Below are 55,601 nucleotides of genomic sequence, written 5' to 3'. Positions count from 1 at the left end.
TTCTTCTGGCAGGCCCTGCGCCATGGCCCGGCGATGCAGGAGGAGATCGCGCATCGCCGCGTCGTCGAGGACATCATCGACTTCCTGCAGATCGAGCACATCCGCAAATTGCCGGTCGGCAAATTGCCCTATGGCCTGCAGAAGCGCGTCGAGCTCGGCCGCGCCCTCGCCATGGAGCCGGAGCTCCTGCTGCTCGACGAGCCGATGGCCGGCATGAATCTCGAGGAGAAGGAGGACATGTGCCGCTTCATCCTCGACGTGAACAACCAGTTCGGCACGACGATCGCCCTGATCGAGCACGACATGGGGGTCGTGATGGACCTGTCCGACCGCGTCGTCGTGCTCGAATACGGCCGCAAGATCGCCGACGGCACGCCTGACGAGGTCAAGGCAAACCAGAAGGTCATCGACGCCTATCTCGGCGTGGCGCATTGAGGAGCGTGGAGACATGAGCGACATCGCCACCCGCCCCACCCCGAACCTCCTCGCCAATCCACTGATCAAGGCCGGCTTGATCGTCGCCGCCGTCATCGCCGCGCTCGCGATCGGCGTCCGGCTCGACCCCACCAACACGCTCTACGCGATCTTCGTCGACCCGTTCCAGCAGATGGTCCAGGCGCCGGACCTGCTGGTGCAGACCGTCTGGGAGGGGCTCGTCTCCGGCGTGCTCTATGCGCTGATCGCGCTCGGCTTCGTGCTGATCTTCAAGGCTTCCGGCGTCTTCAACTTCGCCCAGGGCATCATGGTGGTGTTCGCCGGTTTGACGCTGGTCGGGCTCCATGAACTGGGGGTGCCGGCCTTCCTCGCCGTCATCCTGACGCTCGGCGTGATGTTCGCGCTCGCCGTCACGATCGAGCGGGTGGTGCTGCGGCCGTTGGTCAACCAGCCCGACATCATCCTGTTCATGGCGACCTTCGGCATCACCTATTTCCTGATCGGCTTCGGTGAATCGCTCTTCGGCGGCAATCCCAAGCAGATGATCACCGACGAGCTCTACCTGCCGCGTGGCTCGGTCGACCTGAAGATCCTCGGCGGCTTCGTCTCCCTTCAGAAAATCGACATCGCGGCGGCCGTTATCGCCTCGCTGATGATCGCCGCGCTCGCCGTCTTCTTCCAGTACACCCGCATCGGCCGCGCGCTGCGCGCCGTCGCCGACAGCCACAAGGCGGCGCTCTCGGTCGGCATCTCGCTGAACCAGATCTGGGTCATCGTCTGGTTCACCGCCGGCATCGTCGCGCTGATCACCGGCATCATGTGGGGCGCCCGCTCGGACGTCTCCTTCGCGCTGGAGATCGTCGCGCTCAAGGCCCTGCCGGTGCTGATCCTCGGCGGCTTCACCTCGATCCCCGGCGCGATCGTCGGCGGCCTGATCATCGGCATCGGCGAGAAGCTCGGCGAGTTCTACTGGGGCCCGCTGATCGGCGGCGGCATCGAGAGCTGGCTCGCCTATTTCATCGCCCTGGGCTTCCTGCTGTTCCGGCCGCAGGGCCTGTTCGGCGACAAGATCATCGAGAGGATCTGATGCTTTCGCGGACGAACCTCTCCGTCATTCCGGGGCAGGCCGCAGGCCTGGGCCCGGAACCCAGAACCGCAGGTGGTGCCGGCAAGGGCGCGGCCTCCTCGCAACCGACAATGTTCATGGATTCCAGGCTCGACGCTTCGCGTCGCCCCGGAATGACGGTGTAACCATGCTCTACCGCGAGGCCGGCCAATACAAATCCAGCTATGCCAGCGACATGGCGGTCTTCCCCCTCAAGGAGGACCGGATCGGCATCGCCGTCATCCTAGGCGTCGCCCTTGTCGCGATCCCCTTCCTGGGCAGCGACTTCTTCATCGCCTCGGTGATGATCCCGTTCCTGATCTTCTCGCTGGCGGCGATCGGGCTCAACATCCTCACCGGCTATACCGGGCTGATCTCGCTCGGCACCGCCGCCTTCATGGGCGTCGGCGCCTATAGCTGCTACAAGCTCACCACCCTTTTCCCGGACGTGAACATCATCGTCCTGATCCTGGTCTCGGGCCTGTTCTCGGCAGGGGTCGGCGTGCTCTTCGGCCTGCCCTCGCTGCGCATCAAGGGCTTCTACCTCGCCGTCGCGACGCTCGCCGCGCAGTTCTTCCTGCAATGGGCCTTCGTGCGCGTGCCCTGGCTGTTCAACTACAACGCCTCGGGCGCGATCGAGGTGCCGCAGCGGACGCTTTTCGACATCCCGCTGACGGGTGCGGCGGCGACGCCGGAGACGCGCTATTTCGTCTGCCTGGGCCTCGTCGTCGTGCTGACCTGGTTCGCCTCCAACATCGTCCACGGCAAGCTCGGCCGCTCCTGGATGGCGGTGCGCGACATGGACATCGCCGCCGAGCTGATGGGCATCAAGCTGCTCAACGCCAAGCTCGCCGCCTTCGCCGTCTCCTCCTATTTCTGCGGCGTCGCCGGCGCGATGATGATCTTCCTCTGGTATGGCGGCGGCGAGGCGGCGGACGTGTTCTCGATCCGCCTCTCCTTCAACATCCTGTTCATGGTCATCATCGGCGGCCTCGGCTCGCTCATCGGCTCCTTCTTCGGCGCGGCCTTCCTCTCGATCTTGCCGACCGCGCTGAAATTCGGCCTGCCGGCGCTGGGCATCCCCATCCAGGGCGCCGCCGCGGAGCACGTCACCTTCATGCTGGTCGGCGGGCTGATCATCACCTTCCTGATCGTCGAGCCGCATGGGCTCGCCAGGCTCTGGCAGATCGGGAAGCAGAAATTGCGGACGTGGCCCTTCCCTTACTGAGGCTGGGGGACGGACCCAAGAAACGACCGGCGACAATGAAGCGCCGGCGCAGAAAGACCGATCCGACACAAGTCTGGTCGGGAGGAAACGAACGGAGGAAGTCCATGAAGACCAGCAATCTGTTGAAGGGTGCAGCACTCGGAGCCCTGTTCACCGCCGGCGCGCTCGGCTCGGCCATGGCGCAGGACAGCATCTATTTCGCCAACAACGCCTATCGCACCGGCCCGTTTTCGGGCTCGGGCATCCCGATCGGCGACGGCATGCGCGACTATATCGCGATGATCAACGAGCGCGACGGCGGCGTGAACGGCGTCAAGATCGTCTACGAGGAATGCGAGACCGGCTACGACACCAAGAAGTCGATCGAGTGCTACGAGCAGGCCAAGTCGAAGAACACCATCGTCTACTCGCCATGGTCGACCGGCGCTACGCTCGCCGCGATCCCGCGCGCCCATGTCGACAAGATCCCGATCCTGTCGATGGCCTACGGCCTGTCCTCCTCGGCCGACGGCACGAACTTCCCCTGGGTATTCATCCCGCCGCTGACCTATTGGGACGGCGCCTCGCTGATGGTGAAGCACATGGCGGCCGAGCTCGGCGGCCTGGACAAGCTCAAGGGCAAGAAGCTCGGCCTGATCCATCTCGACGCGCCCTTCGGCAAGGAGCCGATCCCGGTTCTCGAAAGCCTCGCCAAGAAATACGGCTTCGAGCTGAAGCTCTATCCGGTGGCCGCGGCCGACATGCAGAACCAGGGCTCGCTCTGGCTTTCGATCCGGCGCGACCGGCCCGATTTCCTCTACAACCAGGGCTGGGGCGCGATGAACCCGACCGCGGTCAAGGAGGCGATCAAGAACAACTTCCCGATCGGCAAGCTGGTCGGCGTCTGGTGGGCCGGCGGCGACGACGATGCCCGCGCCGGCGGCGCCGAAGCCAAGGGCTACCGCTCGCTCAACTTCAATGCCGCGGGCCAGAACTTCCCGGTGATCCAGGACATCATCAAGCATGTCGTGGACAAGGGTAAGAGCACGACGCCGAAGGAAAAGGTCGGCGAGAACCTCTACAACCGCGGCGTCTACAACTCGATGCTCGTCGTCGAGGCCATCCGCAATGCCCAGAAGCTGACCGGCAAGAAGGTCGTCACCTCCGAGGACATGCGCCGCGGCCTCGAAAGCCTCAATATCGACGAGGCCCGGCTGAAGGAGATCGGCATGGCGGGCTTCGCCTCGCCGGTGAAGATCAGCTGCACCGACCACTCCGGGCACCACAAGGCCTATGTCGCCGAATGGGACGGGACCAAGTGGACGCAGAAGGGCGACTGGATCGAGCCGATGAAGGACGAAGTCCGGCCGCTGATCGAGGCCAACGCCAAGGACTATGTCGAGAAGGCCGGCAACTGGCCGAAGCGCACCGAAGCCTGCGAGAAGTCGTCCTGATCTGACGAGGCGCCGCGGCTCCCTTCTCCCCCTGCGGGAGAAGGTGGCTCGGCGAAGCCGAGACGGATGAGGGGTCGCGTCGCCGTTGGCGTTTGCGGCTCTCCCGAAAATCCTGACGCGCAGCGCGACCCCTCATCCGGCGCTGCGCGCCACCTTCTTCCGCAGGGGGAGAAGGAGAGGAGCCGCGATGTCGACCGCCACCCTCGAAAAACAGGCCGCCGCGACGGCGAGCGACACCATCCTGTCGCTCAACAATATCGAGGTCATCTACGACCATGTCGTGCTGGTGCTGAAGGGCGTCTCGCTCACCGTGCCGCGCCAGGGCATCGTCGCGATCCTCGGCGCCAACGGCGCCGGCAAGACCACGACGCTGAAGGCGATCTCCAACCTGCTCAAGGCCGAGCGCGGCGAGGTCACCAAGGGCTCGATCGTCTTCGACGGCGAGCGCGTGGACAAGATGTCCCCGAACGAGCTGGTCCGGCGCGGCTGCATCCAGGTCATGGAAGGCCGGCACTGCTTCGGTCATCTTTCGATCGAAGAGAACCTGCTGACCGGTGCCTTCACCCGCCGCGACGGCAATGCCGCGATCAAGCGCGACCTCGAGAAGATCTACACCCTGTTCCCACGCCTGAAGCAGCGGCGCACATCGCAGGCCGGCTACACCTCCGGCGGCGAGCAGCAGATGTGCGCCATCGGCCGGGCGATGATGTCGAACCCCAAGATGATCCTTCTGGACGAGCCGTCGATGGGCCTCGCCCCGCAGATCGTCGAGGAGATCTTCGAGATCGTCCGCCAGCTCAATGCCGACGAGGGCGTCTCCTTCCTCGTCGCCGAGCAGAACACCAACATGGCGCTGCGCTACGCCACCTACGGCTACATCATGGAGACCGGCCGCGTCGTCATGGACGGCGAAGCGAAGATGCTGCGCGAGAACGAGGACGTGAAGGAATTCTACCTGGGCGTCGCCGAGGGCAACAAGAAGTCCTTCCGCGAGGTGAAGAGCTACAAGCGCCGCAAGCGCTGGCTGTCGTAGCAGGAGGCGTTTCCCTTGGCCGTGCCATCCCGGACGAGCGGCGAAGCCGTGCCGGTCCGGGATCCATGCCGGAGCATGGCCGATAAGAGTTCAGGCATGGATCCCGGTTCTGCGCTCCGCTTCGTCCGGGATGACCACGCCGGTTTCCAGGTGACCTGAGGACTTCTTTGATGACAGAGCACCATGACGCGCTCGAAACCCGCTCGCCTGCCGCGCGCGAGGCCGATCTCTTCGCCCGCCTGCCGGCGGTTCTGGCCGCCGCCCTGAAGGCCCCGGCCTATGCCGAGCGGCTCGCCGGCATCGACGCCGCCAAAATCGCCGATCGCAAGGCGCTGGCAACCTTGCCGATCCTGCGCAAGGCGGAGCTTCCCGCCCTCCAGAAGGCGGCCCTGCCCTTCGGCGGCTTCGTCCCGGAAGCGCCCGGCTCCTTCGGCCGGCTCTTCACCTCGCCCGGCCCGATCTTCGAGCCCGAGGGCACCGCGACCGATGCCTGGGGCGCGGCGCGCGGCCTCTACGCCGCCGGCTTCCGCCCGGGCGACATCGTCCTGAATACGCTGAGCTATCACCTGACGCCGGGCGGCTTCATCATGGACTCGGCTGCCCGCGCGCTGAACTGCGCCGTGATCCCGGCCGGCCCGGGCAATACCGAGCAGCAATTGGAGGTGATTTCGGCCTATCGCCCCAATGCCTACGCCGGCACCCCCGATTTCCTGAAGATCCTGATCGAGGCGGCCGAGACGCGCGGCGTCGACATCTCTTCGATCAGGCGCGCGGTCGTCTCCGGCGCCGCCTTTCCGCCCTCGCTCCAGGCCTGGGTCCGTGAGCGCGGAATCGATGCCTACCAGCTCTATGCCACCGCCGATGTCGGCGTCATCGCCTATGAGACTTCGGCCCGGGAAGGCATGGTGCTGAATGAGAACCTGATCGTCGAGATCGTCCGGCCTGGCACCGGCGACCCCGTCCCCGAAGGCGAGGTCGGCGAGGTCGTGATCACTAATCTCGACCCGCATCACCCTCAAATTCGGCTTGCGGTCGGCGACCTCACTGCCGTGCTCCCGGGCGCGAGCGCCTGCGGGCGCAGCAACACCCGGATCAGGGGCTGGATGGGCCGCGCCGACCAGACCGCCAAGATCAAGGGCATGTTCGTGCGGCCCGAACAGGTTGCCGAGATCGCCAGGCGCCATGTCGAGATCGCGAAACTGCGCCTCGTCGTCGGCCGCGCCAACGAGGCCGACACGATGACCCTGAAGGCGGAGATCTATGCCGAACCGGCCGGCCTCGTCGACGCGGTCTCCTCCACCCTGCAGCAGGTGACGAAGCTCAAGGGCATAGTGGAAATCCTCCCGCTCGGTGCGCTGCCGAACGATGGAAAGGTCATTGCCGATGAGCGCCCGGTGGGGTGAGATCCCGTCCCATGGGGACAGAGCCGTCATGCTCGCCCTTGTGGCGAGCATCCACGTCTTGAACACAACCCTGCGTCGGTGAAGACCTGGATGGTCGGGACAAGTCCGACCATGATGGCAGTATCCTTCACCAAACGATCGGCTTCTCGCCCTGCGCCTCCAGCCAGGCATTCGCCCGGCTGAACGGCTTCGAGCCGAAGAAGCCGCGCCGCGCCGACAGGGGGGAAGGATGCGCGCTGGCGATCACCAGATGCCGGCTCTCGTCGATCAGAGGCCGCTTCGTCTGCGCGGGAGCGCCCCAGAGCAGGAAGACGACATGCGGACGCTCCCGCGAGACCGCCGCGATCACCGCGTCGGTCACCGCACCCCAACCGAGCGAGAGATGCGAGCCGGCCTTGCTCGCCCCCTCCCGCACCGTCAGCGCGGTGTTGAGCAGCAGCACGCCCTGCTTCGCCCAGCGGGTCAGGTCGCCGTCCGCGGGCGCAGGCTCTCCCAGATCGGCGGCAAGCTCCTTGTGGATATTGACGAGCGAGCGTGGCAGCGGCGGCGGACCGACATGGGAGAAGGCGAGCCCGTTGGCATGGCCCGGCGTCGGATAAGGGTCCTGGCCCAGGATGACGGCGCGGACCGCATCGAGCGGCGTCAGTGCGAGTGCGGCGAAGACCCGTTCCGGGGCCGGCGCCACGACCTGTCCGGCAGCCCGTTCGGCATCGACGGCGGCGCAGGCGCGCGCGGCGCCCCCACCCGCGGCGAAGGCCGGCAAGCCCCGCCAGCCTCTGGAGTTCCCGCTCGCCAGGAAGGCTGCGAGCGCCTCGCTGCAATTCACTTCAGGACCGCCCGGCCTTCGACCCTGGCATCGACCATGCCAAGCCTGCGGACATAGACCATCACCTCGTTGGCCATCAGCTTGCCGTCGGTCAGGCCGATCAGCGTCCGGCCACGTCCGAGCGCCGTATAGCCGTCGCCGCCCTGCAGCATGAAGTTGTTGGAGGCTACGGTATATTTGGCGGCAGTATCGATCGGCTTGCCGTCGACCGTGACCGACGTCACGCGCGAGCCCTGCGGCTGCTTGAGATCGGCCTCGAATGTAAGGCCGGAGACGACCGGGAAACGACCGGCACCCTGCGGTGCATCGCGCAACCCGTTCTCGATCGCATCCTTCACGTCCTTGCCGGTGATCTCGACCATCACCGTCGCATTGCCGAAAGGCAGTTCACTCAGGATGTCGCGGCGGGTCAGCTTCTGCCCGGCGGCATATTGCTTGTTGGCGCGAATGCCGCCGGCATTGGTGATGGCGAGCTGTGCACCGGTCGCGGAGCGGATCGCATCGGCGATCAGGTTGCCGATCGCGGTTTCCTGCGTGCGGATGACGCCGGTGCGGGAATCGAGCGGTGCGGCCAGCGTCGCGATATCGACATCGAGTTCCTTCGACAGCTCGCTCTCGTAGCCCTTCACGATGGCGGCAACATCCGGATCCGGCGTGGCCGAGCGGGAATCGTTGACGCGGAAGGTCGGCGTCCACGAGACCTGCCGCGCCGCGCCCTCGCCCCGGACGCTGACGGCGATGTCGATCGCGGTGACGTAATTGCCCTCCTCATTCGACTCGACCATCACCACCTTGCCGTCATAGGCAATGGCGAGGTCGTGGTCGTGACCGGTGAGCACGATATCGACCACGCGCGAGCGGACGATCTCGTAATCCATCGCCCGGTCGGCATGGACGACCGCGACGAGGATGTCGGCGCCCTGCCCCTTCAAAACCTTGGCCTCGCGGCGCAGCGCCTCCATGGTCGAGGAGAATTTCAGGTCTCCGGGAAAGGAGACCTGAGGGGTCGGATCGAAGGCCGTGCCGATCACGCCGACCTTGATCCCGCCGAACTCGAAGATCTGCGAATCCTTGTGATGCGGCAGGATGTTGCCGGCGGCATCGCGCAGGTTTGCGGCGAAGGTCGGGTAGGTCTGCGCCGCCGTCAGCTTGAGATAGTTCTCCTTGCCGAAATCGAACTCGTGATTGCCGGGCACGAAGACGTCGAGGCCCATCTTGTTCTGCATGGCGACGACATGCGCGCCCTGGTCGAAGCCCGACATCAGCGAAGGCGAGTAGCAGTCGCCGGCATGGCAGAACAGCACCGGCACGCCTTTGGCCCGCTCGGCCTTGGCGATGCCGGCGGCGCGCGCGAAGCCGCCGCGGCCCTTGTCGTCGCTCATCTTGTAGATGTCGTTGACGAGCAGCAGCGTGAAGCTCGGCGCCGGCTGCTGGGCCATCGCCACGGGCGCGGTTGCGGCCAGCGTCGCCGGGGCTGCCAGGACGCCGAGAGCCTTGCGGCGGGTGAGCTTCGTCATGCGGGCGCCCTTACGTCCTGAGAACCGCTCCAGACTAGCAAGAGTGCCGCCAGGCTGACCAGAGGCGGGCACGGCGGGGAAGCCGATGGCGGCAGTGTCGCACCTCGCCTTTCGGAGGTTTCGAGGCTGGACGAAAGCGCGAACTCGTCTAAATCACGAAGCAGAGCATCGGACCGAAAAGTGGATTGCACTTTCCGGAGAAATCCGATGCTCACGAAAGAGATAGATCGCCACCTCGCCCCCACCAGGGTGCGCGGCGATCTAGGGAGAGCTTGTGCTCATGACTGCTGACATCGCTGCGGCACCAAGCCGCGAAGCCGCTTCCCTGCCGCCGGATCACCCCAGGGTGCGCTACGGGCGCATCGGCGTGCTGCTGATGAATCTCGGCACGCCCGAGGGCACGGGCTACTGGCCGATGCGGGCCTATCTCAAGGAGTTCCTGTCGGACCGCCGCGTCATCGAGGAGCCCCGCTGGAAATGGTGGCCGATCCTCAACCTGATCATCCTGTCGTCCCGGCCCGGCCGGAAGGGCAAGGACTACGCCTCGATCTGGAACAACGAGCGCGATGAAGGCCCGCTCAAGACGATCACCCGCTCGCAGACCGAGCAATTGGCCGAGCGCCTGCAGCCGCTTGCCGGCGAGCGCGTCATCTTCGACTGGGCGATGCGCTACGGCTTTCCCGACGTGCAGAGCCGGCTGAAGGCCCTGCTCGACCAGGGCTGCGAGCGCATCCTGCTGGTGCCGCTCTATCCGCAATATGCCGCGCCGACCTCGGCCACCGCCTGCGATCAGGCCTTTCGCGCGCTGATGCAGATGCGCTGGCAGCCTTCGATCCGCGTCGCCCCGCCCTATCACGACGACCCCGTCTATATCGGCGCGCTCGCCCGCTCGATGCGCGCCTCGCTGGCGAAGCTCGATTTTACGCCCGAGGTCATCCTCTGCTCCTTCCACGGCATGCCCAAGGAATACCTGCTGAAGGGCGACCCCTATTACTGCCAGTGCGTCAAGACCTGGCGCCTGCTGCGCGCTGAGCTCGGTCTCACCGAGGAGCAGTTCCCGCTGACCTTCCAGTCGCGCTTCGGCCCGGACGAATGGCTCCAGCCCTATACCGACGAGACGGTGAAAGCGCTGGCCCAGGCCGGCAAGAAGTCGATGGCGATCGTCGCACCGGGTTTCTCGGCCGACTGCCTGGAGACGCTGGAAGAGCTCGACGGCGAGAACCGCGAGATATTCCTGCATAATGGCGGCGAAAAATTCGCCTACCTGCCCTGCCTGAATGATTCCCGCGAGGGCATCGACGTCATCGCCGAGGTCGTCCAGCGCGAATTGATGGGCTGGCTCTGAGCTAGAGCACTTTCGAGCGAAATGGACACCGGTTCGCGTGAAGAAAATGCGCTAAAGCAAAGACCTAGAGCAGTTCCGCAATTCGGAGAATTGTGGAACTGCTCTAACCCTCGCCAACCACGAAGCGGGCCACGCTCTCGGCAACCGGGCGCGCCTTCAGGATGCGGCGATGGCCGAGGCCGTCCGTCGCTTCCAGCCGGACGAATGGGCCGGCCTCGGCGAGCGCCTGCGCATGCTGAAAGCCGAGTTCTCGATCCTGCCGGTCATGGATCACGAGCGTCGGCAATCCGATCGACTCAAGCTGAAGCGGCCCTTCGAAAGCCTCGACCGGATTGCCGGCGACGACATGGATGCGCCGCTCCAGCGCCGCCTGCCCGCGCCGGCCGAGGCCGAGTGCGTTGCCGAACTGCCGGGTGATCCGGGTGATCGAGGACGGTGCCGAGATCAGCACGAGCCTGTCGGCGCTGACTACCGGTTGCCCCCGGACCGAACCCGCCAGCGCGGCGAGCATGATCGCGCCACCGAAGGAATGGGTGACGATCGCGTGGAACGGCCCGAACACGCGCGACACCGCTGCGAGGCTTGCGACACCCAGCGGGATATTGAGCTCGCGCCCGGTCGAGGCGCCGTGGCCGGGCAGGTCGAAGGCAACGACCCGGAAATCCTCCGCCAGCAGCGGCTCGACGAAACCCGACATCGAGGCCGCATCCCCGGTCCAGCCATGGACCAGCAGGACCGTCCGGGTCGGCGCCCGTCCCTCGGGCTCGAAGACATAGGCCTGCACACTCCCGCAGGGAAAGGGAATCGCGCGCGGGCTCGCCTGCCGCAGCTTTGCCGGCAGCGCCTGCTCGCCCGTGCCGCCGTTTCCGTTTCGCTTTGCCGGGCGCGGCGGGGTACAGAAGAGGCGGAAGGCCAGCCGGCCGGCCGTGCGCGGAGCGATGAAGCTCGCGGCCCGGACCAGCGGGCGCATGTAACGGAGGGCGGAAGCGCTCATGGCGAAGACCCGATTTTGTTCAACGCTGAACCATTATGTTCAGCCATGAACAAAAAGCAAGAGCCTTCCGAGACGCAAGTCCTGCCCTGGGACCTGCCGCGCTTCCGCAACTGGGTCTCCATCGCCCGCGCCCACAACATGTGGGAGAAGGTGCTCACCGAATCGCTGGCGCCGCTCGGCATCCAGCTCGCGCATTACGATGTGCTCGCCAACATCTTCCACGTCCCCGGCCTGTCACAGCAGGCCCTGGCCGAGAAGCTTCTGGTCGGGCGCAGCGCCATGAGCATGCTGCTGCCGGTGCTGGAGAAGCGCGGCCTGATCGAGCGGCGCAACGACGCGGCCGACCGGCGCTTGCGCCGCCTCTGGCTGACCCCCGCCGGCGAGGCGGTCACCCGCAAGGCGATGGCGATCCATGTCGCCGAGATCGAGGCGATGATGCAGGTCCTCAGCGACGAGGAATGCAATGCCGCGGGCGAAGCGATGCGACGCGTCGGCAAGGCGCTGGAGGCACGCAGCAGCGCAGCGAAGGGCACTATTTGAAGGGCGCTACTTGAAAGGGCGTCATCCGGTGCGCGCTGCGGCACGCGAGAAGACGCCCAGGCGCCAAGCCATGCCTCAGGCCGGCTTCTTCTCCTCGCCGAAGGCGGAGATACCGCCATGCTTGGACGACCAGCTCGCCGGATCGTTGAGGAAGCTCTCGACCTCGGCCAGGATCTTCGCATCGAAATGGCCGCTCTCCTTGGCCACGGCCAGCACGTCCCACCACGTCGTGAGATAATGCAGGTTGATACCGATCTCGGCCATCAGCTCGCGGCTGTTCGGGAAGATGTCGTAGTAGAACAGCACGAAGCAGTGCTGCACATCGGCACCGGCCGTGCGCAGCGCCTCGGCGAAATTCACCTTGCTGCGCCCGTCCGTGGCAAGGTCCTCGACCAGGAGCGTGCGCGCGCCCTCGACGACCGAGCCCTCGATCTGGGCATTGCGGCCGAAGCCCTTCGGCTTCTTGCGGACATACTGCATCGGCAGCGAGAGGCGGTCCGAGATCCAGGCCGCGAAGGGAATGCCCGCCGTCTCGCCGCCGGCGATGGTGTCGAGCGACTCGTAGCCGATATCGCGCACGATCGTCGTCGCCGCGAAATCGATCAGCGTCGAGCGCAGGCGCGGATAGGAGATGATCTTGCGGCAGTCGATATAGACCGGGCTCGCCCAGCCCGAGGTGAAAAAGAAGGGCTTGTCGCTGTAGAAATGCACCGCCTTGATCTCGAGCAGCATCTTGGCCGCTTCGCGCGCGATCACGGCCCTGTCGGTGGGGGTGAACAGGTTGGACATGGCGGTGTCTCCGGGCTGAGCGACGCCGCTCGCCGGAAACGGCAAGGGCGCAGGGACTGGTCGAATTGGCAAACGGCCCCTTCTGATCGCGCTTTCCCGGCAGGTCAATCCCTTCGCCCGGCGATTTTCACATCATGAAGGCCAGAGGGCAGCATGGCCCGCGCTGCCGAAAAACGACCGTTGCGGCGACGCCCGGCATCGAACGCGGAGGTCTCGCGAGAACGGGGCGATACCCGCTCGCGAAATTCCCGATCGCTCGGCGCCGATGCCTCGCTGTTACGGGACGTAACGCCGCGACAATTCTGCCCGATCGTCATAGCTCGCCTCGAAGATCGGGGCGGCCAGCGTGGCTCTTACCTTGAGGATTCCAGTGCCGATATTCTTGAAACCGTGCTTGGCGCCGGCCGGTATCAGCACCGAGACATTCGACTGCACGATTCGGGTCTGGCCGCTCAGATGGATTTCGGCCGTACCCTCCATCACCTCCAGCACCTCTTCCACCGCATGGATATGCAGGGGCGCCCCGAGGCCGGGGTCGCAGAACTGCTCGAAGATACAAAGCTGGTGCGCCTTCACCAGTGCTGACACCCGCATCAGCGTCATCACGCCGTCCCGCCATTTTTCCAGCGGCTGGGTCTCGTGTTCCAAGAGATTCATCGCCTACCCCCGATCATTCGCCATCAGCCGCATATCGTAGCCGAACCGAGATGCCGGTTCGCCCGGCCGCCGGCGGTTCGTTCGCTGCGTATCGTCAGCCAGCCCGTTGACAGCCATCACATCCTATTCATACTTACCTACATGTCAGTAACTCGATCGACAGCTTCTGTCGACATCATTGTCATCGGGGGTGGCGGCTCGGGCCTGATGGCAGCCTTGACCGCCGCGGGCGCCGGTCGCTCTGTGATGGTGGTCGAAAAATGCCCGCGGCTCGGTGGCACGACCGCACTTTCGGTCGGTACGATCTGCGCAGCCGCGACGCGTTTGCAGGCTGTTCGCGGAATCCAGGACGATCCCGATTCCCACTTCGCCGATATGGAGAAATTCATCGGCCCGCTTCTCGACCGCGATAACCCGGCGCTGCGCCGCATCCTCGTCGACGAAGCACCGGAAACGATCCGCCAGCTCGAAGCGCTCGGCGTGACCTTCATGGGTCCGTTGCCGGAGCCGCCGCACAGCCGGCCGAGGCTGCATGCGATCCTGCCCCACTCTCGCGGCTATGTCAGCCATCTCGCCGGAGCCTGCCGTGAAAAGGGGGTCGTCCTGCGCGCCAACGCCCGCGCCACGGCGCTCCTGACCGAGGCGGGCCGCGTCACCGGCGTGGAGATCGCGCCGCAAGCTGGCGCGCCTGAGCGCATCGACGCTCGCCTTGGCGTGATCCTTGCCTCGGGAGACTTCAGTTCGGCGGACAAGAACTACAAGCGGAGATTCATGAGCGGCCCGCTGCTCGACATCGATGGGATCAACCCGGCGAGCACGGGCGACGGCCAGCGGATGGCCGAGGCCGTCGGCGCCGAGATCGTGAACGGGGATCTCGCCTGGGGACCCGAGATCCGCTTTCTCGCCCCGCCGCACCCGAGCATCATCTCGCGCATGCCGACGCACCGCATCGTCGCCCGCGCCCTGCTCACGGCCATGCAATGGCTTCCGGCGCGGCTGCTGCGGCCGATATTGCTGCGTTTCGTCACGACCTATCTGGCGCCCTCGCTGCGGCTGTTCGAGGCCGGCGCCATCCTCGTCAACCAGGCCGGCGAGCGCTTCTGCGACGAACGCAACAGACCTCAGGACGCGATCGGGGGCCAGCCCGGACAGAAGGCCTGGATCGTCATGGACGATGCGCTGGCCCGTCGCTTCTCCGCCTGGCCGAACTTCATCTCGACCGCGCCCGGCGTCGGATACGCCTATCTGCCGGACTACGCCCGCTCGCGGCCGGACATCTACGCCCGCGCAGCGACGCTGGACGGACTGGCGACCAAGCTGGGGCTCCCGTCCGAAACGTTGGTCACCAGCGTGAAGAGGCACAATGCCGGTCTGACCGGCGCCGATCCGCGCCTGCCGATGACGCAGGGCCCGTTCCATGCTCTCGGACCGGCGAAATCCTGGATCGTCTTCAGCGAAGGCGGCCTGCGCATCGATACGGATTTCCGTGTTCTTCACCGCTCGGGACAACCGATCCCCGGCCTCTTCGCCGCCGGCTCCGCCGGGCAGGGCGGCGTCCTTCTCGAAGGTCACGGCCATCATCTCGCCTGGGCCTTCACATCCGGCCGGCTTGCCGGCCTCCAAGCCTCGGATTTGGCGCGGGCAGCCTGACTATCGCCTCGTGTCACATCGAGATCGCCAGCCAGTCAAACACAGAGGGGAAAGACAAATGGCATTCAGGACATTCGCCGCCGTGGCGACGATCGCGGGCATGACGCTCGCGGCCGGGGCCGCGCTCGCCCAGAACAAGATGGAACTCAACATGGCGACGCCTTGGGCGGGCGGCCACTGGCTCGAGATCGGCGCCAAGCGCTATGCGGATCTCGTCGGCCAGATGACCGATGGCCGCATCAAGATCAACGTCTTCCCCGCCGGCGCGCTCGGCCCGGCGCTGAAGGTGACCGAGACCGTCCAGAAAGGCGTCGCGGACATGGGCCATGCCTGGCCCGGCTATGACTGGGCGGTGGACCGCACCGGAGCGATCTTCTCGGGCTGGCCCGGCGGGCCGAACCCGGAAGAGATGATGATGTGGCTCTATAACGGCAACGGCACCAAGCTCTGGAAGGAATGGCGCAAGGAGAAGTTCGATGTCGTCGCGATTCCCTGCGGCGTGCTCGAAACCGAGATCTTCATGCATTCCCACAAGCCCGTGCGCACGCCGGAGGACATGAAGGGCCTCAAGCTGCGCACGTCTTCCTCCTGGGCGGAGATCGCGCCGATGCTCGGCGCCTCCACGGTCGTGCTGCCGGGTTCCGAGGTGTTCTCGGCCCTGGAGCGCAAGGTGGTCGACGCGATCGAGTGGGGCGGCCCCGGCGGCAACCTGCAGGAAGGCTTCAACAAGGTCGCGAAATACGTCGTCATGCCGGGGCTGCACTCGCCCAGCGCGGCGCATGACTGCATCGTCAACAAGAATGTCTGGGCCAAGATCGGCGACAAGGACAAGGCGCTGATGGAGACCGCCGCCAAGGCGACCATGCTCGAGACCTATCTCGGCTACGCCAAGCTCGACATCGATGCCTACAAGAAGATGAAGGAGAACCCGAACAACGAGTTCGTCACCGTCGACAAGAGCCTCGTCGATGCGGTCGGAAAGGTCTCGACCGAATGGGCGCAGAAGCAGTCGAGCTCGAACGAGTGGTTCAAGAAGGTCTACGAGGATCAGGCCGCGTTCCTGAAGTCCGTCAAACCTCTGGGTGAATTCCGCTTCGCCATCGGCTCGCGCTGATGCTCAGGGAGCGGCGCCCCCGGGGCGCCGCTCCCCTACGGTTCGAAAGGAGCTCGCAGCGCATGGTACTCGTCACATGGATCGGCCGGCTTTCGCTCTGGTCCGGCAGAGCGGCCGCCTTGCTCGTGCTGCCGCTCGTCCTGGCCATGGTCTACGAGGTCGTGAGCCGCTACTTCTTCGACGCCCCCACACAATGGGCGTTCGAGCTCAGCTACATGATGATGGGTACGATCTTCCTGCTCGGCCTGTCCTACGCCTTGCTGATCGACCAGCATGTGAATGTCGATTTCATCCACCAGAAGCTGCCGAAGCGGGCCATCGCGCTGATCGACATGACGGGCTACGCCATTCTGTCGGCGATGCTGGTCTGGCTGACCTGCGCGCTGGTCGACAACGTCTTCTCCGTCTACCGGACCGGCGAGGGCTCCGGACTTTCGGCATGGAACCCCAAGATCTGGCCCTATCGGGCGATCTACGCCGTGGGCTTCGGTCTTTTTGCGCTGCAGAGCGCGGCTCGCGCCATTGAGAACCTTCTCGCTGCCCTCGGCCGGCCCGGCATGGAGCAAACGCCATGACCTCGCAGCTCGTGCTGTGGATGTTCCCGGCGCTGATGATCCTGATCTTCCTGGGATTCCCGGTCGCCTTCTCGATGATGCTGACCGCGCTCGGCTTCGGTCTCATGCGCTTCGGCGGCACGCTCGTTCACCAGCTCGCCCAGCGCGTCGACGATGTCGCGACCAACTATGTGCTCGGCGCCATCCCGCTCTTCATCTTCATGGGTTCCATCCTGGAGCGTGCCGGGATCGCCGAGCGGCTCTTCGACGCGCTCTACATGTGGACGCGGCGCCTGCCGGGCGGCCTGGCCATCGCGGCGCTGCTGATGTGCACGATCTTCGCCGCAGCGAGCGGGGTCGTCGGCGCGACGGAGACCCTCGTCGGCATGCTCGCGATACCGGCGATGATGAAGCGTCGCTACGACGCCCGGCTGATCTCCGGCACCATCTGCGGCGGCGGCTCGCTGGGCACGATCATCCCGCCCTCCATCCCGGTGGTGGTCCTGGCGCCGATCGCGGCGCTTCCGGTCGGCGACCTCCTGGCGGGAATCCTGCTGCCCGGCCTGCTGATGTCGAGCCTGTTCATCCTCTACATCGTCGTCGTCTGCGCCTGGAAACCCGAGCTGGCACCGCCGGAGGACGAGCCCGACCCGCGCAGCCTGGGCGAGAAGCTCAAGTTCACCGCGACGGCGCTGGTGCCGCCCGGCTTCCTGATCTTCACGGTGCTGGGCACGCTGTTCATGGGGCTCGCGACGCCTACGGAAGCGGCCGCCTGCGGCTCGTTCGGCGTGCTGCTGCTGGCTCTGATCTACCGGCGGATGTCGTGGAAGGTGCTGTTCCAGGCCTCGCTCCAGACCGTGTCGCTGACTGCCATGATCCTCGCCATCGTGCTCGCGGGCTCGATGTTCTCGGGCGTCTTCTTCGCCTCCGGCGGCATGCAGGCGACGCAGGGCATCCTGCGCGAGTTCGGGTTGTCGTCCTGGTCCGTCATCGCGATCATCCTGCTGATCGCCTTCCTGCTCGGCTTCATCGTCGACCTGATCTCGATCGTTCTGATCCTCGTGCCGATCTCGATGCCGCTGGTGAAGCAGTTCGGCATCGACCCGATCTGGTTCTCGGTCGTCTTCCTGGTGATGTTGCAGACGAGCTACCTGACGCCGCCCATGTCGCCTTCGATCTTCTATCTGAAGGCGATCGCGCCTCCGCAGATCAGGCTCAAGGACATGTACTGGGGCGTCATTCCCTTCATCGTCTGCCAGATCCTGGTGCTGATCCTGTTGCTGACCTTTCCGGGGCTGGCGACCTGGATGCCCAAGATCATGTACGGCAACTGAGCGTCAGCGCTCGATGTGGAGACCATCATGACGCAGACGCAGAGCGTGGGCCGGGCGGTTGTACTCGGCCCAGGGGATGGCGAGAGCTACTGGCAGCCGGTGCCGGCCAACGGCTATGTGCGCAACCTGCTGAACACCGCGAAGACCGGGGGGACCAGCCGCTTCTCGATGGGAACGCAGACGGTGGCGCCGCAATGTTCCATCCGGGAGCATGTCCACGACGCCCACGAGGAGGTGATCTTCGTCTTCGAGGGGCGCGGCATCGCGCGCATCGATGGTGTCGATCACCCCATCGAGAAGGGCTCCTGCGCCTATATCGGGCAGGGCCTCAAGCACCACTTCCTCAACCCCAGCGACGAGCCGCTGAGCTTCACCTTCCTGCTCATGCCTGGTGGGCTGGACGAGTTCTTCGCGCGGATCGGGCGGCCGAAACGGCCCGGAGAGCCGGCGCCGGCGCCGTTCCCCCGGCCGGAGAACATTGCCGAGATCGAGCGCGAAACCGTCTTCGGATGGGTCGATTCCAGTTTCGACGCGAAAAAGTGAGCGGATGATGATCTACGAAGAGCGCGACTATCGCATCAAGGCCGGCAAACTCGCCGAATTCGTGAAGCTCTACGGAGAGTTCGGGCTGCCCCTTCAGAAGGAGCATCTTGGCACCTTCCACGCCTATTTCACCACCGAGATCGGCGAGCTCAATCACGTTGTCGCGCTGTGGAGCTATGACAGCCTGGACGATCGTGCCGCCCGCCGCGGCCGTATGCTCGCCGATCCGCGCTGGCAGGACTATCTGCGCCGGGTCGATGGGCTGATCGATATCCAGAACAGCCGGATCCTCAACCCCGTTTCCTACTCGCCGTTGCAATGAGCGCGCTCCCGGTGAATGAGGACGGCAGCTTCGAGGTCGCGCTGCCGGATGGCGCCCGGCTCAGATTCTGGTCCGAAGGCTCGGGGCCACCACTCCTGCTGGTCAGCGGGCTGGGTGGGACCGGCGGTTTCTGGAAAGGGACCTCCGCGACGCTCAGCCGGCAGTTCCGCGTGCTGCGCTTCGATCAGCGCGGCATCGGCGCGAGCAGCCGGGGCAGTGCCCCCTGCACGATCGCTCAACTCGCCGCCGATTGCCTCGCCGTGCTCGATGCCGCCGGCATCGAAACCTGCGTGATGCTCGGCCATTCCACCGGCGGCTGCATCGGCCAGGCGCTCGGCAAGATCGCACCCGATCGTCTCCGTGGCCTCATCCTGAGCGCAGCATGGCTCAAGCCCGGCCGCTATATGACCTCGCTCTTCAGCGCCCGTCGCGCGATCCTGGACCCGCTGCCGGATGCCTATGCCTCGAGCTCGGCCCTGATGGCCTACCCGCCCGCCTGGCTCGAAGCGAACTGGCATGTCTTCGAGGCGGCGGTCGCCGGGGCTCCACGGACCGCGGAAGCGCGCCAGGTCGTGCGCGAGCGCATCGACGCCCTCCTGGCCTTCGACGGCAGCGCCGATGCCGCGGCGCTCGCCATGCCGCTGCTCGTGCTCGGTGCGCGCGACGACCTGATCGTCCCGGCCTTCCTTCAGGAGGAGCTCGCGGCGGCCCTGCTCGCCCCGACGCTGATCCTGCTCGACAGCGGCGGCCATTTCTTTCCGAACTCCCGCCCCGACGCCTTCACGGCGAAGGTCGCCGAGTGGATCGGAACACTGTGAGCGCCCGGCGCATCCTTCTCATCGGCTATGGCGCGATCGCCGCCGAGCTTGCGGATGCCTTGCGTCAGCGCGGCCATACGGTCGCAACGCTGTTGCGCGCGGATTCGCGCTCCCGCGATCGTGTTCCCGACGATGTCGCGATCGTGACCTCGGTTCAGGAGGCCGCGGCTTTCGCGCCCGAGCTGGTCGTCGAGGCGGCGGGGCACGCGGCGGTCCGTGAGGTCGTTCCGGACTGCCTGTCACGAGGCTTTCCCGTCCTGATCTCGTCGATCGGAGCGTTGCATGACAAGCTGCTCTTCGAGCAGCTCGCCGATATCGCCGGCAGCCATGGCGGCCGCCTGCTGCTCGCCTCCGGCGCTCTGGGCGCCCTCGATTACATTCGCGCGGTGAGCGCGGCCGACCGGCTCTGCGTCGCGTACGAGTCGCGCAAGCCTCCCGCCGCCTGGGCCGCGGAGCTGCGGGCGCTCGGGCACGATCCGGACGCGCTCGCATCCGAGGTCGTCCTGTTCGAGGGAACGGCCCGCGAAGCCGCGGCGGCCTATCCGCAGAATCTCAATGTCGCAGCGGCGCTCGCCCTCGCGGGACCCGGCTTCGACCAGACAAGAGTCGCCGTCATCTGCGATCCGGCAGCCCGGGGGAACACGCACGCCGTCAAGGCCGAGAGCGAGTACGGCACCATGGCGATCACGATCGCCAACCGGCCCTCGCCTGCCAATCCGAAATCATCCTGGATCGTTTCACGCTCTCTGCTGGCGGCGATCGAACAGCATTTTTCTCCGGTCGCGATGCTTTAGCCCTTTGATTTTGCATCGGCTTTTCCCGAAAGCCGGGTTCCACTTTTCGGGCCGATGCTCTAGGCGCAGAGCTGCATGTCGCGAGCGGCTTGCAAGCGGGCGTGGATAGAGTTGATACTTACCGACATGTAAGTCAGTCTGACTTGAGGAAGGGAGGAGGTCCTATGAAACTCGACGGGCGTATCGCGATCATTACCGGCGGCGGCTCGGGGATCGGCCATGAGGCCTGCAAGCTCTTCGCGGCCGAAGGAGCGACGGTCATCGTCGCCGATCGTAACGCGGAAGCGGCGAAAGCCGTCGCCGACGAGATCACGGCGGGCGGCGGCAAGGCCTTTCCCCATGCCGTCGACGTCGCGAACGAGGCGCAGATCGAGGCGATGGTCGCAGCGGTCGTCGCCGGGCACGGCCGCATCGATATCCTCGTCAACAATGCCGGCTACGGCATCGCGGGAACCGTGGTCTCGACCTCCGAGGCCGACTGGGATGCCCTGATGGCGGTCAACGTCAAGGGCGTCTATCTCGGCTGCAAGCATGTCATCCCGGTGATGGAACGCAATGGCGGCGGCGCCATCGTCTCCACCGCCTCGGCCGCCGCCAATATCGGCATTCACGACCGCGCCGCCTATGTGGCCTCGAAAGGCGCCGTCGCCGCACTGACGCGGGCCATGGCGATCGACCATGTCGATGCCGGCATCCGGATCAACGCCGTCGCGCCCGGCACGATCGAATCGCCCTACTTCACCCGGATCCTCAGCGGCCCGGACGGCGCCGAGCTGCGCCGCGGCCTGGAGGAGCGCCAGGCGATGGAGCGCCTCGGCAAGCCGGTCGAGATCGCCCAGGCGATGCTCTGGCTCGCCAGCGACGACGCGTCCTTCTGCACCGGCACCGTCATGGTGGTCGATGGCGGCTGGACGGCCCGCGGCGACCGCAAACTCAAGAAGAAGGCTTGATGCGATGTACGGCTTGAACGGGAAGAAGGCGATCGTCACCGGTGGTGCTCACGGCATCGGCAAGAGCATCGCCGCCCGCCTTCTCGCCGAGGGCTGCGACGTCGGTATATTCGATCTCGACCATGCGGCGGCCGGCGCGACGGCGCGGGAACTCGGGACCCGCGGCAAGATCGTCTGCGCCAGCGGCGACGTCTCGGACAAGGCGGCGGTGGAAAGCGGCATCGGCGCCCTGATGGCCGCGCTTGGGCCTATCGACATTCTCGTCAACAACGCGGGCATCTGCCGCGTCGGCAAGCTGCTGGAGATGAGCGATGCCGACTGGACGGCGACCTTCGGCATCAATGTGGACGGATTGTTCCACGTGACGCGCAAGGTCGCGCCGCAGATGGTCGCGCGCCGCAGCGGGGCCATCGTCAATATCGCGTCCTGGATGGGGAAATCGGCCTCCGCGGCCTTCGGAGCCTACTGCGCCTCGAAATTCGCGGTCGTCGCGATGACACAGTCGCTGGCCTGCGAGATCGGCGAGTTCGGCGTGCGGGTCAACGCGGTGGGGCCGGGCCTGATCGTCGACACGAAGATGCGCGACGAATCGGAGGCCCAGCGCAAGGCCGAGGGACTGCCGGGCGCCCATGACCGGGCGCGGAGCATTCCGCTGCGCCGGCCGGGCTATCCCGACGACATCGCCCGCGCCGTCCTGTTCCTGGCCTCCGACGAGGCGGCCTACATCACCGGCGAAACGATCAGCGTAACGGGCGGTCTCTGGAACGACTGACGGTTCCAGGGCCGGCCGATCGGAACAACCAGCAAACGGAGATCGATGATGCGACGCTTCAAGGACTTCCGCCCGGCCGGTGTCATCCCGGCGACGCTTCTGGCGCTCGACCACGACATGGGCATCGATGAGCGCCAGACGCGCCGACACCTGCGCGACTGCGCGCTGGTCGATGGAGTCGCGGCCGTCACCGTCAACGGCCATGCCTCCGAGGTCCATGCCTGCAGCTTCGAGGAGCAGCAGCAGATCCTGGCCGCTTCGCTGGCGGAAGTCGGCGACGAGGTTCCCCTGATCAACGGCGTCTATGCCGACGGATCGATCGAGGCGGCGCGCATCGCCGCGATGGCGGACCGGGAAGGTGCCTCGGCGCTGCTGGTCTTCCCGCCCAACAGCATGGCGATGGGCGGGCAATTGCGGCCCGAGATGGCGATCGCGCATTACCGGCGTATCGCCGATGCCACCGATCTGCCCATCATCGCCTTCCAGTATCCGATGGCCGGCGGGCTCGGCTTCGCCTTCGACACGCTGCTCGCCCTGTTCGAGGACGTCCCGACCATCGCCGCGATCAAGGACTGGTCGAACGACGCCATGCTGCACGAGAAGCACATTCGCACCTTCCAGAATCTGCCCCGCCCGGTGAATGTCCTCACCACCCATTCGTCCTGGCTCATGGCTTCGTTGACGCTGGGCTGCAACGGGCTGCTCTCGGGCTCCGGCTCCGTGATCGCGGACCTGCAGGTTGCCCTGTTCCGCGCGGTCCAGGCCGGCGATCTCAAGGCGGCGCAGGCCATCAACGATCGCATCGTTCCCTTGTCGCAGGCGTTCTACGCGCCGCCCTTCCTCGACATGCACAACCGGATGAAGGAGGCCCTGGTCCTGCTCGGGCGTCTCGACAAAGCGGTGGTGCGCCCGCCTCTGGTCAAGATCACGGAGGCCGAGATTGCCCGTATCGGACAGGCGCTCGAACAGGCCGGGATCGGACGCGAAGGCGCCTTGCCGATGGCCGCCTGACGCCGACGAGGCAAGCGACCATGGCGCGCGACGGGACGAACCTTCTCTTCACGCCCGGCCGCATCGGCCCGCTTCATCTCGGGAATCGCGTGATCATGGCACCCATGACCACGCGCCACGCCGATGCCGAAGGCTTCGTGACCGAGGAGGGGCTCGCCTACTACGCAGCGCGTGCGGCAGGCGGCGTCGGGCTCGTCACGGTCGAGATGGCGGCGCCGGAGCCGGCGGGCAAGCATCGCCGCTTCGAGCTCGGAATCGGCGACGACCGTTTCCTGCCGGGCCTCGAGCGGCTTGTCCGGATCATCCATGAGCAGGGAGCGAAGGCCTCGATCCAGCTCGGCCATGGCGGAGGGCACACGCGTCGCGACATCTGCGGCGAGGAGCCTGTGGCGCCCTCCGCGATCGCGCACAGCGTTCAGGAAGGCCATACCGAGATCATCGTCCCGCAGGCGATGAGCGAGGCGCGCATCGCGGCCTGTGTCGAGGCCTTCGCGCAGGCGGCGGAGCGCGCGGGGAAGGCCGGCTTCGACGCGGTCGAGATCCACGCCGCACACGGCTATCTGATCTCGCAATTCCTCAACCCGCTGGAGAACCGCCGGGAGGACCGCTATGGCGGCCCGCTTGAGAACCGCGCCCGCTTCGGCCTCGATATCCTGCGTGCCGTGAAGGCTGCCGTGCCGGGCCTTGCCGTGATCTTCCGGATGAATGGCGACGACTTTTTCCAGCACGGCATGACGGCTCCGGAGGCCGTGGAGATTGCCCGCTGGGCTGCGCAGGCCGGCGCGGATGCGATCCATGTCACCGCAGGCCATTATCGTTCGCAACCCTCCGCCGCCATCATGATCCCGCCGATGGCGACACCGCCGACCCCGTTCCTCGACTTCGCGCGCGCCATCAAGGCGGTCGTTCCGGTCCCTGTCATCGGTGTGGGACGCCTTGGCGATCCCGCACGGGCGGCGGCGGCGATTGCAGCCGGCGCAATCGACTTTGTCGCCCTCGGCCGCCCGCTGCTGGCCGATCCCGACTGGGTCGCCCATGCGAGCGCAGGCGATGAGGTGCGTCGCTGTCTCGCCTGCAATTCCTGCGTCGACGGCATGCGGACCGGCAGCAAGCTGCATTGCATCGTCAATCCCACGACCGGCCGGGAGCGTGCCTTCGCGGACGCGCGGAGCCTGCTGAACGGCAAGCGGATCGCCGTGATCGGCGCCGGTCCCGCCGGCCTGACCTATGCAGGGCTGGCGGCACTGCAGAACCGGGTCACGTTGTTCGAGCGCAAGACCAGGCCCGGCGGCGCGCTGAGGCTCGCCGGGCTTGCGCCGCTCTATCAGGGCGTGGCGGCGGATCGGCAAAGCCTGATCGAGCATGTCGATGCCGCGTTGCTTCTCTGCCGGCAGCGTGGCGTTCGGATCGAAATGGGACTCGATCCGATCATGAACCCGGAGCGACTCGTCGGTTTCGATCACATCGTCGTTGCGACCGGAGCGGATTATCGCGGCGGGCTCGGCCCGGCAGTGCGCGCCATGCTCTCGACGGGCCTCGTCCGACACTGGCCTTTGAAGGCCGCTGCCTCGCATGACGGGTTGCGCGACTGGTTCTACCACCGGGCGCGCGAGCCCGGCGGCCCGAAGGCCGCGGCGCGGATCGCAAGCCTTGGCATTCCCGTCGAAATCATCGGCGATGCGCTCGCGCCCGGCAAGACGCGGGCAGCAATCGCCAGCGCCTATGCCGCCGTCTATGGTCGCGTGGATGCCGACACGACCGCGTGATAGACGGCTCGCACGCTGCGGGGCAGGCAGGAGAAGTCAGGATAGCCAGGGATGAAGGACGAGATCAAACACGTGACGGTCGCGCTGTTGCTGCGGCATGGCTATCAGGGTCTGCGCTTTCGCGACATCGCCGAGCAATTGGGCGTGACGCGCGCCAATATCCATCATCACTACGGCAACAAGCTCAACCTCTGCGAAGAAGTCATCGTCGAGTACGTCGACCGCACGCTCGAGGCCTGGACGCTGAACTGGACCTGCGACAAGACGCTGTTCGAGAAGGTCGAGGGCATGATGGAATCGAACCGCAAGCGCTATCTGCAGTTCAACCCGACCGGCAAGACGGCCCATCCCTGGTCCCTGATCGGCCGGATGCGCCTCGAAAGCAACGTTATCGGCCCGCGAGCGAGGGAGGCCTTGGCCAATTTCGCGGCCCAGCTCAACCGGCTGGTCATCGCCGGTGTCGAGCAGGCGGTCGCCAGGGGCGAGCTTTCGCCCGACGCACCGCGCGCCGACATCGCGCTCCAGCTCGTCGCCATCGCCGACAGTGCGGGCTGGATCACGCAGGACGGCGGCGATTTCAGCCGCCTCGAGCAGCTTTACCGGTCGGTCATACGCATCGTCGACAATGCTTACGGCAGGCGCAAGGCAGACGCGATCTGAGCGCTCCGGCCCCTTTGAGGCGCTCTGCCGACCTATTCGCTCAAGCCCGCGTCCGCACCGCCGCCAACACCCGGAGCGGGAGCGAGCCGACCACGCCGGGTGGCGGGATCGATCCCCTCTGCATCGCATTCGCGGGTGAGGAGCCCGAAATCTTGCTCCGGGGAGTGAGAATGCGGCCATCGTAGCCGCCACCGTCAAACGCGGAAAGGCCTGGTTGCGCCGCATGAAGCCACGATCGATCCGCAGACCCCGGCGCAGGCTCTAGATGACGCCCTCTATGAGCCCCAGATTCCTGGCCTCATCGGCTTCGACATACCAGTTCTCCGGCGCCAGCCTGAGCACCTGCTCCATCGTCACCGACGAGCCGGCGATCAGATTCTGGAAGCCCTCGTTCTGGATCTGGATCGAATGTTCGATCTCGTTCAGCTTCGCCTTGAGATTGGCGATGCACATCGTCAAAGGACCGTCCAGAATGACGTTCGCCTGGATTTTCCGCTCATGGATCATCAGGCGGGTGCCGCGCGTGAGATAGCGGTTCGGGCGGGCGAAGAAGCTCATGAAGGTCGCGCCGGCAGAGTAGATCGCGGCCTTGCCCAGAAAGACGAAGCGCCGGCCAGGCTCCTGCTCGCTGTGGAAGCGGATATCCTCCCCCATCATGCGCGCGACTTCGGGGTCGCCCCCAAGCGTGCTCAGTTCGATGACGACGATGCCCTCCAGCGGAGCGCTCATCAGGCGATCCCTGAAGAAGGCGTACATCATGTGATCGACGATCCCGGCCAGCAGGATCGGAGGATTCAGGAAATCCCGGGCCTGAAGGGGGCGGAGGAGGTCGTTCGCAGCGTCGTCGGCCACGGTTGAATGCGCGTTCATGCTCGATCCGGAGACAATGGAAATTCTCGCGGCTGAACGCCGGCTGGACGACGAGGTTCCCTCGCGGCCGGCTTATTGCTGCGTCCGATAATGTCGCAGCGCTCGTTCGACCAGGTCATCCTCATCGAGTGCCAGCATGACCAAAGACGCCACGATGTAGGATAATCGTGTCCGCTCGCGATCCCGATCTGCTTCATCGATCAGCGGCTTGATCCGGTTCCATGCCTCGTCCAGGGCCGCCCGGGCACGTGCAAGCTCGACCGGATTATGAAGCGATGAGAATGGCATGGTGTGGAGCCTAGCGCGGTTGCGCCAGGCACGCGCCGTCATATGACGGTCGTCTGTTCGCTGCCGCCACGATCAGCGAGAGCGTCAGCCCTTCCGCGCGGCACCTGCCAATTGCGAAAGCACGGACGGAAGGTGGCTGAATGTCAGCCGGTGCCGGGGTCGATGTCGCGAACCGGCCTGGACGGCGGGAGCGCGCCGGCCCCCGGCGTCGCCTCCTTGTTCGTCTGCGACTCGTTCGCATGCGGACCGGCGGGCGGAACGTCCCTGCCTCTCGCACGTTGCTTCCGATTACCCTCGGAGATGACCTTGGGACCCTTCATCGCGTCACCGGCCGCGTCCTCGCGCTTTTCGGGCGGACGCTGGTTGGGTTCGGTCGGGCCGTTGGTGCTGCCATTTCGCTCGTCGTGACGACTGATCATCGCGTACCCTTTCTGAAATGCTGCAGAAGCAACGCCGCAGCGATCCGATCGTTGCGATGAATGCGAAGAATGCCCGGCCCCATCCGGAGCCGGGCTTGCTCCGCACGAGTGATCAGAGTCCCGGATCGACGCGCAGGTTCTCGTCGCGATGCTCGCCCCCGAGCGTCGCGGCCCAGGATGCGGCGGCCGCTCCGACCAGCAATGCGGCAGCGGTGAGGAACGCCGTCAGGACGGCAATCTTGCGCGCGCGCTCGGCTGCCTGTTTGGCGGTTTCCTTGGCCTGCGACAGGCGGGCATAGGCGTCGTCGATACGCTTCTGCGCGTCCTGCTCGCTGATGCCGGAGCGCGCGGCGAGACGCGAAGCCAGATAATCCCGGTCGCCCTGCTCGATCTTGCCGTCCTTCAACGCGTTGACGAAGATCCGGGAAGCCTCGTCACGCTCCTGGGCAGTCGGCGGCTGCTGACCGTTGGCACGCATGACGTTGTCCAGCGCCATCGCGAGCGGATCGACATTCTGCGAGACCAGCGAGGCCACGCCGGAACTCGCGCTGGCGACACTGCTGGCCGCGGTCTTTGCCGCGCCGAACAGCGACGATGTCGCTACGAAGGTGATGAGCAAGGCGCCGGTCGCCCAGACCAGGAGGCCATGGGTCCCATCGCGCAGCTTGCGCTCGTCGCGGTTGGCGTCGAAGCTCGGCTGGCGCATCCGGCCAGCGAGATAACCGCCGGCCATCGTCGCGGAAACCATGACCCAGAGCGCCCAGAGCGCGCCTGCGATCGCCAGCGCCGTGGCGCTGGAACTCTTCTCGAAATCGGCGGAGACCATCGACAGCCCGATCGCCGACCCGAAAACCGTCATGATGGTCGAGATGGCCGTCGCGATGACGGCACCCCCGAGGATCGGCCCCCATTGTACATAGGATCGGTTTTCCCTGTTGACGGTCACGGGAGCGACGACGACGTCCGTTCCAGACATGGACATGGCGAATTCCTATCGAAGACCGAGGAACGACAGGATGGCCATGACGACCACCACGAGACCGACGAGATAAATGATGCTGTCCATGAGCCCCACCTGCTGACGAGCGAAAGTGAGGGCGAAACGGCTGGCGTCGGGGAAAGGTTCCTGGAGCGCGAGGGTGATAACCGCGGAAGCGATCGAAGCCGGGACCGCGAGCGCCAATTCGATATGCGTCAAACGATAAGCCGACTAACCGATCGCATTGCGCTTCACCGCTTCTCGACATCCAGAAACCCGGCGGTCTTGAAAAACGCGCCGGCGGCGCGCAGCCTGAGACCGAAAGGCGTTTGCCGACCGATCCAGCGGCTCGATGAGCAAATGATGTTGTCTCCCGAAGCAAAAGCACGTTGCTGTCGGCCTGGACATTTGAAACGGCAGGGAGCGAATGGACAAGCAGCTCTATCTGGAACGTCTCGTTCTCAAGCTCGAAACCCATGTTCCCCTCCCCGCGACCGAGCGGGACAAGCTTCTCGATCTGCCGCTCACCCTGAAGCGTTTCGAAGCCGGCCAGGACATCGTCCGGGAGGGCGAGATCACCAAGCAGTGCTGCCTGGTCGCCGAAGGTCTGGTCTGTCGCTACAAGATCGTCGGCGACGGAGCCCGGCAGATCCTGTCGCTCCACCTTCCCGGCGACATTCCGGATATCCATTCGCTGCTCATCGAGCGCATGGATCATTGTTTGGGGGCGCTGACCCCCGCGGTCGTCGGCCTGATCCCGCACGATGCCGTCCGAGCGCTCACGCGAGCGTCCTATCGCATCTCCGAGGCGTTCTGGCGCGAAACGCTGATCGAAGCCTCGATCTATCGCGAGTGGATGGTGGGGATCGGACGCCGGTCTGCACCAAGCCGCATCGCCCATCTGTTCTGCGAGTTCATCACCAAGATGACGGCCATCGGCCTGTCGGACGGGGTGACCTGCAACCTGCCTTTGACGCAGCCGGAGATCGCCGATGCGCTCGGCCTTTCCACCGTCCACATGAACAAGAAGCTCAGGGAGATCCGGGAGGCCAAGCTCATTCGGCTCCGTGCCAATCGCCTGACGGTCCTGGACTGGAAAGGGCTTTGCAAACTGGCGGATTTCGATCCGGACTATCTGCATCTCCAGCCCGGCGCCGTCAAAATCGCGAGCGCCTGAGGAACAGCTTGGCGCCGGCTGCATTAGGCAGACATGCCCAGCTACTTCTTTCATACGCGCGACGGAGAGAAGCTCGAAATCGACGAGGAAGGCACGGACCTGCCCGATGACCAAAGCGCGCGCAACGCGGCCAAGGAACTGCTCGCCGCACTGAACCGCGAAAAGCTGCCCAATGGCGACCACATGTCACTTTCGGTCACCGTGCAGAATGCCGAAGGGACGGATATCTACGTAGCCAGCCTGCGCCTCGACGGCCTTCCGTCCTCACATCCCGACAAGCGCTGAAAGGGACGCCCCGCGCTCGGCCCGCGCCGCTTCCTGGCAGGCGGGCGCGTCGGTTTCGGTGCGCGGGCGCGATGCACAGCGACACGCTCGTCGCAATGTCATTTGATGTTGCTTTGGAAGCCTGGATCGGCGCAAAGAAAATCTCCTCTCCGGCTGGTTCCCCGCATGCCTATCTCTCAGGCGTTCTTCCAACGCTCGAACGCCCTGCTTCTCGCCGTCGGCATTGCGGTGCTCGTCGTCATCGTCGCGACCTCCCTCTGGCTGACGGCGGCGAGCGAGCGCTATTTCGGAGAGGTGACCGCAGCCCGCGCCGTGCGAAGCGCAACCGCCGATCTCCTGTCGCTGGTCCAGGATGCGGAGACAGGCCAGCGCGGCTATCTGCTGACGCGTGACGAAAGCTATCTGGCTCCCTACAGCGCGACCGTCTCGCGGCTCCCCGAACAGCGCGCCCTGCTCGAACGCGCCGTCGCGAGGCTGCCCGAGATCACCCCGATCCTGCAAAGGGTCGGCAACGAACTCGACGGGAAAATGGCGGAGCTCGCGGCCACTGTCGAGGCGACGCGCAAAGGCGACGTCGAGACCGCGCTGGAACTTGTCCGCAGCGGCGCCGGCAAACGCCTGATGGACGAATTGCGGGCCGATCTCAACGCGATCCTGGCGATCTCGGAAAGGGAATTGCGGGAAGCGATCGACGACCAGGTCACGGCCTCGACGCGGCTGCGCTGGACCACGATCATCGGCGCGATCCTGATCCTCGCTATGGCCGGCGCGGCAAGCTGGACGATCATCAGCTATACCCGCGAACTCGTCGCGGCCCGGCGCGAGGTCGAAACGCTCAATGTCGGGCTCGAAGAGCGTGTACGCCAGCGCACGGACGCGCTCGTCAAGGCGAACGAAGAGGTGCAGCGCTTCGCCTATATCGTAACGCACGACCTGCGCGCGCCGCTGGTGAACATCATGGGCTTCACCAGCGAGCTGGAGGCGATGTTCGAGCCGATCGATGCTTATGTCGGGGCCGGAGCCACAGCAACGCCGGAACAGAAGGCGGCGGCCGAAGAGGCGCTGCGGGTCGACGTTGCCGAGGCGATCGGCTTCATCCGCTCGTCCACGCGCAAGATGGATGGGCTCATCAACGCGATCCTCAAGATCTCCCGCGAGGGCAGGCGCGAATTGCGGGCCGAAAGCGTCGATCTCACCGGGCTCATCGAGACGGCGGCAGGAGCGGTCCACCACCAGGCCAGCGCGGAGGAAGGTGGCGGAATCGAGATCGACCCGCAGGTGCCCCGCGTCATGAGCGACCGCCTGTCGCTCGACCAGATCATGGGCAACCTCCTCGACAACGCCATCAAGTACCGGGCGCCGGACCGCCCGATCCGGATCGCGGTGCGCACGCGCCGGGAACGCCGCGGCTGGGTGAAGATCGAGATCGAGGACAATGGCCGCGGCATCGCGGCGGCGGATCACGAGCGCATCTTCGAGCTGTTCCGCCGCTCGGGCACGCAGAACACGGCGGGCGAAGGCATCGGCCTCGCCCATGTCCGCACGATGGTGCGCAATCTCGGCGGCGACATCGCCGTGCGCTCAGAACTCGGAAAAGGCACGACCTTTACCGTGACCCTGCCCCCCGACCTCGCGGCTTACAGACGGAGTGCCGAAGCGTGACCAATGGAAAGCCCGTCTCGATCATCATGATCGAGGACGATGAAGGCCATGCCCGCCTCATCGAGAAGAACATCCGCCGTGCCGGGGTCAGCAACGAGATCATCCCCTTCGCCAACGGCACGGATGCGCTGGACTACCTGTTCGGTTCCGACGGCTCCGGCGCCGTCAGCGCCGGGCGGCAGCTCCTCATCCTGCTCGACCTCAACCTGCCCGACATGGGCGGTGTCGACATCCTCGAGAAGGTCAAGGCGAACGCGCATACCAGGCGTTCGCCGGTGGTCGTGCTGACCACCACCGATGACAGCCGCGAGATCCAGCGCTGCTACGATCTCGGCGCCAATGTCTACATCACCAAGCCCGTGGACTATGACGGCTTCGCCCATGCAATCCGGCAGCTCGGGCTATTCTTCTCCGTCATCCAGGTTCCGGAAACGCCATGACCGGCTTGCGCGACCGCCGCTAATGCCGAACCGGCCCATCAACGTTCTCTATATCGACGACGACGCCACGCTCGGGCGCCTCGTGCAGCGCATGCTCGCGCGCCACAACTATGTCGTGGAGCATGTCGAGACCGCTGATGCCGGGCTCTCGCGCGCGGCGGCCGGCGGTATCGACGTCATCATCCTCGACCACGATCTCGGAACGGCCTCGGGGCTCGACGTCCTTGCAGCGTTGTCCGCGGATGCGGCTTCTCCCGCCGTCATCTACGTGACCGCCTCGTCGGAGCTGTCGATCGCCGTGACGGCGCTGAAGGCGGGCGCGATGGACTATGTTGTCAAGACGGTCGGCGAGGATTTCGAGGTGCTGCTGCGGGCGGCGCTGGAACACGCGGTCGTCAAGACGCGCCTGACCCGCGCCCGCGAGCAGGCCGAGCAGGAAGTGCGGGCGGCGCGCGACCGGGCCGTGACGCTGCTGGCCGAGGTCAATCACCGCGTCGCCAACAGCCTGTCGCTGGTCGGCTCGCTCGTCCGGATGCAGGCCAACTCGGTCGAGGATCCCGGCGCCAAGGCGGCGCTGGCCGAGACGCAGGCGCGTATTACCGCCATCGGCAACCTGCATCGCAGCCTCTACACCTCCGACGATGTCCGTACCGTCGATCTCGCCGGCTATCTGCGCTCGCTGCTTGATGAGTTCTCCCAGTCACTGGCCGGATCCGGTCAGATGCCGACGATCCGCTTCGAATCCCCGCCGGTGCCGGTATCGGCGAAAACCGACAAGGCGATCTCGATCGGGCTGATCGCGACCGAACTCGTCACCAACGCGCTGAAATACGCCTATCCGGACGGTCAGGGCGAAGTGCGGATCAGCCTCTCCCGCCAGGACGACGTCGTCACGCTCGAGGTCGTCGACGACGGGGTCGGCTGGACCGGAACCGGCACGATCCGGGGCACCGGCCTCGGCAGCAAGATCGTGCGCGCAATGGCGAAGAGCCTCGCCACCGAGTTGCGCTATCGGGAGACGGGCGGACGCGGCACGCACGCCGTCATGCAGCTATCCGCCGCCGGCCTGGCACCTCCGGCGTCCGAGGCAGCCTGAACCGCGACGGACGCTCATGGGCTACGCGATACCCGGAAGCCTGCGCAGCGCAGCCTCCAGCGAAGCGAGATTGTAGGGCTTGCGAAGCGTCGCAGCCTCGGCGACGCCGAGGATCGCGAGGTCGTCATAACCGGTCGCGAAAAGGAAGGGCACGCCGAGCTCGCGCAGGCGGTTGCCGATCGGCTCGGATGTCTCGGGGCCGAGATTGACGTCGAGGATCGCGAGATCCGGCGCCGTCCGGCCCAGGAACGACAGGGCCTCGGAGACATTCGCGCAGAGTTCGACCTGGCTCGCACCCAAGCTCGCCAGCATGTCCTCGCAATCCATCGCGATGATGAACTGGTCCTCGACAAGCAGCACGCGCCTGCCTTCCAGTGGCCGGCCGGGCTTGCCCTTGATCGGCACGGACGCCTCTTCGGGAGAGGCCGCATGCTCGGTCCAGCGGACGAACTTGGCGGGGATGCAGAGCGTGGCCGTGATGCCCTCGGGCTCGAAAGCCAGATCGCTTCGCCCACCGAGATCGAAGGGGATGCTGCGATCGATCAGGATGCTGCCGAAGCCCTGACGGGATGGCGGCCTGACTGGCGGGCCGCCGCGCTCCCGCCAGACGATCTCGCAATCGCCCCCGGCATTGGCCGACCATTCGACCGAGAGTTCCCCGGTCTTGACGGAGAGCGCGCCGTACTTGGCGGCATTGGTGATCAGCTCGTGGATCACCAGAGCGACCACCGAGAAGGCGCGCGCATCGAGCGAGACGGACGTCCCCCGAACCGCGATCGTGCCGCCACTCGTCCGATAGGGCGAGGCTTCCGCGTTGACGAGGTCCAGCAGCGATCCGCCGCCGCTCGCCCGCATCGCCTGGTCGTGAGCGATGGCGAGCGCCTCGATCCGCCCCTTGAGCGACGTGACATAGGCTTCGATCGTTGCACCTTCCGCAAGCGGGTGGGCGACGATCGACTTGATCAGGGCAAGGATGTTCTTGACCCGGTGATTGAGCTCCTGATTGAGCATCTTCTGGCGGATTTCGGCCTTGTTCCGTTCGTCGGCCAGGAGTTCGCTCTGACGCAGCACGACCTCGATCAGGGTCCGGCGCGCCGATTCCGCCAGTTCGCGCTCGACCGGGGTCCAGGTCTTGGAGTGGCCGGCAACGGTCTCCTTCCACACCGCAAAGCTCTGTCGCGGCGTGAGGCGGTCGCCGTGAGGGCCGGTCGTGTAGGTCTTGTTGGGGTCACCGCCCCATTCGATCGTGTGGACCAGCTCCTTGCGGAAGAAGAACAGGTAGTCGCGTGGAATCTGGGAAAGCGGAATAGCGAGCATGCCCGCGAACTGATCGGCATGGGCGCGTGCTTCCGGCAGGGCTTCGCCCAAGGCCGTCGTCGCCCAGATCCGCCCTTCGCAGACCGACGCCGCGAAAGCCGCCAGTTCCTCCGCGAACGCGGCCGGCGGCGCGCTGCCCTCGGCACGCCATTCGCCATTCACCCAGACGCCGACGCCGTCGCTTTCGACGAGATTGCGGAATTCGGCGAGATGCTGGCCGAGAAAGCTCGAGGCATCGGTGACATGTGCGGCGGACGACAGCAGATCGTTGAGGAAATCCCGGGCCTTCTCGGCGGCGAGCAGCATCTGCTTCTGCGTCAGAGCGCCAAGCTGGAGCGCGAAGAACTCGCCGAAGATTTCCGCCGCAATCCGGCGGTTCATGGACAGCGAGCGCGGGCTGTAGTGGTGGCAGGCGATCAGGCCCCAGAGCGCGCCGTCGACGATGATGGACACCGACATCGAGGCTGATACGCCCATGTTGCGCAGGTATTCGCAATGGATCGGCGAGACGCTGCGCAGATGGGCATAGGACAGGTCGAGCGGCTCGCCCGCTGCATCGAGCACCGGGGTGATCGGAAAGCGCTCGCCGCTCGAATCCGAAACCACGCGGATCGGATTAAGGAGATAGAGCTGCCGCGCCTGCTGTGGGATGTCGCTCGCCGGGAAATGCTGCCCCATGAAGCTTTCGAGGTCGGGGCGCTTGGCCTCGCTCATGACCTTGCCCGAGCCATCGGGCGCGAACTGATAGATCATCACCCGGTCGTATTGCAGAACCGCGCGGAGCAGGCGTGCCGCGTTCTTGATCAGCTGGCCCGGAGTCGTCACGTCCGAGAGCCGGCCGACCAGCGTCCGGGCGAATTCGAGCGGCGAACTTGGTCCGGCCGGGCCGCTCTCCTCGAACTCGATGATGGCGTTGCCCTTGAAGGCATGAATCGAGATGTCGAACGCGCGATCCAGCGCGGGAAGGCGATAGCGGGGCATCAGGCCAGCCCGGGAGGGCACGCCGGACCGCGCCAGCGCATTGCGCATCTCGTGCACGACCGGCCCCCCGAGGACGTCCTCGAGCCGGCGACCGACCAGCTCGAACTCCCCGAGCCCGAGGAAGGAGCTAACATTCGACGAATGGCGCCTGATCGTCACCGCCTCGGCATCGCACACGATCATACACCCATGCGGCTGGACGCTGCCGGGGATGTGGATCGGCTCGCGATCGCAATTCGTCAGATCAACGGTCGTCATGCAGATGAGAGCTCTTCCGAGATGAAGGCCTGGATGGCGTGCAGGAAGACAGCCCTGGCCGCCTGAGCCGCGGCATCCCAGGCAGGCCGGTCAAGCCCTTCGAGAACGACCAGCAGCGCACGCCAGCTCTCGAGAGACTCGGCTTGGGCCGAGAGGTAGCGCGCTGCGAATCCAGGCCCGAACCCCAGGACATCCACTCCCCTCACCAGCATGCGCGCCCCCAGGGCAGAACCTTCGAGAACATAGGCGGCGCCCAGGAACGCAGCGATGTCATTTGACAGATGGAAAGGGTCGACCAGGGGGTGAGGCAGGTCGAGATCGGTGAGATCCGCTTCCAACTCCGGCAGGAGTCGACGCGGCCGCCACGCAGAAACCTGCGCTGCAGCGGTCCTCAGCAAAGCGGTCTCGACCGGGGCGCGATGACGGAATGTCCCCAGCAGGAAGCGCGCATATGAGGTGCGGTCCGAGAACCCGCCGACGATGGCGTCCAGCTCGCGATGAAGCTCGCTCGTCTCATCGCGCAGAAAACCTCTGATCTCAATCATTCCGTCGGCATCCAGAATCGCCCGCGTCGGGATCGCTATAGCCCAATCTCACCGGAATCGGCGCTGCCTTCACGGCGAATTGTCCAGCCGCTTCGGTCCGTCCGGCCTTCTCGCCGAACGGACCGACTTGAAGTCCGCCCGGAATCTTACTAAGAACATATAGTGAACAAAAGGAATGGCGATGGCTCAACTCTCGGCCCTGGAGAAACTTGAAATTCTCAGCGACGCCGCGAAATACGATGCCTCCTGCGCATCGAGCAGCACTACGAAGCGTGATTCGCGTGACGGAAAGGGACTGGGCTCGACCACGGGCGCCGGCATCTGCCATTCCTATGCACCGGACGGCCGCTGCATCTCCCTGCTCAAGATCCTGCTGACGAATTTCTGCAGCTTCGACTGCGTCTTCTGCATCAACCGCTCGTCGAGCAATGTCCGCCGCGCCCGTTTCTCAGTCGAGGAAATCGTCGCGCTGACACTGAATTTCTACCGCCGCAATTATATCGAAGGCCTTTTCCTGTCCTCGGGCATCATCCGCTCGGCCGATTACACGATGGCTGAACTCGTGCGCGTTGCCGAAACGCTGCGCCGGCAGCACGGGTTCCGCGGCTATATCCACCTGAAACTGATCCCCGGCGCGAGCCGCGATCTGATCGAGCGCGCCGGTCTCTTCGCGGACCGGGTATCGATCAACGTTGAATTGCCGAGCGAGGCAGCGCTCGCGCGCTTCGCGCCGGAGAAGCGGGCGGGCGAGATCAAGAGCGCGATGGGTGGCCTCAAACTGAAGATCGAGGCCTCGCGCGAGGAACGGGAAAAGAGCGAGAAGGCCCCGGCCTTCTCGCCGGCCGGGCAGAGCACGCAGATGATCGTCGGCGCCGATGGCGCAAGCGATTCCGCGATCCTGAAGCGCAGCGCCTGGCTTTATGGCAGCTTCGGTCTGAAGCGCGTCTATTATTCGGCCTTCAGTCCGATCCCCGATGCCTCGCGCCAGTTGCCGCTCCAGCCGCCGCCGCTGATGCGCGAGCACCGGCTTTATCAGGCCGACTGGCTGACACGCTTCTACGGTTTCGAGACCGGGGAGATCCTCGGGACGAACGACATGCTCGATCTCGATATCGACCCCAAGCTCGCTTGGGCGCTGCGCGAGCGCGGGCGCTTTCCCGTCGACGTGAACCGGGCCGATCGCGAGACCCTGCTGCGGGTACCGGGTCTCGGTACGCGTAGTGTCGATCGCATTCTGGCCTCGCGGCGGTTCCGCCGGCTCAGGCTGGAAGATGTCGGTCGGCTGACACGATCGCTCGCGACGATCCGGCATTTCATCCTGGCGGAGGGCTGGCGCCCGGGCAGCGGCCTCGACGCCCAGAACCTGCGAGCCCGGCTGAAGCCGCAACCGCGACAATTGACGCTCTTCCCGTGATCGCGGCCCGGCTGAACGGGCCTGCCGATTTTGCCGGCTGGCGCCGCGAGGCCCGCCGGCTAGCGCTTGCCGGCGTCCAGCCCGAGGCCGTCGCCTGGCTGACGGGGGAGGACGATGCCGGATTGTTCGCAACGGAGAACCTTGCCCAGGTCGAGGGCGGAAGCATTGCGCTGACTGTGTCCCGTCGTTTCATCGAGCTTGCCGAAAACGTCGTCTGTCATCGGGATACCGGCCGTTTCGCCCTGCTGCATCGTTTGCTGCTGCGTTTGCAGGACGAGCCACGCCTGCTCGACAATGCTGCCGACGGCGACATCGCACGCGCCGAGGCGATGGCCCGCTCGGTGCGCCGCGACCTGCACAAGATGACCGCCTTCGTCCGCTTCCGGGCCGTGTCGGGTGCGGGCGATGACGGCCCTTTCATTGCCTGGTTCGAGCCGGAGCATTTCATCCTCGAACGGGCCGCGAGCTTTTTCACGGGGCGCTTTGCCGGGATGATCTGGTCGATCATGACACCGCAGGGATCGTTGCACTGGGACGGCACGGCCCTCCGGATCGGCCCCGCCGCCAGCAAAACCGATGCGCCCGACGGCGATGCCATGGAAGCCTATTGGCGCACCTATTACGCCGCCATCTTCAATCCGGCCCGCCTGAAGCCGAGTGCGATGAAGAGCGAGATGCCGGTGAAGTACTGGCGGAACCTGCCCGAGGCCGAATTGATTGCGCCTTTGATCGCAAGCGCCACCCGACGGGCGGAGGATATGGTGACGCGCGCCCCGACGCCTCCGCCCGAACGGCATGTCAGGCAGCTTCGGCATAGGCTGGAGGCACCGGCGGACGACGCCGCGATCACGTCCTGGCAGGATGCGGCCGCCGCGGCGCAGCGCTGCAGGCGCTGCGAGCTGCATTGCCATGCCACGCAGATGGTATTCGGAGAAGGCCCGCTGGACGCGCCGATCCTGTTCGTGGGCGAGCAGCCGGGCGACCAGGAGGATCTGGCCGGCCGACCATTCGTCGGTCCCGCAGGGCGGATTTTCGATCGGGCGATGAGAGAGGTTGGGCTCGATCGAACGCGAGCCTATGTCACCAATGCGGTGAAGCACTTCAAATTCAAGCTGCGCGGCAAGCGCCGCATCCACGAGAAGCCCAATATTGGGGAGATCGAGGCCTGTCGCTTCTGGCTTGATCTGGAACTGCAATTCGTGAAGCCTCGGGTCGTCATTGCCCTCGGTGCCAGCGCCCTGCGATCATTGACGGGGTATGCCGGTTCGCTGGCCAGCGCGCGGGAGCGCGGACTCGCGCTCGAAGACGGCACGCCACTGCTGGCGACGATCCACCCCTCGTTCCTGTTGCGCCTTCCCGACAAAGAGGCCCGATCGCGCGAATATGCCCGCTTCGTCGACGATCTCACCCAGGTTCGAGGCGCGGAGCCGCGCTATGGCATCGGACCGAAAAGCGGAACCCACTGCCCGCAAAACTCCGATGCGAGAACAAAGAGATAGATAATCGCTACCGCATCCCGACCGGCGCGCGATGATTTGAGATCTGCGTCTTGCCTCGACGAGACATCCGATCTTAGCAGACCCCGGAACGGCTTGAGCGCCGAGAACCCAAAAAGCAAAAAGCGCCGGAGGACCCGACGCCTGCATGCCTCTCGACTCCTGAGATTGTCTGAAACGGGCAAGACGGAGTCCAAACCTCATCCAACCTTGGCAATCGGCCCACATCGTCTCCGCCGCCCCATGTAACTGCACGGAACAATAAAAAAAGCCTTACATATCAGATTCTTATCTTGATCAACTCTTCGCCGGGACTACGCTTGGAAAAGCTCCGGATCTCCGGTCATCTGTTTCCCGTCCATGCTTCACCTGCTTGGGGAGGTAAAAGGACCCGGCCGCGTTCGTCGCTCCTCCACAAGCAATTGACCGAGAAGAGGAAGTCGCTGCGACGGGAGAACCCAGATGCCGAACCGAATCGGCAGCGACTGGTCGAGACCGAGCCGGACCCTGAGATCGGCAAGGCTCGCCGGCGTCGCGAGATCGCCGAGCATCAATTGGACGGGGTCGCCCGGGATCAACCGATCAGCACGAACACCGACACCGCAACGCTCAGCAATGTCGGAACCGCCAAACCTAGCCCACGGCCCCGGGCCGCGGCTTCCTCCTCTGGAGGCTCTCAGACGCGGGCCCAGGAGCCTCGTCATCAAATGCCGCGCAAGGGCCCGCATCTGAGCCCCTTCAGCGCATTTTCCAGCATCCCTTTTCGTGGGCGAGCCTCGGCGTCGACGTGCGGGGCCGCTCGCATACGCTCAAGGTCTGCTACCGGACCTCGCAACAGATCCGTCGCGCCGCCGACAAGCTGTTGCCGACGGTGCTGCGCGACACCGACGGGCTGGAGGACGAGCGTCGCGGCATCATCTCGGTCTTCGACGGTCCAGCTCCCGAGGTGAAGTCTCTTGGCGATATCGCAGCAGAAGCCGACGCTGTGCGTCAAATCGTTGAGACGTGGCTTGGCGAAGGAATCGCTCCCCATGAGATCGGCCTGTTCGTCCGGACTTCGCATCTCGTCACACGCGCTCAATTCGCCATCGCTGGGCTCCCTGGCGGGGGAGAGATGACGACCGCGCCCATGAGCCTGGCCAAGGGGTTGGAATTCCGCGCCGTCGTCATGGCCTGCGACGAGGGAATCTTGCCGCTTGACGAGCGCGTCGCCGATGCCGCCGACGAGGCGGAACTCGACGACATCTACGAAACCGATCGTACTTATAACCGCGAGGTAACCACGGGCTTTCGGAGCCCTTCGGAAAGGGCGCCGAATATCTCAAGCCGGAAAAGCAAAAAGCGCCGGAAGATCCGACGCTTACGTGCTTCTGAAGCCTTGAGATTGTCTGGAGCGGGCGAAGGGATTCGAACCCTCGACCCCAACCTTGGCAAGGTTGTGCTCTACCCCTGAGCTACACCCGCATCCGAGACAGTCGCGCCGTGTTGGCGGCGCGGCCGGGTTATTGCCCCAAAGCGCCGCGAAGCGCAAGCACCCCGGCAAAAGTTTTTTTGCCGCCCTCCACGGAAGCCCGGATTCAGCGCCTTTCTCTTGCTGCCCGCGCGCGGCGAGGATAGGCATCTTCCGGCCTCTTCCTGCCGTCCTGGCAGGCGTTTTCAGTACCGTCCCAAACCCCGACCCTGCCGATCTCCTCGCCATGACCACGCCCGCCACACCCGACCAGCTCTGTGCTTATCTCAGCGAGAAGGGCATCGCCTTCCACCGAACCGACCATCCGGCCGTGTTCACCGTCGCCGAGACGGCGCCGCATCGCGACGAGATGGTCGGCCATCACACCAAGAACCTGTTCCTCAAGGACAAGAAGGGGCGGATCTTCCTGGTCTCGGCCGAGGCCCACGCGCGAATCGACCTGAAGCGCCTGCACGAGCGCATCGGCGCCAGCGGCCGGCTCTCCTTCGGCTCGGCTGAATTGCTGCTGGAGAAGCTCGGCGTCACGCCGGGCTCCGTCACCGCCTTCGCCGTGATCAACGATCGGGCCGGCGACGTCACCATGGTGCTGGATGCCACGCTCGCATCCGGCGAGGACGTCAATTTCCACCCGCTGATCAACACGGCGACCTTGCGGGTCAGCCGCGACGACCTTCTGGCTTTCTTCCGGAGCACGGGGCATGAGCCGCTGATCGTCGATTTGCCGGTCCCGCCCGATGGACAGAACGGCTGAAGCACCCCATCTATGGCGCAACTGCGCAGGCTGCCGCACGGGCACGCCTGCGCCTCCAGGACAGATCACGAAGGACGACCCATGCTGGTCAATGGCGAGGCGGCCGACGCAAACGGCCTGATCAAGGACACCACGACCCAGGGCTTCCGCCAGGACGTCATCGCCGAATCGATGAAGCAACCGGTGCTGATCGATTTCTGGGCGCCCTGGTGCGGTCCCTGCAAGCAGCTCACCCCTGTCATCGAGAAGGTGGTCAAGGCCGCCGGTGGCAAGGTCAAGCTCGTCAAGATGAACATCGACGAGCACCCGCAGATCCCCGGCCAGCTCGGCATCCAGTCGATCCCCGCCGTGATCGCCTTCAAGCAGGGCCAGCCGATCGACGGCTTCATGGGCGCGCAGCCGGAAGGGCAGATCAAGGCCTTCATCGAGCGCCTCGTCGGGCCGATGGGGCCGGGCGAGACCGGCGAACTGATCGAGGCTGCCGCCGCAGCCATCGCGGCAGGCGACCCGGCCGGGGCGAGCGAGCTCTATGCCGGCGTGCTCGAGATCGAGCCGGACAACCTCGCCGCCATCGCGGGGCTGGCGCGGCTGCATCTCGACAATGGTGATATCGAGGGCGCCAAGGGCATTCTCGGCATGGCGCCTCCGGACAAGGCCAACGACCCGGCGATCACGGCCATTCGCGCCGCGATCGAGCTCGCCGAGCAGGCCGCCTCGCTCGGCGACACGGCCGAGCTGGAGGCCAAAGTCGCCGCAAGCCCGAAGGACCATCAGGCCCGCTTCGATCTGGCGCTGGCGCTCAACGCCCGCGACAGGCGCGAGGAGGCGGTCGACCATCTCGTCGCCATCATCAAGGCCGATAGGACATGGAACGACGATGGCGCGCGCAAGCAGCTCCTGCAGTTCTTCGAGGCCTGGGGCCCGATGGACGAGGCGAGCGTCGCCGGGCGCCGCAAGCTTTCGACTCTGCTGTTCTCCTGACCGGCACAAGGACAAGGCGCGCATGGGCATGAACGCCGTCTACGAGGGAGCCCAGGACTGCCCGGAGGCGATCCCGCTCTTTCCCCTTGGCGGCGCCTTGCTCCTGCCGCGCGGCCAGATGCCGCTCAATATCTTCGAGCCGCGCTATATCGCCATGATCGACGATGCGCTGAAGGGCGAGCGCGTCATCGGCATCATCCAGCCCGAGCCGGATACCGGGCGTCAGCCCGAGATTCCGCCGCTGCTCAAGATCGGCTGTCTCGGCCGCATCACCCAGTTCTCCGAGACCGGCGACGGCCGCTACATCATCACCCTGACGGGCATCAGCCGTTTCCGCCTGCTCGACGAGTTGGCGGTGACGACGCCCTATCGCCAGGGCCGCGTCGGCTATGACGGCTTCGCCGCCGACTTCGTCGCCCGCACCGGCGAGGAGGAGGTCGACCGCAAGGGCCTGCTCAAGGCGCTTCGGGACTTCGCCAAGGCCAACGACCTCAAGATCGACTGGAAGGGCGTCAACGAGGCCCCGAACGAGGCCCTGGTCAATGCGCTCTCGATGATGTGCCCGTTCGGGCCGCGCGAGAAGCAGGCGCTGCTGGAAGCGCCGACGCTGAAGGATCGGGCAGAGGTTCTGGTCGCAATCACCGAGATCGAGCTTGCCCGCGGCGGCGGCGACCCGGACACGACCCTGCAGTGACGCCAGCGACGCCGCCTGCCGAAGCGCCACCAACCGTCTGGCCGCCGCGCCGCGCGGTCACCGCCTGGCTGTTCTTCGATTGGTCGGCCCAGCCCTTCTTCACGCTGATCACGACCTTCGTCTTCGCCCCCTTTTTCGCCTCGGCGCTGGCCAAGGACGCCGCCGACGGCCAGGCGCTCTGGGGCTATGCGACGGGCTTCGCCGGCCTGTGCATCGCCCTGCTCTCGCCTTTACTCGGCGGCATCGCCGACCGGACGGGCCCGCGCAAGCCCTGGATCGCCGCCTTCGGCGCGCTGCTGATGATCGGCTCCGCGATGCTCTGGTTCGCCGTGCCGGGCTCCTCATGGGCGGTTCCGATCGCGCTCGCCGGCTTCATTATCGCCACGATCGGAGCCGAATTCGCCACCACCTTCAACAATGCGATGATGACGCGGCTGGTGCCGCCGGAGCGGCTCGGCTGGCTCTCCGGTACCGGCTGGGCGATCGGCTATCTGGGCGGCCTGCTTTCGCTCGCGATCACGCTGGGCCTGCTCGCCGCCGATCCGCAGACCGGCAGGACGCTCATCGGCATCGCGCCGATCTTCGGTCTCGACGCCGCCGCCCGCGAGGGCGACCGCTTCTCCGGTCCGCTGACGGCGCTCTGGTTCATCGTCTTCGTCACGCCGATGTTTTTGCTGACCCCGGATTCCGGCAGGACGGGCTTAAGCCTTGCCGAGGCGGCGAAGGGCGGCGTCGGGCGCCTGAAGGAGACGCTGGCCGAACTGCCGAAGCTACCCTCGCTCGGCCGTTTCCTGCTCGCCAACATGATTTATCAGGATGCGCTCGTCGCGCTCTTCGCCTTCGGCGGCATCTACGCGGCCGGCGTCTTCGGCTGGCAGACCATCGAGCTCGGCATCTTCGGCATCCTGCTCACCGTCACCGGCACGCTCGGAGCCTGGCTCGGCGGTAAGCTCGACGACCGCATCGGCGGCAAGCCGGTGGTACTGGGTTCCATCGCCTGCCTGCTCTTCGCCTGTATCGGCATTCTCTCGCTCGGCGCCGACCACATCCTGTTCGTGATCCCGGCCGCCCCGCCCATGGCCGGCGATGGGCTCTTCGCCTCGCTGCCGGAACGGGTCTATCTGGGTCTCGGCCTGCTGATCGGCCTCGTCGCCGGGCCGATGCAGGCGGCCTCGCGCAGCCTGATGGCGCGATTGGCGCCGGAAGGGCGCATCGGCGAGTTCTTCGGGCTCTTCGCGTTGTCGGGGAAGGTCACGTCCTTCCTGGGGCCGACGCTGGTCGCGCTGGCGACGACGATCTTCGCCAGCCAGCGGGCGGGCCTTGCCGTGCTGATCCTGTTCTTCCTGGCGGGCGCAGCGCTGCTCGCGGGTGTGAGGGTCCGCAGGTCATAGAGCGTCATCCCGCACGCGCTGCGGCACGAAGTGCTGCTGCGCAGATGCGGGACCCTGCGACGAGAAGGGGCCCCTCAAACGAAAGGGCGCGCCCTTGCACCAGGGAGCGCCCCTATCGGAAATCGGTCCCGTGTCTGCGCAGCAGCACTTCGTGCCGCAGCGCGCACGGGAAGACAGCGGTTAGCAAACAACGATATTCCGCGCCGGAGCGATAAAGGTCACCCCTAAATCCTAGGGTGTCATCCCGTGCGCGCTGCAGCGTGAAACGCTGCTGCGCAGACACGGGACCGCGCGACGAGAGGCCTCCTTTAAAAAGGAAAGGGCGCCTCCCTGCATCAGAAGGCGCCCTTTCCGGAAGACGATCCCGTGTCTGCGCAGCGGTATCCACATGCCGCAGCGCGCACGGGATGACACCCTTCAATGGCGGCCTTTACCGAACCAGGATGTTCCGGAACTGCCAGGGGTCGCTGGTATCGATATCCTCCGGGAACAGGCCCGGGCGGCCGTCGAGCGGCGTCCAGTCGGTGTAGTAGCCCTTCACCGGCCCGAGATAGGGCATCTGGATTTCGAGGCAGCGGTCGAGATCCATCTCCTCGACCTCGACGATGCCGGCCTTCGGGTTCTCCAGCGCCCAGACCATGCCCGCGAGCACCGCCGAGGTGACCTGCAGGCCGGTGGCGGTCTGGTACGGGGCGAGCCTGCGCGCTTCTTCCGTGGAAAGCTGCGAGCCGAACCAGTAGGCGCCTTTGTCATGGCCGTAGAGCAGCACGCCGAGCTCGTCGATGCCGTCGACGACCTCGTTCTCCTCGAGGATATGATGCTCCTCCTGCGGGCGCCCGGCATTGCCGAACATCTCGTGCAGAGAGAGCACCGCGTCGTTCGCCGGGTGGTAGGCGTAGTGGCAGGTCGGCCGGTAGATCGCCTTGCCGCTCTCGTCGCGCACCGTGAAATAGTCGGCGATCGAGATCGACTCGTTATGCGTCACCAGGAAACCGTATTGCGGGCCCGGCGTCGGGCACCAGCTCCTGACCTTGGTCTCCGCTCCAGGCTGCATCAGGTAGATCGCCGCTTGCGAGCCACTCTCATGGGTGCGGGCGTTCTCCGGCATCCAAGTCTCATGCGTGCCCCAGCCCAGCTCCGCCGGCTGCACGCCCTCGGAGATGAAGCCCTCGACCGACCAGGTGTTGACGAAGACGCCAGGCGGCTTGGGGTTCTTCGAACGCTGCGTGTCGCGCTCGGCGATATGGATGCCCTTGACGCCGACCTGCTTCATCAGCCCGGCCCATTCTTCGCGGGTCTTCGGCTGCGGCACGTTGAGGCGCATGTCGGCGGCGACGTTCAGCAGCGCCTTCTTGGCGAGCCAGGAGGCCATGCCGGGATTGGCGCCGCAGCAGGAGACGGCCGTCGTAGAGCCGGGCGCACGGGCGCGCTTGGCCGCCAGCGTCATCTCGCGCAGCGCATAGTTCGAGCGCTCGCCCGGCCCCTTGCTCTCGTCGAAATAGAAGCCGAGCCAGGGCTCGTTGACCGTGTCGATATAGAGCGCGCCGAGACTGGAGCAGAGCTCCATGATGTCGCGCGAACCGGTATCGCAGGAAAGATTGACGCAGAAGCCCTGCCCGCCGCCGACGGTCAGCAGCGGCTCCAGCATCGTCTTGTAGTTCTCGATGGTGACGGCTTCCTGGATGAAGCGGATACCGCGCTCGTCGAGCAGGTGGCGATTTGAATCATCGGGAGCAATGACGACGAAGCGGCTCTTGTCGAACTTGAAGTGCCGTTCGAGCAGCGGCAGCGTACCGCGGCCGATCGAGCCGAAGCCGATCATCACGATCGGGCCGGTGATCTCGCCGTAGACGGGCCAATTCGTCATTCTCTGTAACTCCTGGGTTCTAGAGCCGGATCCGATCAGGTTGAACCAACCTAATCGGTGAATCCGTCTCTAACTTAGTGATAGAGAACGCGTGATCCGAACAGACTGCAACGCAGTCTGTTCGGCGCGTGCTCTAGGGATAAAAAAGGTCGAAAGGGTCGTATGAGCGCACAATCGCGCCGTCAATCGCCCAGGCGCCTTCCACGCGGGTGAGCGCATGGAAAGCGCCGGGCGATGACGGCGCGATGACGATGAATCGGGAGCGTCAGGCGGCCCGCGCCACCTCGTCCGCTTCGAAGGCTGCAGGGATGACAGCGCCGCTGGCAACCAGCACGCCGCGCGCGCCATCGAGCGCGCCGTCGCGCAATTCGATCGCGAGGAAGCGCTCGCGCTCGACCGGGCCGGGCATGGCGAGATCGCGGGTCAGCGCCGGATCGAAGCCGAACCGGGCGTAATAGGGCGCGTCGCCGACGAGGATGACGGCGCCATGCCCGCGGCAGGCCGCGCGCCAGAGCGCCTCCCGCATCATCGCCCTGCCCAGACCCTCGCCCTGCAATTCCGGCTTGACCGCGAGCGGGCCGAGCAGCAGCGCCGGCACGCCATTGGCTTCCACATGCCAGAGGCGGACTGTGGCGAGCACTTCGCCGTCGCGCTCGGCGGTGAGGGCCAGGCCCTGCGCCGGCAGACGGCCCTCGCGCAGGCGCTCGCTCGACTTGGCGGTGCGACGCTCGCCCAGGCAGCGGTCGAGCAGCGCCTCGCGGGCGGGAATGTCTGTGGCGATCTCGTCGCGGATCGTGATCATGACGCACCTCCGGCCGGAGCGCCCATCCTCATGGACCTGCCCGGCGCCACGCTCGCGCGCGGCCACAATGGAACGATGTGGGGAAGAGGGGTCCGGCGGGAGCCACGCTCGTAACCTCCGTTCTGGAGGTATGAACGCTCCGCCCGTTCGACCGGGCGGCCTGCCGTCTCAGACAGGGCGCTTCGCCGGACCCGATTGGCATAGGGGCGGCGGAAGCCGCCCCGTACTTTTCCGTCAGATGACGTACTGCCTCAGCGGCGGGAAGCCGTTGAAGGCGACGGCCGAATAGGTCGTCGTATAGGCGCCCGTACCCTCGATCAGCACCTTGTCGCCGATCTCCAGCGAGAAGGGCAGCATGTACGGGGTCTTCTCGTACATGACGTCGACCGAGTCGCAGGTCGGGCCGGCGAGCACGCAGGGAACCGTCGCATCGCCATCGCGCACGGTGCGGATGGGGTAGCGGATCGCCTCGTCCATGGTCTCGGCGAGACCGTTGAACTTGCCGATATCGAGATAGACCCAGCGGACCTCGTCCGACTCGGCCTTCTTCGAGATCAGCACGACCTCGGCCTCGATCAGGCCGGCTTCGCCGACCATGCCGCGGCCCGGCTCGATGATCGTCTCGGGCAGCTGGTTGCCGAAATGCTTCGACAGCGCCCGGAAGATCGCGTCGCCATAGGACGGCACGCCCGGAATCGGCTTCAGGTAACGCGCCGGGAAGCCGCCGCCGAGATTGACCATCGACAGCGAGATGCCGCGGGTGGCGCATTCCTTGAAGATCGCCGAGGCCGAGGCCAGGGCCGAATCCCAGGCGTTCACATTGGCCTGCTGCGAGCCGACATGGAACGAGATGCCATAGGCCATGAGCCCCATGCGATGGCCGTGCTCCAGCACGTCCGCGGCCATCTCGGGCACGCAGCCGAACTTGCGCGAAAGCGGCCAGTCGGCGCCGGCGCCGTCGCAGAGGATGCGGCAGAAGATGCGCGCGTCCTTGGTGCCGGTCTTCTCGGCGGAACGGGCGACCTTCTCGACCTCGGCCGTGCAGTCGACGGCGAACAGGCGCACGCCGAGCTCCATGGCGCGCACGACGTCGCGCTCCTTCTTGATGGTGTTGCCGAAGGAGATGCGATCGGCCGTGGCGCCGGCCGCGAGCGCGAGCTCGATCTCGACGACCGAGGCGCAGTCGAAGCAGGAGCCGAGCTTGGCGAGCAGGGCGAGCACCTCCGGCGCCGGGTTGGCCTTCACCGCATAAAAGACGCGGGTGTCGGGCAGCGCACGGGCGAAGGCATGGTAGTTCGCGCGCACGACTTCGGTGTCGATGACGACGCAGGGCCCGTCCTCGCGGCGGGTACGAAGAAACTCACGGATGCGGTCGGTCATGAGACGCGACTCCCCTGCGACGCAAGCGGCGTCGATGCGATGTATCGCCGGAGTGAAACGTCGCTGTCGCGCGGCGCTGTGGAGACGCCTACGACAACGGACGAGTCGTCCGGACCCGAAACACCGTTCGATTGGGGAAGACCCCGCACGGCCGGCAATGAAGGACAAGCCTCTTCGGTGTTGACCTGTGGAAAGCCAACGAGACCAAAAAAGCCCGCTCCGTCGTTGCTTTAAGCTGCGTCCCCCGTGGAGATTCGGGGTTCGCCGGTTTTGCCTCCGGCTGCCGGTCTGTGTCGGGGAACAATCTCCTCGCGGAGACTGGGAAGCGTGATTTGAGGGATGTCCATCCCCTCCATCCGTCTTCCAACCCCTGGCGGCTGTCCGGCCTCTTGTCCGGATGCCCACCGACCGGCACGCGGCCACAGGCACGTGCGAATTGGGTGAACGCGATATACGGATGCCCGACCCGGACCACAAGTGTTTTATGCGCCCGGAGCCGCATTTTTTTGCAGGGCCGATCCGCGCCTGGTCGGGAGCAGGTTGACAGCGGAAAGCGCTTTGCCGGCTATGACTTAGCCATGGCTCGCGCGGACGTTGCGGAACCTTGCGGGATGTTCATCCGCCGTCAATGCCGGATGCCCTAGACCGGCCCCATTCGATGGCCTTAACTCTCGCTAGTCGCCTATCTCGGAAAGCCCGGGCAACGGGGAAGACGGAACACGCATGACCACGACAGACCGCCGCCGCGTCCTGGGCGGACTTTCAGCCGCGCTTTGCCTCTCGGCGGCGCCTTCCGTCCTGCTCGCGCAGCAGCCGCGCCCCCAGCCTCAACCGCAGGGCCAGCCGCAGCCGCCCGCCCCGCAGAACGCCGCGCCGCAGCCGCGCTTCGGCTTCGAGGACGTGCAGCGCCGCGCCCGCGAGATCGCCGCCGTTCCCTATGAGCCGATCGCGCCGCTGCCGGAGGCGCTGGCCAGGCTCGACTACGATTCCTGGCGCGACATCCGCTTCCGCCCCGAGCGGGCCTTGCTGCAGCAGAACGGCTCGCCCTTCCGCATGCAGATGTTCCACCCGGGCTTCCTCTTCACCCGCCCGGTCACGGTCAACGTCGTGCGCGACGGCGTGCCGATGCCGGTGCCCTATGCCGCGAACCTGTTCGACTACGGCAAGGTGAAGTTCGACAAGCCGCTGCCCGTCAATCTCGGCTTCGCCGGCTTCCGCCTGCATTATCCGCTGAACGACCCCCGCGTTTACGACGAGCTGATCTCCTTCATCGGCGCGAGCTATTTCCGCGTGCTCGGCCGCGGCCAGCGCTACGGTCTCTCGGCACGCGGCCTGTCGATCGGCGCCGGCACGACCGCCGAGGAGTTCCCCGTCTTCCGCGAGTTCTGGATCGAGGCGCCGGCGGCCGGCGCCGAGCGCATCGTGATCCACACGCTGCTCGATTCGCCCGTCGTGACCGGGGCCTATCGCTTCACCATCTATCCCGATCTCGACACCGTCATGGAGGTCGCTGCGACGCTCTATCCGCGCGTGGCCGTCGAGAAGCTCGGCCTCGCGCCGCTGACCTCGATGTTCTTCACCGGCGAGAACGACCGCCGCTTCTTCGACGATTTCCGCAGCGAGCTGCACGATTCCGACGGGCTGATGATCCATTCCGGCAGCGGCGAGTGGATCTGGCGCCCACTGCGCAACCCGAAGCAGCAGGCCGTCTCGTCCTTCGTCGAGCGCAGTATCCGCGGCTTCGGACTGATGCAGCGCGACCGCACCTTCGAGCACTATCAGGATCTCGACCTCTCCTATGAGCTGAGGCCCTCCTACTGGGTCGAGCCGCAGGGCGACTGGGGCGAGGGCATCGTCGAATTGATCGAGATGCCGACCACCGACGAGACCAACGACAACATCGTCGCGCTCTGGGCGCCGAAGACGCCGCTGGAGCCGGGCAAGGAATTCTCCTTCGGCTACAAGCTGATCTCGATGCTGGATTCAGGCGACCTCCATCCGGGCGGACGCGTGGTCAACACCTACCAGGCCAAGCCCAAGGCGCTGGGCTCGGGCGAGCCCGTCACCGCGGGCTCCCGCCGCTTCATCGTCGACTTCGCCGGCGGCGACCTCGACTACTATCTGAAACAGCCGGAAAAGGTCGAGATCGTGCCCTCGATCGCCTATGGCCGGATCGACCGCGCCTTCCTCGTGCCGAACCGCAAGACCGAGGGCTTTCGCGCTTTCATCGACGTCGTGGTCGAGCCCGGCCAGTTGGCCGAGATGCGCGCCTTCCTCAAGAGCGGCGGCAAGACGCTGACCGAAACCTGGAGCTATCCCTGGCGCTCCGAGGCGCAGGGCTGATCCGAAGGAGCCTCGATCATGGATGTCGTCGAGAATCCCGCGCAGAACCGCTTCGAACTCACGCTCGACGGCGGCACCGCGCTCGTCGCCTATCGCCGCGATGGCGAGCGGCTGGTGCTGGTCCATACCGAGGTACCCTCCCAGTTCGCGGGGCAGGGCATCGGCTCGAAACTGGCGAAGGGCGTTTTCGAGTTGCTGCGCGCGAGCGGGCGCAAGGCCGTGGTCCGCTGCGAGTTCCTCAAGGGCTGGATCGCGAAGCACCCCGAATACGAGGATGTCGTCGACGGCTGACAGGGTCGCTCAGGACGTCTTGCGGCCGCCCCGGCGCGCCGGCTGCTTCTTGCGGCCGTAGAGCTCCAGGCGATGGCGAACCAGCTCATAGCCGAGCTCGGCCGCGATCCGTCGCTGCAGCTCCTCGATCGCATCCGAGGAGAATTCGATGACTTCGCCCGAATCGACGTCGATCAGATGGTCGTGATGTTCCTGATCGGCATGTTCGTAGCGCGAGATGCCGTCCTCGAAGGCATGGCGCTCGATCGCGCCCTGCGATTCCAGCACCTTCATGGTCCGGTAGACGGTCGAGAGCGACAGCGTCGGGTCATGCGCGAAGGCGCGCGTGAAGATGCCCTTCGCGTCGGGATGATCGTCGGCTTCGGCCAGAACACGCAGGATCAGCCGCCGTTGCTGCGTCATGCGCAGCCCGGCACCCTTCAACTGGCTCTCGAAAACGGCAATACGCCGGTCGGTCTCGCTCATGCCTTGCCATAGCAATGCCATCGGCCAATTGCAAAAGCGGATGAAAGAAAATCATTCGCATTTGCATTAATAATGCGGACGCTTCTCGATATGGATTAATGGGCCCGCTCGAAACGCTCGTCATCCTGGACCTGCTGCGGAACCCGCCACAGCGCCGGGCCTGCGATGAATTCTGGGATCAGCATCGCTACGCGGCTTGTCCGGAATGACGGCATGTTTCCGCCGACGGCGGCCAAGTTCCACACTCAAAGCTCGCCCGCGATCCCCGCAACCAGCTCGTAGGAGCGCTTGCGCTTCTCGTGATCGAAGATCGGCGCGGTGATCATGATCTCGTCGGCGCCGGTCTCGCGCAGGAAGGCGCCGAGCGAGCGCTTCAGCGTCTCCGGCGAGCCGATGAAGGCATAGCGCAGCATGCCCGAGACATGCGCCTTCTCGGCCGGGGACCAGTATGGCTCGATATCGTCGATCGGTGGCTGCAGCTTGCCGCGCGCGCCCCTGACCATGCCGACGAAGCGCTGCTGCAGCGAGGTCGCGAGATAGCGCGCTTCCTCGTCCGTATCGGCCGCGACGACATTGATCCCCGGCATCGCATGCGGCGCCGCTAGTTGCTCGGATGGCTTGAAGCGCTCGCGATAGACGGCGAGCGCCTGCATCAGCGCATCCGGCGCGAAATGCGAGGCGAAGCTGTAGGGCAGCCCGAGTTCGGCGGCGAGCTGCGCGCCGAACAGGCTCGACCCGAGAATCCACAGGGGTACGTTCAGCCCCTCGCCCGGCACGGCGCGGATCGCCTGGTTCGGCCCGGCCGGCGCGAACAGCGCCTGCAATTCCAGCACGTCCTGCGGGAAGCTGTCCGACGACATCGGGCTGCGGCGTAGCGCCCTGAGCGTGAGCTGGTCGGTACCCGGCGCCCGACCGAGGCCGAGATCGATACGCCCCGGAAAGAGCGCCTCCAGCGTGCCGAACTGCTCGGCGATGACGAGCGGCGCATGGTTCGGCAGCATGATGCCGCCGGCGCCGACCCGGATTGTGCTGGTCGCCGCCGCAAGCTGTCCGATCACCACCGAGGTCGCGGCACTGGCGATGCCGACCATGTTGTGATGCTCGGCCACCCAGTACCGGGTGTAGCCGAGCCGCTCGGCGTGGCGGACCAGGTCGGTGGATTTCGCGAGAGCCTCGCGCGGCCCCTCCCCTTCGACGACGGGAACGAGATCGAGGACGGAGATCGCGACCATGGCGGCCCCTGCTGTTTGAAGCATTTTCCAGCGAAGTGGGAACCGGTTCGCGTGAAGAAAATGCGATGGAACAAAGATCCAGAGCAATCTGTCGTTCAACGAACGGCGGATTGCTCTGGCGCCGGCAGAGGCCGGCGGAACGCGGTAGCTTCACCAGATGGGAAGGCTGCGCGTTCCCATCCAGAGGCAGGCTTGCTTCGGCATGGCGTGCCTGCGCTGGCGTTCTGGCGGAACGGCCTTCGCCCTGCCGCGTTTCCTGTTTGAGACAGCCACACAGAGGGGAACGATCATGACCGCCACCGCCAATCCCGCCAAGGAAAGCCTGCGCCAGGAGCAGAAGGAGCAGCGCAAGGCCGCACGCGAGCACGGCAAGGATGCCGAGCTGAACCGGGCCCTGAAGGACACCTTCCCCGCCAGCGACCCCGTCGCGGCCCAGACGCCGGTCAAGCCCGGCGGCAAGACCAAGAAGCCGACCTGATGCTCAGTCGCGCTGGTGCAGCAGGCGGGCGCGGATCGTACCTTCGAGCGCGCGGATGTCCTTGAGGATGTCGCGCGCCTCGGCGCTCGACACGCCGTCCGCTTCCATCACCACGTAACCGACCTCGCCGTCGGTCTGGTAGTTCTGCGCGGCGATATTGACCTGCCGGCTGGCGAAGACGTCGTTCAGCCGCCGCAGCATGCCCGGCACGTTGCGCTGGACATGGATGAAGCGCGTGCCGATGGCGCGCGCCGGCAACTGGACCTGCGGGAAATTCACGGCGCCGACCGTCGAGCCGACATCGGAATAGTCGACGAGCTTGCGCGCGACCTCGGCGCCGATGCGCTCCTGCGCCTCCTCGGTCGAGCCGCCGATATGCGGCGTCAGGATCACGTTGGCGAGGCCCTGCAGCGGTGTGACGAAGCGCTCGGCATTCGAGGCCGGCTCGACCGGGAAGACGTCGACCGCCGCGCCCGCGAGGTGGCCGCTCTTCAGCGCCGCCGCCAGCGCGTCGAGATCGAGGACGGTGCCGCGCGAATTGTTGATGAGATAGGCGCCCTTCTTCATCGCCGCGACCTGCGCAGGCCCGATCATGCCCGCGGTCTGGGGGGTCTCCGGCACATGCAGCGAGATGACGTCCGCGGCGCCGAGCAGGGCGTTGAGGCTTACCGTCGGCTCGGTATTGCCATGGCGCAGACGATCGGTGTGATCGTAATAGATCACGCGCATGCCCATCGCCTCGGCCAGGGTCGAGAGCTGGCTGCCGATATTGCCGTAGCCGACGATGCCGAGCGTCTTGCCGCGCACCTCGAAGGAGCCGTTGGCCGACTTGTCCCAGCCGCCCTGATGCGCATCGCGCGAGCGGTCGGGAATGCGCCGGAGCAGCATGACGATCTCGCCGATGGTCAATTCGGCGACACTGCGCGTGTTCGAGAACGGCGCGTTGAACACCGGCACGCCGCGCAGCCGCGCAGCCTCCAGATCGACCTGATTGGTGCCGACCGAGAAGCAGCCCACGGCAAAAAGCCGGTCGGCGCTTGCGAATATCGCCGGCGTGAGCTGGGTGCGCGAGCGGATGCCGAGCACATGCACGCCTTGGATCGCCTTGAGCAGCGCCTCGCGGTCGAGTGCTTTCGGCAGCCTTTCGAGATTGCTGTAGCCGGCCTGCTCCAGGAGCTCGACGGCGGAATCGTTGATGCCTTCCAGCAGCAGGACCTTGATGCGGTCCTTCGGAAGGGAAAGGCGTTCGCTGGCGGTGGTCATGGAGGTCACGCTCATGGAGGAGCGGCTGCTATAGTCCTCCCAGCCCGCGAGGCCAACGCCCCGGGCGCAACGCTGCTACGAAAAACCGCGCGGCGGATGCAAAAACCTCATGACGGGGTTCAGGCCTTCTCGACGACCAGAGTCGAGCCTTCGACCCTCACCACCTTGACCTCGGCTCCGGCGAGAAGCTCCGGGCCGACGATGCGCCAGGACGAATCGCCGACGCGCACCCGCCCCTCGCCGCCGGCCATCGTCGTCTCCAGCCGGAAGACCTTGCCGATGAGCTGGCGGCCGCGATCGTTGAGCCCGGTCGCCGCGTCCGGCTCCTCGCCCTTGCGGCGTGTGAGGAGGCGCCCAGCGAGGACGCTGGCGCCTGCCAGCACCGCGAAGACCAGCATCGCTGCCTGCCAGCCGATGCCGAAAAGGCCGACCACGGCACCGGTGAGGAGCGCCGCCAGCCCGAGCCAGATCAGGAAGACACCCGGCGCCAGGATCTCGCCGCCGATCAGCATGAGCCCGAGAATGGCCCAGCCCCAGCCCCCGAAATTCGCGATCCAGTCGAGCACGATCGCCTCCGCTCAGGCGCCGAGGCGGCCGGAGGGCGGCACCGAGCCGGCGCCATTGCGGCGCTGACCCGACGCATCCTCGCCGAACACGGCCTTGGTGAGCTGCGCGATGCCGCCGACCGTGCCGGCGAGCGAGGCCGCCTCGATCGGCACGATCACGACCTTGCTGTTGTGGCTGGAGGCGATCGACTTCAGCGCGTCGGTATAGCGTTCCGCGATCAGGAAGTTGGCGGCCTGGATATCGCCCTTGCCGATCGCTTCCGAGACCATGGCGGTGGCGGTGGCTTCCGCCTGCGCCAGCCGCTCGCGCGCTTCGGCGTCCCGCAAAGCCGCTTCCTTGCGGCCCTCCGCGGCGAGGATCTGGGACTGCTTCTGGCCCTCGGCCTTCAGGATCTCCGCCTGCCGCAGGCCTTCGGCTTCGAGCACGGCGGCGCGCTTCTCGCGCTCGGCCTTCATCTGCCTGTTCATCGCGCCGGCGATATCGGCCGGCGGCAGGATGTCGCGGATCTCGATGCGCGTGACCTTGACGCCCCAGGGCGAGGCGGCGGCATCCATAACCCGCAGCAGCCGCTCGTTGATCTCGTCGCGATGCGACAGCAATTGATCGAGGTCCATCGAGCCGACGACCGTGCGGATATTGGTCATGGTCAGGACCATCAGCGCCTCGTTGAGCGAGGCGACCTCATAGCAGGCCTTGGCGGCGTCGAGGACCTGGAAGAAGGCGGCGGCATCGATACGCACGCCGGCATTGTCCCGGGTGATCGCCTCCTGCGAGGGAATGTCGAGCACCTGCTCCATGACATTCA

Annotated in this window: 55 protein-coding genes and 1 tRNA gene (2 of these 56 running past the window's edge); 35 read left to right on the top strand and 21 right to left on the bottom strand. The window is 65.9% G+C overall.

Annotated features, from left to right (window positions below; all coding sequences use genetic code 11):
- The 6 genes from OCUBac02_RS02755 to OCUBac02_RS02730 all read left to right on the top strand — a co-directional run.
- Positions 1–435: the 3' portion of an ABC transporter ATP-binding protein gene (locus OCUBac02_RS02755; protein ID WP_047581682.1), read on the top strand. Its footprint begins 381 nt before the window's first position; 435 of the gene's 816 nt are visible here — the last part of the coding sequence; the start codon falls outside the window, past its left edge; it ends in the stop codon at positions 433–435.
- 172 nt (positions 436–607) lie between these two features.
- Positions 608–1,522, top strand: coding sequence for a branched-chain amino acid ABC transporter permease (locus OCUBac02_RS02750; RefSeq protein ID WP_052232595.1), 915 nt, complete (start codon positions 608–610; stop codon positions 1,520–1,522).
- A gap of 166 nt (positions 1,523–1,688) precedes the next feature.
- Positions 1,689–2,768 (top strand): branched-chain amino acid ABC transporter permease, encoded by a 1,080-nt coding sequence (locus OCUBac02_RS02745; protein WP_173043358.1) that lies wholly within the window; start codon positions 1,689–1,691, stop codon positions 2,766–2,768.
- A gap of 104 nt (positions 2,769–2,872) precedes the next feature.
- Positions 2,873–4,201, top strand: a complete 1,329-nt coding sequence (locus OCUBac02_RS02740) for an ABC transporter substrate-binding protein (RefSeq protein ID WP_047574715.1) — start codon at positions 2,873–2,875, stop codon at positions 4,199–4,201.
- 187 nt (positions 4,202–4,388) lie between these two features.
- Positions 4,389–5,234: an ABC transporter ATP-binding protein gene (locus tag OCUBac02_RS02735; protein ID WP_047574718.1), complete on the top strand. Its 846-nt coding sequence runs from the start codon at positions 4,389–4,391 to the stop codon at positions 5,232–5,234.
- Between the two features lie 170 nt (positions 5,235–5,404).
- Positions 5,405–6,637, top strand: coding sequence for a phenylacetate--CoA ligase family protein (locus OCUBac02_RS02730; protein ID WP_173043357.1), 1,233 nt, complete (start codon positions 5,405–5,407; stop codon positions 6,635–6,637).
- A 127-nt stretch (positions 6,638–6,764) separates the two neighbouring features.
- On the opposite strand, the gene ung is transcribed toward OCUBac02_RS02730, so the two are convergent.
- Together ung and OCUBac02_RS02720 are read right to left on the bottom strand one after the other, a co-directional pair.
- Positions 6,765–7,400, bottom strand: coding sequence for a uracil-DNA glycosylase (gene ung, locus OCUBac02_RS02725; protein WP_244639077.1), 636 nt, complete (start codon positions 7,398–7,400; stop codon positions 6,765–6,767).
- A gap of 59 nt (positions 7,401–7,459) precedes the next feature.
- Positions 7,460–8,980, bottom strand: coding sequence for a bifunctional metallophosphatase/5'-nucleotidase (locus OCUBac02_RS02720; RefSeq protein WP_173043355.1), 1,521 nt, complete (start codon positions 8,978–8,980; stop codon positions 7,460–7,462).
- A 280-nt stretch (positions 8,981–9,260) separates the two neighbouring features.
- On the opposite strand from OCUBac02_RS02720, the gene hemH reads away from it, so the two are divergent.
- Positions 9,261–10,325 carry a ferrochelatase gene (gene hemH, locus OCUBac02_RS02715; RefSeq protein ID WP_173043354.1) on the top strand — a complete coding sequence of 355 codons (1,065 nt, stop codon included), beginning with the start codon at positions 9,261–9,263 and terminating at the stop codon, positions 10,323–10,325.
- 103 nt (positions 10,326–10,428) lie between these two features.
- Here the strand turns inward: hemH and OCUBac02_RS02710 are convergent, their stop codons facing one another.
- Positions 10,429–11,319 carry an alpha/beta fold hydrolase gene (locus OCUBac02_RS02710; protein WP_173043353.1) on the bottom strand — a complete coding sequence of 297 codons (891 nt, stop codon included), beginning with the start codon at positions 11,317–11,319 and terminating at the stop codon, positions 10,429–10,431.
- A 45-nt stretch (positions 11,320–11,364) separates the two neighbouring features.
- Here OCUBac02_RS02710 and OCUBac02_RS02705 point away from each other — a divergent pair, with 45 nt between their 5' ends.
- On the top strand, positions 11,365–11,859 hold the full coding sequence (locus OCUBac02_RS02705) for a MarR family winged helix-turn-helix transcriptional regulator (protein ID WP_173043352.1): 495 nt from the start codon (positions 11,365–11,367) through the stop codon (positions 11,857–11,859).
- Between the two features lie 75 nt (positions 11,860–11,934).
- On the opposite strand, the gene OCUBac02_RS02700 is transcribed toward OCUBac02_RS02705, so the two are convergent.
- Positions 11,935–12,648: an orotate phosphoribosyltransferase gene (locus OCUBac02_RS02700; protein ID WP_173043351.1), complete on the bottom strand. Its 714-nt coding sequence runs from the start codon at positions 12,646–12,648 to the stop codon at positions 11,935–11,937.
- 276 nt (positions 12,649–12,924) lie between these two features.
- Positions 12,925–13,305: a cupin domain-containing protein gene (locus OCUBac02_RS02695; RefSeq protein ID WP_173043350.1), complete on the bottom strand. Its 381-nt coding sequence runs from the start codon at positions 13,303–13,305 to the stop codon at positions 12,925–12,927.
- On the opposite strand from OCUBac02_RS02695, the gene OCUBac02_RS02690 reads away from it, so the two are divergent.
- From OCUBac02_RS02690 to OCUBac02_RS02630, 13 genes are all read left to right on the top strand, one after another.
- Positions 13,288–14,955: an FAD-dependent oxidoreductase gene (locus OCUBac02_RS02690; RefSeq protein WP_197933304.1), complete on the top strand. Its 1,668-nt coding sequence runs from the start codon at positions 13,288–13,290 to the stop codon at positions 14,953–14,955. The two genes, OCUBac02_RS02695 and OCUBac02_RS02690, sit on opposite strands and share 18 nt — an antisense overlap.
- Before the next feature lie 58 nt (positions 14,956–15,013).
- Entirely contained in the window at positions 15,014–16,069 is a 1,056-nt protein-coding gene (dctP, locus tag OCUBac02_RS02685) for a TRAP transporter substrate-binding protein DctP (protein ID WP_173043349.1), read from the top strand.
- 62 nt (positions 16,070–16,131) lie between these two features.
- The gene (locus OCUBac02_RS02680) at positions 16,132–16,644 is read left to right on the top strand and encodes a TRAP transporter small permease subunit (protein ID WP_173043348.1); all 513 of its coding nucleotides are present in this window, start codon (positions 16,132–16,134) and stop codon (positions 16,642–16,644) included.
- The gene (locus OCUBac02_RS02675) at positions 16,641–17,957 is read left to right on the top strand and encodes a TRAP transporter large permease (RefSeq protein WP_047574753.1); all 1,317 of its coding nucleotides are present in this window, start codon (positions 16,641–16,643) and stop codon (positions 17,955–17,957) included. The genes OCUBac02_RS02680 and OCUBac02_RS02675 overlap by 4 nt, the downstream gene beginning before the upstream one ends.
- A 27-nt stretch (positions 17,958–17,984) precedes the next feature.
- Positions 17,985–18,500 (top strand): cupin domain-containing protein, encoded by a 516-nt coding sequence (locus tag OCUBac02_RS02670; RefSeq protein WP_047574755.1) that lies wholly within the window; start codon positions 17,985–17,987, stop codon positions 18,498–18,500.
- Positions 18,501–18,504: 4 nt separating this feature from the next.
- Positions 18,505–18,822, top strand: coding sequence for an NIPSNAP family protein (locus OCUBac02_RS02665; protein ID WP_244639076.1), 318 nt, complete (start codon positions 18,505–18,507; stop codon positions 18,820–18,822).
- Positions 18,823–18,833: 11 nt separating this feature from the next.
- Entirely contained in the window at positions 18,834–19,640 is an 807-nt protein-coding gene (locus OCUBac02_RS02660; RefSeq protein ID WP_244639075.1) for an alpha/beta fold hydrolase, read from the top strand.
- Positions 19,637–20,434 carry an aspartate dehydrogenase gene (locus OCUBac02_RS02655; RefSeq protein ID WP_173043346.1) on the top strand — a complete coding sequence of 266 codons (798 nt, stop codon included), beginning with the start codon at positions 19,637–19,639 and terminating at the stop codon, positions 20,432–20,434. Before OCUBac02_RS02660 ends, OCUBac02_RS02655 begins: the two co-directional genes overlap by 4 nt.
- 164 nt (positions 20,435–20,598) lie before the next feature.
- Positions 20,599–21,384 (top strand): SDR family oxidoreductase, encoded by a 786-nt coding sequence (locus tag OCUBac02_RS02650; protein WP_173043345.1) that lies wholly within the window; start codon positions 20,599–20,601, stop codon positions 21,382–21,384.
- A 4-nt stretch (positions 21,385–21,388) separates the two neighbouring features.
- Complete coding sequence (locus OCUBac02_RS02645) at positions 21,389–22,156, top strand: SDR family NAD(P)-dependent oxidoreductase (RefSeq protein WP_173043344.1); 768 nt, start codon at positions 21,389–21,391, stop codon at positions 22,154–22,156.
- 48 nt (positions 22,157–22,204) lie between these two features.
- Positions 22,205–23,167 (top strand): dihydrodipicolinate synthase family protein, encoded by a 963-nt coding sequence (locus OCUBac02_RS02640; RefSeq protein ID WP_156134474.1) that lies wholly within the window; start codon positions 22,205–22,207, stop codon positions 23,165–23,167.
- 20 nt (positions 23,168–23,187) lie between these two features.
- On the top strand, positions 23,188–24,933 hold the full coding sequence (locus OCUBac02_RS02635) for an NADH:flavin oxidoreductase (protein WP_173043343.1): 1,746 nt from the start codon (positions 23,188–23,190) through the stop codon (positions 24,931–24,933).
- Between the two features lie 51 nt (positions 24,934–24,984).
- Entirely contained in the window at positions 24,985–25,593 is a 609-nt protein-coding gene (locus OCUBac02_RS02630; protein WP_047574771.1) for a TetR/AcrR family transcriptional regulator, read from the top strand.
- A gap of 261 nt (positions 25,594–25,854) precedes the next feature.
- Here OCUBac02_RS02630 and OCUBac02_RS02625 read toward each other — a convergent pair whose 3' ends face one another.
- The 5 genes from OCUBac02_RS02625 to OCUBac02_RS02605 all read right to left on the bottom strand — a co-directional run bounded on the left by OCUBac02_RS02625 (position 25,855) and on the right by OCUBac02_RS02605 (position 28,368).
- A complete protein-coding gene (locus OCUBac02_RS02625; RefSeq protein WP_244639074.1) occupies positions 25,855–26,463 on the bottom strand; it encodes a peptidase S14 in 609 nt (202 codons plus the stop codon).
- Positions 26,464–26,535: 72 nt separating this feature from the next.
- Positions 26,536–26,793, bottom strand: coding sequence for a hypothetical protein (locus tag OCUBac02_RS02620; RefSeq protein ID WP_047574775.1), 258 nt, complete (start codon positions 26,791–26,793; stop codon positions 26,536–26,538).
- A gap of 101 nt (positions 26,794–26,894) precedes the next feature.
- Positions 26,895–27,170 (bottom strand): hypothetical protein, encoded by a 276-nt coding sequence (locus OCUBac02_RS02615; RefSeq protein ID WP_173042961.1) that lies wholly within the window; start codon positions 27,168–27,170, stop codon positions 26,895–26,897.
- A 112-nt stretch (positions 27,171–27,282) separates the two neighbouring features.
- Positions 27,283–28,152 carry a hypothetical protein gene (locus OCUBac02_RS02610; protein ID WP_173043342.1) on the bottom strand — a complete coding sequence of 290 codons (870 nt, stop codon included), beginning with the start codon at positions 28,150–28,152 and terminating at the stop codon, positions 27,283–27,285.
- A gap of 9 nt (positions 28,153–28,161) precedes the next feature.
- Positions 28,162–28,368 carry a hypothetical protein gene (locus tag OCUBac02_RS02605; protein ID WP_173042960.1) on the bottom strand — a complete coding sequence of 69 codons (207 nt, stop codon included), beginning with the start codon at positions 28,366–28,368 and terminating at the stop codon, positions 28,162–28,164.
- Positions 28,369–28,576: 208 nt separating this feature from the next.
- Between OCUBac02_RS02605 and OCUBac02_RS02600 the strand changes: the two genes are divergently transcribed.
- The 5 genes from OCUBac02_RS02600 to OCUBac02_RS02580 all read left to right on the top strand — a co-directional run bounded on the left by OCUBac02_RS02600 (position 28,577) and on the right by OCUBac02_RS02580 (position 32,809).
- Positions 28,577–29,326, top strand: a complete 750-nt coding sequence (locus OCUBac02_RS02600) for a Crp/Fnr family transcriptional regulator (RefSeq protein WP_173043341.1) — start codon at positions 28,577–28,579, stop codon at positions 29,324–29,326.
- A gap of 33 nt (positions 29,327–29,359) precedes the next feature.
- Entirely contained in the window at positions 29,360–29,611 is a 252-nt protein-coding gene (locus OCUBac02_RS02595) for a DUF6894 family protein (protein ID WP_173043340.1), read from the top strand.
- A gap of 165 nt (positions 29,612–29,776) precedes the next feature.
- On the top strand, positions 29,777–31,273 hold the full coding sequence (locus OCUBac02_RS02590; RefSeq protein ID WP_173043339.1) for a sensor histidine kinase: 1,497 nt from the start codon (positions 29,777–29,779) through the stop codon (positions 31,271–31,273).
- Positions 31,274–31,299: 26 nt separating this feature from the next.
- Complete coding sequence (locus OCUBac02_RS02585; protein ID WP_173049280.1) at positions 31,300–31,713, top strand: response regulator; 414 nt, start codon at positions 31,300–31,302, stop codon at positions 31,711–31,713.
- Between the two features lie 22 nt (positions 31,714–31,735).
- Positions 31,736–32,809 (top strand): histidine kinase dimerization/phosphoacceptor domain -containing protein, encoded by a 1,074-nt coding sequence (locus OCUBac02_RS02580; RefSeq protein ID WP_173043338.1) that lies wholly within the window; start codon positions 31,736–31,738, stop codon positions 32,807–32,809.
- A gap of 21 nt (positions 32,810–32,830) precedes the next feature.
- Here the strand turns inward: OCUBac02_RS02580 and OCUBac02_RS02575 are convergent, their stop codons facing one another.
- Together OCUBac02_RS02575 and OCUBac02_RS02570 are read right to left on the bottom strand one after the other, a co-directional pair.
- The gene (locus OCUBac02_RS02575; RefSeq protein ID WP_173043337.1) at positions 32,831–35,365 is read right to left on the bottom strand and encodes an HWE histidine kinase domain-containing protein; all 2,535 of its coding nucleotides are present in this window, start codon (positions 35,363–35,365) and stop codon (positions 32,831–32,833) included.
- Positions 35,362–35,910, bottom strand: coding sequence for a biliverdin-producing heme oxygenase (locus tag OCUBac02_RS02570; protein ID WP_173043336.1), 549 nt, complete (start codon positions 35,908–35,910; stop codon positions 35,362–35,364). The genes OCUBac02_RS02575 and OCUBac02_RS02570 overlap by 4 nt, the downstream gene beginning before the upstream one ends.
- Positions 35,911–36,091: 181 nt before the next feature.
- Here OCUBac02_RS02570 and OCUBac02_RS02565 point away from each other — a divergent pair, with 181 nt between their 5' ends.
- Positions 36,092–37,324 (top strand): putative DNA modification/repair radical SAM protein, encoded by a 1,233-nt coding sequence (locus OCUBac02_RS02565; RefSeq protein WP_173043335.1) that lies wholly within the window; start codon positions 36,092–36,094, stop codon positions 37,322–37,324.
- Positions 37,321–38,823, top strand: coding sequence for a UdgX family uracil-DNA binding protein (locus OCUBac02_RS02560; protein ID WP_173043334.1), 1,503 nt, complete (start codon positions 37,321–37,323; stop codon positions 38,821–38,823). Before OCUBac02_RS02565 ends, OCUBac02_RS02560 begins: the two co-directional genes overlap by 4 nt.
- A gap of 1,386 nt (positions 38,824–40,209) precedes the next feature.
- Here the strand turns inward: OCUBac02_RS02560 and OCUBac02_RS02555 are convergent.
- A tRNA-Gly gene (locus OCUBac02_RS02555) sits at positions 40,210–40,284 on the bottom strand.
- A 233-nt stretch (positions 40,285–40,517) separates the two neighbouring features.
- Here OCUBac02_RS02555 and OCUBac02_RS02550 point away from each other — a divergent pair.
- The 4 genes from OCUBac02_RS02550 (at position 40,518) to OCUBac02_RS02535 (ending at position 44,108) form a co-directional block, all read left to right on the top strand.
- Positions 40,518–41,042, top strand: a complete 525-nt coding sequence (locus tag OCUBac02_RS02550; protein WP_047573440.1) for a prolyl-tRNA synthetase associated domain-containing protein — start codon at positions 40,518–40,520, stop codon at positions 41,040–41,042.
- 81 nt (positions 41,043–41,123) lie between these two features.
- Positions 41,124–42,023 carry a thioredoxin gene (gene trxA, locus OCUBac02_RS02545; protein ID WP_047573443.1) on the top strand — a complete coding sequence of 300 codons (900 nt, stop codon included), beginning with the start codon at positions 41,124–41,126 and terminating at the stop codon, positions 42,021–42,023.
- A 22-nt stretch (positions 42,024–42,045) separates the two neighbouring features.
- Positions 42,046–42,717, top strand: a complete 672-nt coding sequence (locus tag OCUBac02_RS02540) for an LON peptidase substrate-binding domain-containing protein (protein ID WP_173043333.1) — start codon at positions 42,046–42,048, stop codon at positions 42,715–42,717.
- Positions 42,714–44,108, top strand: coding sequence for an MFS transporter (locus OCUBac02_RS02535; protein ID WP_173043332.1), 1,395 nt, complete (start codon positions 42,714–42,716; stop codon positions 44,106–44,108). Before OCUBac02_RS02540 ends, OCUBac02_RS02535 begins: the two co-directional genes overlap by 4 nt.
- 430 nt (positions 44,109–44,538) lie before the next feature.
- Here OCUBac02_RS02535 and OCUBac02_RS02530 read toward each other — a convergent pair whose 3' ends face one another.
- From OCUBac02_RS02530 to OCUBac02_RS02520, 3 genes are all read right to left on the bottom strand, one after another.
- Positions 44,539–45,975 (bottom strand): homospermidine synthase, encoded by a 1,437-nt coding sequence (locus OCUBac02_RS02530; RefSeq protein ID WP_173043331.1) that lies wholly within the window; start codon positions 45,973–45,975, stop codon positions 44,539–44,541.
- Positions 45,976–46,240: 265 nt separating this feature from the next.
- Positions 46,241–46,777, bottom strand: coding sequence for a GNAT family N-acetyltransferase (locus OCUBac02_RS02525; RefSeq protein WP_173043330.1), 537 nt, complete (start codon positions 46,775–46,777; stop codon positions 46,241–46,243).
- Positions 46,778–47,011: 234 nt separating this feature from the next.
- Positions 47,012–48,157, bottom strand: coding sequence for a type III PLP-dependent enzyme (locus OCUBac02_RS02520; RefSeq protein ID WP_047573457.1), 1,146 nt, complete (start codon positions 48,155–48,157; stop codon positions 47,012–47,014).
- 723 nt (positions 48,158–48,880) lie between these two features.
- Here OCUBac02_RS02520 and OCUBac02_RS02515 point away from each other — a divergent pair.
- On the top strand, positions 48,881–50,500 hold the full coding sequence (locus tag OCUBac02_RS02515; RefSeq protein ID WP_173043329.1) for an OpgD/OpgG family glucan biosynthesis protein: 1,620 nt from the start codon (positions 48,881–48,883) through the stop codon (positions 50,498–50,500).
- 18 nt (positions 50,501–50,518) lie between these two features.
- Positions 50,519–50,791 carry a GNAT family N-acetyltransferase gene (locus OCUBac02_RS02510; RefSeq protein WP_173043328.1) on the top strand — a complete coding sequence of 91 codons (273 nt, stop codon included), beginning with the start codon at positions 50,519–50,521 and terminating at the stop codon, positions 50,789–50,791.
- A gap of 9 nt (positions 50,792–50,800) precedes the next feature.
- On the opposite strand, the gene OCUBac02_RS02505 is transcribed toward OCUBac02_RS02510, so the two are convergent.
- The gene (locus OCUBac02_RS02505; RefSeq protein ID WP_047573465.1) at positions 50,801–51,256 is read right to left on the bottom strand and encodes a Fur family transcriptional regulator; all 456 of its coding nucleotides are present in this window, start codon (positions 51,254–51,256) and stop codon (positions 50,801–50,803) included.
- A 245-nt stretch (positions 51,257–51,501) separates the two neighbouring features.
- Positions 51,502–52,488 (bottom strand): LLM class flavin-dependent oxidoreductase, encoded by a 987-nt coding sequence (locus OCUBac02_RS02500; protein WP_173043327.1) that lies wholly within the window; start codon positions 52,486–52,488, stop codon positions 51,502–51,504.
- A gap of 289 nt (positions 52,489–52,777) precedes the next feature.
- On the opposite strand from OCUBac02_RS02500, the gene OCUBac02_RS02495 reads away from it, so the two are divergent.
- The gene (locus OCUBac02_RS02495; RefSeq protein ID WP_173043326.1) at positions 52,778–52,966 is read left to right on the top strand and encodes a hypothetical protein; all 189 of its coding nucleotides are present in this window, start codon (positions 52,778–52,780) and stop codon (positions 52,964–52,966) included.
- A gap of 3 nt (positions 52,967–52,969) precedes the next feature.
- Here the strand turns inward: OCUBac02_RS02495 and serA are convergent, their stop codons facing one another.
- From serA to OCUBac02_RS02480, 3 genes are all read right to left on the bottom strand, one after another.
- Positions 52,970–54,229, bottom strand: a complete 1,260-nt coding sequence (serA, locus tag OCUBac02_RS02490) for a phosphoglycerate dehydrogenase (RefSeq protein ID WP_173043325.1) — start codon at positions 54,227–54,229, stop codon at positions 52,970–52,972.
- Positions 54,230–54,348: 119 nt separating this feature from the next.
- Complete coding sequence (locus tag OCUBac02_RS02485; protein ID WP_244639073.1) at positions 54,349–54,795, bottom strand: NfeD family protein; 447 nt, start codon at positions 54,793–54,795, stop codon at positions 54,349–54,351.
- Positions 54,796–54,807: 12 nt separating this feature from the next.
- On the bottom strand, positions 54,808–55,601 hold the 3' portion of the coding sequence (locus tag OCUBac02_RS02480) for an SPFH domain-containing protein (RefSeq protein WP_173043324.1). Its footprint extends 190 nt past the window's final position; the window shows 794 of its 984 coding nt (coding positions 191–984); the start codon falls outside the window, past its right edge; the stop codon is at positions 54,808–54,810.

The sequence above is a fragment of the Bosea sp. ANAM02 genome, from assembly GCF_011764485.1.
Classification (GTDB): domain Bacteria; phylum Pseudomonadota; class Alphaproteobacteria; order Rhizobiales; family Beijerinckiaceae; genus Allobosea.
Note: the sequence above shows the minus strand (reverse complement) of the source record. Positions and strands in the feature narration are given on the sequence as shown.

Bases quoted from the DNA above. Each gene is read 5' to 3' on its own strand.
- OCUBac02_RS02750 (WP_052232595.1), top strand. From the start codon at position 608: ATGGTCCAGGCGCCGGACCTGCTGGTGCAGACCGTCTGGGAGGGGCTC.
- OCUBac02_RS02745 (WP_173043358.1), top strand. From the start codon at position 1,689: ATGCTCTACCGCGAGGCCGGCCAATACAAATCCAGCTATGCCAGCGAC.
- OCUBac02_RS02740 (WP_047574715.1), top strand. From the start codon at position 2,873: ATGAAGACCAGCAATCTGTTGAAGGGTGCAGCACTCGGAGCCCTGTTC.
- OCUBac02_RS02735 (WP_047574718.1), top strand. From the start codon at position 4,389: ATGTCGACCGCCACCCTCGAAAAACAGGCCGCCGCGACGGCGAGCGAC.
- OCUBac02_RS02730 (WP_173043357.1), top strand. From the start codon at position 5,405: ATGACAGAGCACCATGACGCGCTCGAAACCCGCTCGCCTGCCGCGCGC.
- OCUBac02_RS02720 (WP_173043355.1), bottom strand. From the start codon at position 8,980: ATGACGAAGCTCACCCGCCGCAAGGCTCTCGGCGTCCTGGCAGCCCCG.
- hemH (WP_173043354.1), top strand. From the start codon at position 9,261: ATGACTGCTGACATCGCTGCGGCACCAAGCCGCGAAGCCGCTTCCCTG.
- OCUBac02_RS02710 (WP_173043353.1), bottom strand. From the start codon at position 11,319: ATGAGCGCTTCCGCCCTCCGTTACATGCGCCCGCTGGTCCGGGCCGCG.
- OCUBac02_RS02705 (WP_173043352.1), top strand. From the start codon at position 11,365: ATGAACAAAAAGCAAGAGCCTTCCGAGACGCAAGTCCTGCCCTGGGAC.
- OCUBac02_RS02700 (WP_173043351.1), bottom strand. From the start codon at position 12,648: ATGTCCAACCTGTTCACCCCCACCGACAGGGCCGTGATCGCGCGCGAA.
- OCUBac02_RS02695 (WP_173043350.1), bottom strand. From the start codon at position 13,305: ATGAATCTCTTGGAACACGAGACCCAGCCGCTGGAAAAATGGCGGGAC.
- dctP (WP_173043349.1), top strand. From the start codon at position 15,014: ATGGCATTCAGGACATTCGCCGCCGTGGCGACGATCGCGGGCATGACG.
- OCUBac02_RS02680 (WP_173043348.1), top strand. From the start codon at position 16,132: ATGGTACTCGTCACATGGATCGGCCGGCTTTCGCTCTGGTCCGGCAGA.
- OCUBac02_RS02675 (WP_047574753.1), top strand. From the start codon at position 16,641: ATGACCTCGCAGCTCGTGCTGTGGATGTTCCCGGCGCTGATGATCCTG.
- OCUBac02_RS02670 (WP_047574755.1), top strand. From the start codon at position 17,985: ATGACGCAGACGCAGAGCGTGGGCCGGGCGGTTGTACTCGGCCCAGGG.
- OCUBac02_RS02665 (WP_244639076.1), top strand. From the start codon at position 18,505: ATGATGATCTACGAAGAGCGCGACTATCGCATCAAGGCCGGCAAACTC.
- OCUBac02_RS02650 (WP_173043345.1), top strand. From the start codon at position 20,599: ATGAAACTCGACGGGCGTATCGCGATCATTACCGGCGGCGGCTCGGGG.
- OCUBac02_RS02645 (WP_173043344.1), top strand. From the start codon at position 21,389: ATGTACGGCTTGAACGGGAAGAAGGCGATCGTCACCGGTGGTGCTCAC.
- OCUBac02_RS02640 (WP_156134474.1), top strand. From the start codon at position 22,205: ATGCGACGCTTCAAGGACTTCCGCCCGGCCGGTGTCATCCCGGCGACG.
- OCUBac02_RS02635 (WP_173043343.1), top strand. From the start codon at position 23,188: ATGGCGCGCGACGGGACGAACCTTCTCTTCACGCCCGGCCGCATCGGC.
- OCUBac02_RS02630 (WP_047574771.1), top strand. From the start codon at position 24,985: ATGAAGGACGAGATCAAACACGTGACGGTCGCGCTGTTGCTGCGGCAT.
- OCUBac02_RS02625 (WP_244639074.1), bottom strand. From the start codon at position 26,463: ATGAACGCGCATTCAACCGTGGCCGACGACGCTGCGAACGACCTCCTC.
- OCUBac02_RS02620 (WP_047574775.1), bottom strand. From the start codon at position 26,793: ATGACGGCGCGTGCCTGGCGCAACCGCGCTAGGCTCCACACCATGCCA.
- OCUBac02_RS02615 (WP_173042961.1), bottom strand. From the start codon at position 27,170: ATGATCAGTCGTCACGACGAGCGAAATGGCAGCACCAACGGCCCGACC.
- OCUBac02_RS02610 (WP_173043342.1), bottom strand. From the start codon at position 28,152: ATGTCCATGTCTGGAACGGACGTCGTCGTCGCTCCCGTGACCGTCAAC.
- OCUBac02_RS02600 (WP_173043341.1), top strand. From the start codon at position 28,577: ATGGACAAGCAGCTCTATCTGGAACGTCTCGTTCTCAAGCTCGAAACC.
- OCUBac02_RS02595 (WP_173043340.1), top strand. From the start codon at position 29,360: ATGCCCAGCTACTTCTTTCATACGCGCGACGGAGAGAAGCTCGAAATC.
- OCUBac02_RS02590 (WP_173043339.1), top strand. From the start codon at position 29,777: ATGCCTATCTCTCAGGCGTTCTTCCAACGCTCGAACGCCCTGCTTCTC.
- OCUBac02_RS02585 (WP_173049280.1), top strand. From the start codon at position 31,300: ATGATCGAGGACGATGAAGGCCATGCCCGCCTCATCGAGAAGAACATC.
- OCUBac02_RS02580 (WP_173043338.1), top strand. From the start codon at position 31,736: ATGCCGAACCGGCCCATCAACGTTCTCTATATCGACGACGACGCCACG.
- OCUBac02_RS02575 (WP_173043337.1), bottom strand. From the start codon at position 35,365: ATGACGACCGTTGATCTGACGAATTGCGATCGCGAGCCGATCCACATC.
- OCUBac02_RS02570 (WP_173043336.1), bottom strand. From the start codon at position 35,910: ATGATTGAGATCAGAGGTTTTCTGCGCGATGAGACGAGCGAGCTTCAT.
- OCUBac02_RS02565 (WP_173043335.1), top strand. From the start codon at position 36,092: ATGGCTCAACTCTCGGCCCTGGAGAAACTTGAAATTCTCAGCGACGCC.
- OCUBac02_RS02550 (WP_047573440.1), top strand. From the start codon at position 40,518: ATGACCACGCCCGCCACACCCGACCAGCTCTGTGCTTATCTCAGCGAG.
- trxA (WP_047573443.1), top strand. From the start codon at position 41,124: ATGCTGGTCAATGGCGAGGCGGCCGACGCAAACGGCCTGATCAAGGAC.
- OCUBac02_RS02540 (WP_173043333.1), top strand. From the start codon at position 42,046: ATGGGCATGAACGCCGTCTACGAGGGAGCCCAGGACTGCCCGGAGGCG.
- OCUBac02_RS02530 (WP_173043331.1), bottom strand. From the start codon at position 45,975: ATGACGAATTGGCCCGTCTACGGCGAGATCACCGGCCCGATCGTGATG.
- OCUBac02_RS02525 (WP_173043330.1), bottom strand. From the start codon at position 46,777: ATGATCACGATCCGCGACGAGATCGCCACAGACATTCCCGCCCGCGAG.
- OCUBac02_RS02520 (WP_047573457.1), bottom strand. From the start codon at position 48,157: ATGACCGACCGCATCCGTGAGTTTCTTCGTACCCGCCGCGAGGACGGG.
- OCUBac02_RS02515 (WP_173043329.1), top strand. From the start codon at position 48,881: ATGACCACGACAGACCGCCGCCGCGTCCTGGGCGGACTTTCAGCCGCG.
- OCUBac02_RS02510 (WP_173043328.1), top strand. From the start codon at position 50,519: ATGGATGTCGTCGAGAATCCCGCGCAGAACCGCTTCGAACTCACGCTC.
- OCUBac02_RS02505 (WP_047573465.1), bottom strand. From the start codon at position 51,256: ATGAGCGAGACCGACCGGCGTATTGCCGTTTTCGAGAGCCAGTTGAAG.
- OCUBac02_RS02500 (WP_173043327.1), bottom strand. From the start codon at position 52,488: ATGGTCGCGATCTCCGTCCTCGATCTCGTTCCCGTCGTCGAAGGGGAG.
- OCUBac02_RS02495 (WP_173043326.1), top strand. From the start codon at position 52,778: ATGACCGCCACCGCCAATCCCGCCAAGGAAAGCCTGCGCCAGGAGCAG.
- serA (WP_173043325.1), bottom strand. From the start codon at position 54,229: ATGACCACCGCCAGCGAACGCCTTTCCCTTCCGAAGGACCGCATCAAG.